Source organism: Xanthomonas sp. DAR 34887 (assembly GCF_041245805.1).
Taxonomy (GTDB): domain Bacteria; phylum Pseudomonadota; class Gammaproteobacteria; order Xanthomonadales; family Xanthomonadaceae; genus Xanthomonas_A; species Xanthomonas_A tesorieronis.
On the sequence record NZ_CP162490.1, the window covers coordinates 765686 to 822153 of the forward strand.

Consider the following 56468-nt stretch of genomic DNA (forward strand, 5'->3'; position numbering starts at 1 on the left):
CGATCGTGCAAGGCATCCAGCGTTCGGCCGAGTCGATCAACACCGCAGCCGGCGAGATCGCCAGCGGCAACAGCGACCTGTCGGTACGCACCGAGCAGCAGGCGGCGAGCCTGGAGGAAACCGCCGCGTCGATGGAAGAGCTGACCTCCACGGTCAAGCAGAACGCCGACAGCGCACGCCAGGCCAACCAGCTGGTGCTGGGCGCCGGCGAAGTGGCCGAGAGCGGCGGCCGCGTGGTCGAGGACGTGGTCACTACGATGGCCTCGATCAGCGCCGCCTCCGCGCGCATCGCCGACATCATCGGCGTCATCGACGGCATCGCCTTCCAGACCAATATCCTGGCGTTGAACGCCGCGGTGGAAGCGGCGCGCGCCGGCGAGCAGGGCCGCGGCTTCGCCGTGGTCGCCTCGGAAGTGCGCTCGCTGGCGCAGCGCTCGGCGGCGGCGGCCAAGGAGATCAAGACCCTGATCTCCGACTCGGTGCAGGAAGTGGAGCAGGGCTCGACCCTGGTCGCGCGCGCCGGCACCACCATGGCCGAGGTGGTGACCTCGGTGAAGCGGGTCACCGACATCATGGCCGAGATCTCCGCGGCCAGCGCCGAGCAGAGTTCGGGCATCGAGCAGGTCAGCAAGACGGTGATGCAGCTGGACGAGACCACGCAGCAGAACGCGGCGTTGGTGGAGGAAGCCACCGCGGCGGCGAAGAGCCTGGAAGACCAGGCCTCGGACCTGACCCGTGCGGTGGCGGTGTTCCGCCTTGCCGGCGCCGCCAGGCCGGTGGCCGCATCGCCCAGGCCGGTCGCGGCCCAGGCCGCGGTCCGTCCGATCGCCGCCGCACGCGCGCCGATCAAGAAAGCGCCGGCACCGGCTGCACGCCCGCTGGCGCGGAGCAAGCCCGGCGGCGCGCTGGTGGAAAGTTCGGAGTGGGAAGAGTTCTGAGCCAGCGCCGCGGCGCCCGCAACGGGCGCGATCGCCGATGACGACGCCGATGCCTCCGTGCATCGGCGTCTTCGTTTCTGCGTTGGCCGCTATCGGCGGGCGCGGCATCGCGGTGCGCTCGCGGCGATGTCATGCCACGCCGCGAGCGAGGCGAGGCGAGGCGCTACAGCGCAACCCGATCAAGGCCAGGCCACCAGGTGTGGGAGCGACTTCAGGGCATCTCTAATAACTCCATCCCTGACGCTGCACGCTGCGCGTGGCGATGGCGTGTTCCTTTTTCCTGTCGCGGCTGAAGCCGCTCCTACACAAGCGCGCCGTGCTCCTGTAGGAGCGGCTTCAGCCGCGACAGGAGAACGAAGTGGCCGTGATGCCAAGGCGTCCATGAAAAACACGGCCGCAACCCTACCGAGTCTACGACCAATGCGTCTTTACCCATCGCATCTCGTCCGTCTCGATGCCGGAACCTGCGGGCGCGTCGGCGTCTCGCAAGTGCATCGACATGCTCTTGGGGGGTATTAGAGGTCCCCTTCAGTCGCGACGCGGCGTTGTCGAGGGAGTCTGTCGCGGCTGAAGCCGCTCCTACATGGGGGTTTGCGCCATGCCGGTCCGAGCGCATTGCAGGAAGGGCGGCAGCGGTGCTCATGCGGCCTACGCGTTGCGTTGTGCCATCCAGCTTCAATCGCGGCAGCCGCATCGTACTGATCGAGCACGTCGGCCCGGATCCGCGATCGCCGCTGCGCGGCAGCGTGGGGCCGGAGTGCATCCGCGAGGCGCGGGCCGTGCGCGAGATCGGCGGCACGCTGGAGGCCGGCCATGTGATCGCCTCGGCCGGCTGCGATCGCGGCCCGACCGACCAGAAGCTGTTCGTCGCCGGTTTCGCCTGGTGACGTTCGCGCGCGCGGCGCGAACGCGCCGATGGGCGTGTCACTCGCGGTCTTCGTCCTCTTCCTCGTCCTCCGCATCGCCAAGCCCGGGTGCATCGGCATCCACCGGCTCCAGCAAGGTGTAGTCGTTGCGATCGCGGCGCTGGTAGGCCGACGACACCGGATAGGCCAATAGCGGCGGTTGCGGCGCGCGTGCCAGGAATGCGGCAGGGAACAACCGTGGTCCGCGCAGCCAGCTGCGCCAGCGGTCGCCGCTCAGGAAAATCGGTCCGTCCGCGGTCAGCGGCGCCGGAATCGCGGCGTTGGCATGGGTCAGCACGCTGAAGCTGAGCAGCGCCGGTTCGTCGCGATCCCAGCGTTCCCACAGCCCGGCCGCCAGCAGCACCTCGCCCTGCGCATGGTGGATGTAATAGGGCTGTGCCGGTTTGCGGCTGCGATCCCACTTGTAGTACCCGGACAGCGGGATCACACAATGCTGGCTCTTCCACGGCGCGGCGAAGATGCGGCTGCGCGCGGCGCGCTCCAGCCGTGCGGTGACGGTGGTGTAGGGCGTGTCCGGGGTCTTCGACCAGCGCGGCACGATGCCCCACTGCATGCGCTCCACCTGCGCGACGCCATCGCGACAGACGATGGTGCTGGCGACATCGCCCTTGCCCAGGTTGTAGTGGTCCGGCTGCGCAGCCAGCGCGGCGCGCAGCGTCTCGTCCAACTGCGCGGGCAGGGTGTCCTCGATGCCGAAGGCCTGTACGAACCGTCTCATGGGTCTCTCGCGTTGCGTGTCGGCAGCTTAGTGCGCACGACGGGAAAGCGCGGGTGAAGGAATGATCGGACATGCCGCGCGACGCGTGTGGCGCGCCCCCCGGTTGCACGTTCGCCGATTCTTCATCCGTTCTTCCCGCGCGCGCTCGCATATTTCTCGCCGCATCTCCACGATCGCACAGCGCGCGTGGCACAGGAAAAGGAGACGATCGCTCATGTTCTGGAAACGCAATGGCCTGTCGCTGGTGTTGTTGGGACTGACGCTGCTGTTCATGGCCGGCCAGGCGCTCAGCGGCCACCTGGCCTACAACGACGAACTGCGCCAGCAGGGCCTGGCGCCGCTGATGTTCTGGGAGTATCTGCACAGCGGGCATTTCATCGGTGCGTTGTTCGAGAACTGGGAAAGCGAATTCCTGCAGATGGGCATGTATGTGGTGCTGACGGTGAAGCTGCGGCAATGGGGCTCGGCCGAATCGCGGCCGTTGTCGCCCGAGCAGGAAGACGACAGCGTCGCGCCCGGCCCGCCGCCATGGCCGGTGCGCGCCGGGGGCATCTGGCTGCAGCTGTACGAACGCTCGCTGGCTCTGGCGTTCGGCCTGCTGTTTTTGACCAGTTTCGTGCTGCATGCGCTGGGCAGTTGGCGGCACGAGCTGGCCGAACGGGCGATGCAACGGCTACCGGCCATTTCGTTTTTCGAGCACGTGACCGGCGCGCAGTTCTGGTTCGAATCGATGCAGAACTGGCAGAGCGAGTTCCTGGCCGTGTTCGCCCTGGTGGTGCTGACCATCTGGCTGCGGCAGAAGGATTCGCCGCAGTCCAAGCCGGTGCATGCGCCGCACTCGCAGACCGGCGACTGACTGGACCGCTGCCCAGGAGCGGGTCATGCCGACAATCGCGCCCTTCGCCTATCTCGCCTATCTGCTGTGGCTCGGCGCCGGCCTGGGCGATTTCCTGCTGCACCGGCGCAGCCATCTGCCTGTCACGTCCGGCTTGCGCGAATCGCTGCTGCATCATCTGCAGTTGCTGTGCATCGGCCTGGCCACGCTGGGGTGGCTGAGCCTGCAGCCGAGCCTGGCGCAGCTTTGCGTGCTGGCGCTGCTGGTGGTCGTGCACGCCTTGGTCGGCTACTGGGATACCCGCGCGGCCTATGGCGTGCGCGCAATCGGGCCGCTGGAGCAGCACGTGCACAGCGTGCTGGACATGGCGCCATGGATAGGATTGGGCTGGGTCGCCAGCCACGATGCGAGTACTGCCACGCAGGCCGGGTGGGTGTTGGCGTGGCGCGTGCCGTCACTGCCGTTGCCGCTCTGGGTGGCGGTGCTGGTGCCCGCCGCGGCGATGACCGTACTGCCGGCGCTTGCGGAAACGCTGGCCTGCCTGCGGGTGCGGGCGCAGCGCAAGAATCCGCGTCGCGCCTGAAAAAGATTGCAGCGGCGAAGGTATTCGCCGCTGCGGATCTTGCCGTTACAGGGCAATGTTGCCCTTGGTGGAACCGGCGCCCGGACCGGCGCCGAGATCGGCGCCAGTGGTCGGATCGCTGTCCTGCTGCGACATGGTGCGTGCCGCCAACGCCTGCAGCGCGCCTTCTTCGGCCGGGCTTAGGCCGACGCTCGGCACGCCGCTGCCGCCATCCACCGCCACCTGGCGGTTGCGGTCGGATACCTTCTGCCACTGGCTGCCGCTGTTCCACGGGCCGTTGATGTCGCCATCGCCCTGCGACATGTCGTAGAACGTGTCGGTGAACATCGGATCGCCCGGCAGCTTGCCCGGCGGGAAGTTCGGCTCGATCGCGTACAAGGCCTTCTCGAACGACTTCTGGTGCGCCACCTCGCGGGTCATCAGGAACTTCAAGGCATCGACGATGCCCGGATCGTCGGTGACGTTGATCAGGCGCTCGTAGACGATCTTGGCGCGCGCCTCGGCCGCGATGTTGGAGCGCAGGTCAGCGGTGGGTTCGCCGATGGAATCCACATAGGCCGCGCTCCACGGCACACCGCTGGAATTCACCAGGGCCGGGCCGCCGCCGTACAGAATCTGCTGGGTCTGGCTGGTGTTGTTGTTCCTGGTCAGGTTGCGCATCTCCTCGGCCTCGACCATGCCTTCGGACAACACCGCCTTGGGACCCTGGTTGAGCATGGCGATGATTGAGCCGATGATTTCCAGGTGGCTCAGCTCTTCGGTGGCGATGTCGTAGAGCAGGTCCTTGCGTCCCGGATCGACCTCGCCGATGGCCTGGGTGAAATAGCGCATGGCCGCAGCCAGCTCGCCCTGCGGGCCGCCGAATTGCTCCAGCATCAGCGAGGCCAGCGCCGGATCCGGTTGCGCGACGCGCACCGTGTACATCAGCCGTTTGTTGTGCATGAACATCGAATGTCTCCTGGAGTACCGCCCACGGCAAAGCCACGACGGCGAACGATCGGGCGTCGTGGCCAGTGGGGGTGTCTGGGGTATAAAAGCCGCGGCGCCGGCATCGGCGCCGCGGTCGTGCGGTCAGGCCGCCTTGCGCTTCTGCGCGGCCTCTTGGTTGCCGCCCTGTTCGGCGAGCATGGTCAGCTTCTCGTCGGTGGACTTTTCCTCTTCCAGCGTTTCCAGCAGCAGCTCGAGCGCCTCGGTCTTGCCGAGTTGCTTGGCCATAGCGGCGAGCGTGCCGTAGGACGCGATCTCGTAGTGTTCGACCTTTTGCGCGCCGCCGATCAGCGCGGCATCGCGCACCGGGCCGGCCTCGATCGATTCGATCACTTCCTTGCCTTCCTCGACCAGCCCTTCCATCGCCGCGCACTTGATGCGCTTCAGGCGCAGATCGAGTTTTTCCACGATCTGGTCGATGCGTTCGATCTGGCCCTGGGTTTCTTCCAGATGCGCTTCGAACGCCGCACGCAGGGCCGGATTGGTGGAGGCGCGGGCCAGTTTCGGCAGCGCCTTGGTCAGTTGCTTCTCCGCGCTGTAGATATCGGAAAGTTCGTGCAGGAACAGTTCGTCGATGGTCTTGATCGCCATGGCGATGGTCTCCGTAGTTGGGTCATGGGATGTTGCAGGTGAAGCGTGCGGACTAGCGCTTGGCGGTCTGGCCCTCGGTCCGCTCGCGTTTCAGGAAGGCCAGGATCGTGGCCTCCTGGTGTTCGATCAGCCACTCGGCCATGGCGATTTCCTGGTCGAGAATGGCCGCGCAGATCTCGGCGATCTGGGTCTGGCCGGCCTCCTTGGCGGCAATGACCAGCGCGCGATAGCTGGCGATCTCCATGTGCTCGAAGGCGTAGCTGACACCGAGGCTCTTGGCCACTTCGTCGCTCATCATCGAATTGCCGGCGGCATGCACCGTGGCCATCGCGCTGGCGACGGCGCCCTTGATGGTCGGCAGCGAACCGTCGAGCAGCTCGATGCAGCGCTTCACCTGGTCGGATTGGTCGCGGGTCTCGGCGATGTGCTGCTCGATCCGCGCCTTCAGTTCTGGATAGTGCTCCAGGCGCCCGGCGGTGGCGGTCAGCATCGTGTTCGCCTCCTGCTCCATCGCATAGGCGTCCTGCAGCCATTTCAGCAAACGCTCGGGATTGCTACGCGTCATGAACTTCCTCCATAAAATGTGGATCTCGATAGCGCACTTGTAGGGTGCGCCGCGTACTGCTGTTTTTCCCCTTGGAAGCCAAGGTAGACAGCTGCCTGTTAGGAGGGATGCAATGAAGGGTGAAAGCCGTGCGACGAATGTTCGCGTTTACGCTGCTTTGAAGACGCTGAATGCGGCAACGTGTTGCGCGTTGCTCGGACAAGTGGCGACCGCGCGTTCACGGCAACCGCGCGAGGCTCGTGCACGCCATCCCGACAGGAGACCCACGTGCCGAAATTCGATCACGCCGACTGGCCGCAACGTCTATGGCTGGTGCGGCATGGACAGAGCGCGGGCAACGTCGCCCGCGATATCGCCGAAGCGTCCGGGCAGGACCTGATCGACATCGCCACTCGCGATGCGGACACGCCGCTGTCCGCGCTGGGTCTGCAGCAATCGCAGCAACTCGGACAATGGTTCGCTGCGTTGCCGGCCACGGCGCGGCCTGACGTTTTGCTGACCTCGCCGTTCCTGCGCGCGCAGCAGACCTGCGCGGAAATCGGCACGGCGCTGCAGATCCCGCCGACGGCGCAGCTGCTGGACGAGCGCCTGCGCGAGAAGGAGTTCGGCATCCTGGACCGCTATACCCGGCATGGCATCGTCAGCCGTTTTCCGGAACTGGCCGAACAGCGCGCGTCGGTCGGCAAGTTCTATTTCCGCCCGCCGGGCGGCGAAAGCTGGTGCGACGTGATCCTGCGCCTGCGCAGCGTGGTCGAGGAATTGCGCCGCGATCACGCCGGCGAGCGCGTGGTGATCGTCGCGCATCAGGTCATCGTCAACTGCATGCGCTATCTGCTCGAGCATTTCGACGAGGCGGCGATCCTGGAGATCGACCGGCGCGGCGACGTCCCCAACTGCAGCGTCACCGAATACGGCTTCGGCGACGTCGAGGGCGCGCCGCGCTTCGGCCTGATCCAGGCCAACGCGGTGCCGTTCGAGGTGCCGGTGACCACTGCGGCCGACCAGCCGGGAGGGCCGCGGTGACCCAGGCGCGCGCGATCCCGGTGACCGCGACGCTGCTGCGTCGCTGGCCGTTGCCCAGCGCGGCGGGCGTCGCCGGCAAGGAGCAACGCGGGCGCGTGCTGGTGATCGGCGGCAGCTGCGAAATTCCTGGCGCGGCGTTGCTGGCGGCGGAAGCGGCATTGCGCGCCGGCGCCGGCAAGCTGCAGGTGGCCACCGCGCGCCCCGTGGCCACGGCGATGGCGATCGCCCTGCCCGAGGCGCGCGTAGTGGCGCTGCCGGTCGGCGCCGATGGCGAATTGCGCATCGGCGGGCAGCCGCTGCAGCGCGATGCCGCGCGCGCCGACGCAGTGCTGATCGGACCCGGCATGCGCGCGCGGCCTGCGCTGCGCAAACAGATCGCGCGCGTGCTGGCGTCCACGCGTTGCGGCGTGGTGCTCGATGCCGGTGCCTTGGTCGATACCCGCGGCATGACCGATCCGGGGCGCGTCGTGCTGACCCCGCACCATGGCGAGATGGCGGCGTTGAGCGGCATGCCGATCGAACGCATCGCCGCAGACCCTGCGGCCATCGCGCTGCGTCACGCGCGCCACAGCGGCGCGGTGGTGGTGCTGAAGTCGGCGACCACGGTGATCGCCGCGCCCGACGGCGCGCACTGGGTGCATCGCGGCGGCAGCGCCAGCCTGGGCACCTCCGGTTCCGGCGATGTGCTGGCCGGCATCATCTGCGGCCTGCAGGCGCGCGGCGCCAGCAGCACGCAGGCCGCGGTGTGGGGCGTGCATCTGCACGCGCGCGCCGGCGCACTGCTGGCGCGCCAGATCGGTCCGCTGGGACCGCTGGCGCGCGAGATCGCGGCGCAGATTCCCGGCCTGCTCGCGGCCAACTGAGCCAACCGCAGCGCGACCCACGACAAACGGCGCCGAGAGAAACCTCAGCGCCGCCGCAACCTCACCGCGTTCGGATTCGGGGTTGCGAATCCCCAATCCCGAATTCCAAATCCCGGCCTACAACGTCACCGCACCGCCGGCGATGGTCAGCAACGTCCCGGAGGTATAGCTGGACGTATCGGATGCCAGCAGCACATAGGCCGAGGCCAGTTCCACCGGCTGCCCGGGGCGGCCGAACGGCGTCTGCGTGCCGAACTCCTTCAGCGATTCTTCGTCCATGCCGGCAGGAATGAACGGCGTCCAGATCGGACCGGGCAACACCGCGTTGACCCGGATCTTCTTGTCCGCGAGCAGCCCGGCCAGGCCGATGGTCATGTTCGCCACCGCACCCTTGGTGGTGGAGTAGGGCAGGATGTTGGGCGTCGGCTTCTTCGAATTGACCGACGCGGTGTTGATGATCGAACCGCCCTCCGGCATGTGCGGCACCGCCAGGCGCACCAGGTTGAAGGTCGCATGCACGTTGGTGGCGAAGGTCTTTTCCCACTCGTCCAGGGTGATCTCGTCGAAGCTGTGGAAATAGCGCTGGTAAGCGGCGTTGTTGACCAGCACGTCGAGCCCGCCGAAGGCGCCGGTCACGGTCTCGATCAAGGCTTGCGCCTGCGCGCGGTCGCTGATGTCGCAGGGCTGCAGCAACACGCGTACGCCGGCCGCCTCGAGCAACTTGCCGATGCGTTCGGCGTCGTGCTGTTCGCTGGGCAGGTAGGCGATGGCCACGTCGGCGCCTTCGCGGGCGTAGGCGATCGCCACCGCCGCACCGATGCCGCTGTCGCCGCCGGTGATCAGCGTGCGTTTGCCCTGCAGCAGCCCGTGGCCGACATAGCTGTCCTCGCCATGGTCCGGCTTCGGGTCCATCTTGTCGGTCAGTCCGGGAAACGACTGCTGCTGCGGCTTGAATGGAGGGAAGGGATAGTTCGGAACGGCCATGGGGCGTGCCTCGTAGTGGGGTGACCCTGCGAGGGTGCGCAAACGCTGGTAAACGTACGGCCAAGATCCTGTTGGCGGCGTGTGAGCCGCAGGCGCGATCCAGTTCATGCACGCGCACTCGCACGACGGCGAACAGGTGCGCCGTTACGTATCGCGGAAATCGGTGCCTGGAGCCGCCAGCGCGGCGGCCGCGTGTCGGCGTGCCGGCAACCGGCGCGCCGCTCAGCCGGCGGCGATGGTGCGCGAACCGAGGATGATCATGCGCAGCATCGCGCTGATCTGGCGGATCAGTTCCGGATCCTTTTCCGGCGGCAGGTCCATCGCGGTGGCGCCCATCGCGAACACCAGCCGGGTGATCGCCTTGGACACCAGCGCCGGTTCGTGCAGCGGCGCGCCGTCGCGCGCGGCCAGGCGGATCAGGTCCACGCGCAGCTCTTCCTCGAAGTAATTCAGCTCGCGGTCCACCGCGTGCTTGAACGCGTCCGAACCCACCGTGCCTTCGCGCAGCAGCACGTGCAGCAGCTTGTCGTCGGCGCGCAGCTGCTCCATGAAGGTTTCCACCGAACTGAGGATGACGCTGCGGTGGCTGCCGGCCGCGCGCTGTCGCGCCTGGCCGATGATGGTGCGCAGCGAACTGCCGGCCAGGTCGATCAGCGCCACCGCCAGTTCGTCCATGTCGCGGAACTGGCGATAGAAGCTGTTCGGGGCGATGCCGGCTTCGCGGGTCACTTCGCGCAGGCTCAGCGTAGACACGCTGCGGTGCGGCCCGATCAGCTTCAACGCCGCCGCCAGCAGGTCTTCGCGCGAGATCGCGCTCTTGCGCGCGGGCAGCGCGTCCTCGGACAGGGGCAGGGGAACGATGGAAGTCATGGGCGCACGGGGCGGGACAAGGCCGCGATCATACGCCCTTGGTGAATATACAACTGTATAGACATCTGTATCTGCGCCTGTATAGTGGTCGCCATGAACGCTGCCCGCCGTCCTGCCTCCGCCCGCTCCGCCACCCGCGCCCTGCGCGCCTGGGTACAGCCGGAGGTGTTCGATTTCTGGTCCACCCGGATCCATCCGCTGTGGACCTGGCAGCGCCCGCGCGCGCGCCTGCTGCAGCGCGAGCGCGCCAGCAGCGACGCGGTCACCCTGATCCTCAAGGCCAACCGCCATTGGCGCGGCCTGCGCGCCGGCCAGCACGTGCAGCTGGGCGTGGAGATCGACGGACGCCGCCTGACCCGCAGCTACAGCCCCACGCCGTTGCCGGACGGGCGCCTGGCGATCACGGTCAAGACGATCGACGGCGGCCGCGTCAGCCAGTACCTGGCCACCACCGCGCGGGTCGGCGAGGTGTTCGAACTGGGCCAGGCGTTCGGCGACATGGTGCTGCCCGTCGCGCCGCAGGGCCGCTGGCTGCTGCTGGCCGCCGGCAGCGGCATCACCCCGATGCGCGCGCTGCTGCGGCAGCTGGCCGACGCCGGCATGCCCGCCGACGTGGACCTGATCTATTGGGCGCGGCGCAGCGACCAGCTGTGCTTCGTCGAGGAACTGCAGGCGCTGGCCGCCGCGCACCCGCGGTTCCGCCTGCAGCTGGCGGTCACCGGCGAAGGCGCCGCGCCGGCGCCGCGCGTGGACACGCTGCCGCTGGCGCACCTGGCCGGGCTGGACCAGGCGCAGGTGCTGGCCTGCGGCCCCGGCGGTTTCGTGCAGGCCGCGCGTGCCCGCCTGGAGGGCACTGTCGCGCGCTTCCAGGCCGAGGCGTTCAGCACGCCGCTGCTGGCCGACGCCGAACACGGCACCGTCGCGGTGACGCTGGCGCGCAGCGGCCGGGTGCTGCAGCTGCCGCGCGGGCAATCGCTGCTCACCGCGCTGGAAGCCGAAGGCCTGCGCCCGAAGCACGGTTGCCGCATGGGCATCTGCAACAGCTGCGCCTGCGGCAAGCAATCCGGCGCGACCCGCGACCTGCTCACCGGCGCGCACGCCACCGAACCGGGTGCGATGCTGAAGCTGTGCATCAACAGCGCCAGCAGCGACCTGATCCTGGACCTTTGAAGGACTTTCCCATGGCTGCTCCCCGCAACCGCGCACTGACCCCGGCCGAACTGCAGGCTTTCGGCGACGAACTCGACGCGCTGCGCGTGCGCACCGTCGCCACCCTGGGCGCGGCCGACGCGCGCTACATCCGCCGCATCGTCGCCGCGGTGCGCTACACCGGGCTGGCCGGGCGCGCGCTGCTGTTCCTGGGCGCGTTCGTGCACAGCGTGCTGTGGCCGGCGTGGATCGCCGGCGTGGCGCTGCTGACCCTGTCCAAGATCCTGGAGAACATGGAGCTGGGCCACAACGTGATGCATGGCCAGTACGACTGGATGGGCGATGCGCAGCTCAACGGTAACACCTACGAGTGGGACATCGTCGCCACCGGCGACAACTGGCGCAAGACCCACAACTTCAAGCACCACACCTACACCAACGTGCGCGGCATGGACGACGACATCGGCTACGGCCTGCTGCGCATCTTCCCCGAGCAGCGCTGGCGCCCGTTCTACCTGATGCAGCCGTTCATCGCGGTGGTGTTCGCACTGCTGTTCGAATGGGGCGTGGCGATCCAGGACCTGCGCCTGGGCCGCTGGTTCGCCGGCAAGATGAAGCGCGGCGAGCTGCGCCGCACGTTCCTGCCGGTCGGCCGCAAGATGGGCCGGCAGATCCTGAAGGATTACGTGATCTTCCCGGCGCTGGCCGGTCCGTTCTTCCTGACCGTGCTGCTGGGCAACCTCGCCGCCAACGTGCTGCGCAGCATCTGGACCTTCGTCATCATCTTCTGCGGCCACTTCACCGCCGATGCGGAGACGTTCCCGAAGGAATCGATCAAGGGCGAGTCGCGCGGGCACTGGTATCTGCGCCAGCTGCGCGGTTCTTCCAACCTGGCCGGCGGCAAGCTGTTGAACGTGCTGTCGGGCAACCTGAGCCACCAGATCGAGCACCACTTCTTCCCGGACGTGCCGGCCAACCGCTACGCGGCGCTGGCGGTGGAAGTGAAGCAGATCTGCGCGCGCTACGGCCAGCACTACAACACCGGCTCGCTGCCGCGCCAGTTCGGCCAGGTGATGTGGCGGATCGTGCGCCACGCCTTCCCGAGCCGGCCGCGTCCGGTGCGCCAGCTGCAACCGCAGGCGGCGCAGCAGATGGGCTGAGCGCCGGCCGAGATCCAGCGACGCGAACACAACGACAGGCGGGTTTCCCGCCTGTTTTTTTATGCGCTGCACCATGGTCGCGCCTTCCACGCATTGCTCACGCGCCGCCGCCGATCATCCGCGGTGCCCGCGCATCACGCCTGGTGCGCAGGTCCATCGACTGCGCGAGGTATGCGATGAAAGCTGCAAACCTGTTCAATGCCGTCGCCAAGAAAGCGTCGTACGCGGCCGGCACGCCGTGGACGTTCTGCATCGCGCTCGGCATCGTGGTGCTGTGGGGCGCCAGCGGCCCGGTATTCGGTTTCAACGACACCTGGCAATTGGTGATCAACACCGGCACCACCATCATCACCTTCCTGATGGTGTTCCTGATCCAGCACACCCAGAACGCCGACACCGCGGCGATGCAGATCAAGCTCGACGAGCTGATCCGGGTGACCGCCAAGGCCAACGACGAGCTGCTCAATCTGGAGGAAATGGACGAGAAGCGACTGGAGCAGATCCGCAAGCAATACGAAGCGCTGGCGAGCAAGGCCAGCGAAGCGCTGCGCGCGCGCAATGCGCGGCGCGGCGGCCCGGATGCCCAGGACGACGCGCCCAGGATTGGCGGTGGTGACGACGAGGATCAGTGACGCAGCCGCCGCCGGTGGCCTTCCTGCATGAACGGCGACGCGGCGACGCGGCGGCCGCGACAGTTGCGGCCACTGACCGGCGAGGCACACGTGCATTCCGTGTGGCCTGCAATCGCTGGCGCGCGGAAGGTCCGGTTTGCTAGAAGCGAGGCAACCGGCGCCTCAGGTCGCCGCCGGACCAGCACGCAACCCGGCGACGTTCTCGCCGCGCGGTGCATCGGTGACCGACACCACGTCGCCGTGGGGAGGCGTGAATGCGCCATCGTCCGGTTCGGCGCGGAACGCGCGATCCTGCGAAAACACTGCGGTACGCGGCTGCTGCGCTCCGCGGCGACGATAGGCGGTGACGACCGCGACCGCGGTCCCGGCGACCGCCAATTTCCAGAGTAATCCGCTCATGTTCGGCTCCCGTGCGTTAGGAGCCCAGATCGTCGGCAACGGCCGGTTAGCGTTGCGTGGATGCCGGGCGAGGGCAGCGTGCACCCGCCTCGTGTGTCTGAAGGCGATGCACCAGCCGGACCGGCATCCAAGCGGGCGTCGCTCGGATCGGGACTCGGCCCCTGATGCGTCGGCGCCGCGCTGCGCCGCTCGCATCGCCTTCATCGCCCCTTGTAGCGACGCTAACGCACGCCGGCCCAGGCTGGGTCGCAAGCCGTGTCGCGGCACGGCATCCGATCATCGAGGAGATTTCTCATGCGCGATCACGATTCCCGCCGCCCTTCCGTTCCCCTGGGCGACCACGACATCCGTCAGGCAGGCTATCGCGGCGATACCGCCGATGTTTCCGAGGACACGGGCGTGCCCCGCGGGCGCGAACGCGATATCCCGTCGCGGACCGCATCGCGGCAGGATGCGGGTCTGCCGGACGCGGCCGACGCCGATCCAGGCGCCGATCGCAGCGGCCGGACCCAGCCCAACTTCGGCCAGGCCGGCACCTATGCCGCCACCGGCGAGCACGCCGGCGGCGCGCACGGCAGGGCCGCGACCGGTGGCTACCATGAGGACGCTAGCGGCGAGGATGGCGGGCGCAACGGTGGCAATGCGGATCGCGGCAAGAGCTGAGTGGCGCGGCGTCCGGTCCGAAGCCAGTCCACAGTGTCGAACTGGCATCGCGGCAGCACGCTCGTGTAACGGATCGCGTGCCAGCATCGGCGCTTCTTTTTACGGAGCCGCCCATGTCCAAGCCGACCATCGCCCGTCTGCTCGCCGAGACCCTGCACAGCGCCGGCGTCGAGCGCATCTGGGGCGTCACCGGCGACAGCCTCAATGGGCTGACCGACGCGCTGCGGCAGATGGACAGCATCGAGTGGATGCATGTGCGCCACGAAGAGGTGGCCGCGTTCGCCGCGGGTGCCGAGGCCGCGCTGACCGGCAAGCTTGCGGTCTGCGCCGGCAGCTGCGGGCCAGGCAACCTGCACCTGATCAACGGCCTTTTCGATTGCCACCGCAGCCATCAGCCGGTGCTGGCGATCGCCGCGCATATCCCTTCTTCAGAGATCGGCCTGGGCTACTTCCAGGAAACCCATCCGCAGGAACTGTTCCGCGAGTGCAGCCACTACGTCGAACTGGTTACCAATCCGGCGCAGATGCCGGAGGTGCTGCACCGGGCGATGCGTACCGCGATCCTGAAACAGGGCGTGGCGGTGGTGGTGATTCCCGGCGACGTGGCGCTGCAGGAGCTGCCCAAGGGGACGTCGAGCGCCTGGCCGGCGCTGGCGCCGCCGCGGATCCTGCCGGCCGACGCCGACGTGGAACGCCTGGCCGAGCTGCTGCGGGCGAGTGAGGCCACCACCCTGCTGTGCGGCAGTGGCTGCGCCGGCGCGCACGACGAACTGGTGGCGCTGGCCGACCTGCTCGGCGCGCCGATCGTGCACGCGCTGCGCGGCAAGGAACACGTGGAATGGGACAACCCGTTCGACGTCGGCATGACCGGCCTGATCGGTTTCAGTTCCGGCTATCAGGCCATGCTCAACTGCGACACGCTGCTGATGCTCGGCACCGATTTCCCGTACCGCCAGTTCTATCCGAAGGACGCGGCGATCGTGCAGGTCGATCGCGACCCGGCTGCGCTGGGCCGGCGCACGCCGCTGCAGCTGGGCATCGCCGCCGACGTGCGCGAGACCATCGCCGCTTTGCTGCCGAAACTGCAGCGGCGCGAGCAGCGCGGCTTCCTTGAAAAATCGCTGGCGCACTACCGCAAGGCGCGCGAAGGCCTCGACGACCTGGCGGTGGCCGCAGCGCCCGGCGAGCCGCTGCACCCGCAGTTCGTGACCCGGATGATCGATGCGCTGGCCGACGAGGACGCGATCTTCAGTTGCGACGTCGGCACGCCCACGGTGTGGGCGGCGCGCTACCTGACCATGAACGGCAAGCGCCGCCTGCTCGGCTCGTTCAACCATGGCTCGATGGCCAACGCGATGCCACAGGCGCTGGGCGCGCAGGCGCAGTTCCCGCGGCGGCAGGTGATCTCGCTGTCCGGCGACGGCGGCTTCACCATGCTGATGGGCGACTTCATTTCCCTGGCGCAGCTCGGCCTGCCGGTGAAGGTGGTGGTCTACAACAACGCCTCGCTCGGTTTCGTGGCGATGGAGATGAAGTCGGCGGGATACCTGGACACCGGCACCGACCTGAGCAATCCGGACTTCGCGGCGATGAGCAACGCGATGGGCATCCTCGGATTGCGCGTGGAGGAGTCGGCGCAACTGGAGCCGGCGCTGCGGCAGGCTTTCGCGCACCCGGGGCCGGCGCTGGTCGATGTGCGCGTGGCCACCCAGGAACTGGTGATCCCACCGGCGATCAAGCTGGAGCAGGCCAAGGGCATGGGCCTGTACCTGTTGCGCGCGGTGATGAGCGGGCGCGGCGACGAGGTGGTCGAACTGGTCAAGACCAACCTGCGCTGAGCGATGAACGGCAATAGCGCGCCACGCCGTTGCGGCGCGGCGCGCTGCTACATTTTTATCTTTCGCGTGCCCGGTGGACCATGCCCCGTTCGCTGTTGCGGCAACTGCTGCTGATCTGGATCGTCATCCTTGCCGCGTGCGTGGGCATGGCGGCGGTGCTGTTCGGCCTGTACCGGCACAGCGAGGGCGTGCGCGTCGGCGAAGCGCAGGCGCGCCTGCAGGGCGAATGCACGCGCATCGTGCAGCGCTACAACGGTGCCAGCGCCGCCGCGCGCGGCAGCGACGGCGCCGGCCTGGCCGCGGTGGTGCTGCAGCTGGTACTGGCCGACGCCGCGGGCGTGGAGGGCGGAGTCTGGGAACGGCAGCGCGGCTTCGTCGCCTACGCCTATCCCACCTACGACGGCAGCGACCACAAGACCGACGTGCCGACCGCCGAACGCAACGTCATCGTCGCCACCGCGCAACGCGGCGTCGCCAACCAGCAGGCGGTGCATTACCGCCGCGATGGCCAGCGCGAAACGCTGCTGATCGCGGCCTGCCCGCTGGATCGCAGCACCGCGGCGTGGACGATGACCCGAGTCGCGGCCACCGGCGAGGCCTCGGCCAGTCGCCCGCTGGCGGTGGGGGTGGCGTTGATCCTGGCGCTGGTGGTGGTGTCGGCGGTGGTGCTGGGCTGGGTGGTGCGGCGTTGGAGCCAGCGCTTGCACGGCATCCAGCAGGCCCTGGCGACGCCGGCGGAGGTGCCGGCGATTCCGGCGACCGGCGCGCCGGAACTGGACCGCCTCGGCGCGGCGGTCACCGACTATGCGCAGCGCAGCGCGCAGGCCCTGGCCGAGGCGCGCCGCCTCGGCCAGGAACTGTCGCGGCACGAACGGCTGGCCGCGCTCGGGCGCATGACCGCGACCGTGGCCCACGAGATCCGCAACCCGATCGCGACCTTGCGCCTGGCCCTGGAAAACCAGATCGCCGCCGGCCAGGGCGGTTTCGACGAAGCGCAGGCGCAACTGATGCTGGCGCAGATCCAGCGCCTGGACGGCGTGGTCGAAAGCCTGCTGGGCATGGTCCAGCCGATCCGCCTGCAACGCGAGACGGTGGCATTGCAGCCGTGGTTGCAGGCGCTGCTGGATCCGGCCGACGGGGAGTCGCTGGCGCCACCGATTGCACTGCAGCTGGCGCAGGCGCCGCGCGCATGGACGCTGGATCCGCAGCAGGCGGCGCGGGCCTTGCACAACCTGCTGCGCAACGCGCAGCAGCACGCCACGCCCGGCACCGCGGTGACGCTGACGGTCGAGGCCGGCGCCGATCTGCTGCGGCTGACCGTGGCCAACCAAGGGCCGCCGGTGCCCGCGCCGGTGGCCGCGCACCTGTTCGAACCGTTCGCCAGCGGCCGCAGCGACGGCAATGGCCTGGGCCTGGCGCTGGTGCGCGAGATCGCCCGCGCGCACGGCGGCGAGGTGCGCTATCTGCACCACGATGGCATCACCTCCTTCATCCTGGAATTGCCATGGCGCGCATCCTGATCGTCGACGACGACACCGCCTTCCTGAGCACGCTGCAGGCCACGCTGCGCTCGTTCGGCCACGAGGTGATCGCCGCCGCCGATGGGCAGGCCGGACTGGAACGCTTGCGCGCCGGCGGCATCGACCTGGCCTTCGTCGATTTCCGCATGCCCGGCATGGACGGTATCGCCTTGATGCGCGCGCGCCAGGACGATGCGCAGGCCGCCGCGGTGCCGCTGGTGATGCTCACCGCCTACGCCTCCAGCAGCAACACCATCGAGGCGATGAAACTCGGTGCGTTCGATCACCTGGTCAAGCCGGTGGGCCGCGCCGACATCGTCGCGGTGGTGGAGCGCGCGCTGCAGGCGCATGCCGGCGGCGCTGGCAGTGCGGCACCGCCGCCGGCGCCGGCCGAAGAAGCCGGCGCGTTGCTCGGCCACAGCGCGGCGATGCGCACCGTGCACAAGCGCATCGGCCTGGCCGCGGCCTCGGACCTGCCGGTGCTGGTCAGCGGCGAGACCGGCACCGGCAAGGAATTGGTGGCGCGCGCGCTGCATCGCGCCAGCGCGCGTGCCGGTGCGGCGTTCGTGGCGGTCAACTGCGCGGCGATCCCGACCGAGCTGATGGAAAGCGAACTGTTCGGCTACCGCAAGGGCGCGTTTTCCGGCGCCGTCGCCGATCGTCCAGGACTGATCCGCGAAGCCGACGGCGGCACCCTGTTCCTGGACGAGATCGGCGACATGCCGTTGCCCATGCAGGCCAAGCTGCTGCGGTTCCTGCAGGAGGGCGAGGTGTCGCCGCTAGGCGGGCGCGGCGCGCAGAAGGTGGACGTGCGCGTGGTCGCCGCCACCCATCGCGAACTGGCGCAGCTGGTCGCCGACGGCCGCTTCCGCAGCGACCTGCGCTACCGCCTCAACGTGGTGCCGATCGAACTGCCGCCACTGCGCGAGCGCGGCGACGACATCGTGCTGCTGGCCCAGCATTTCCTCGAGGAGGGCGCCACTACGGCGCGCACGCTGTCGGCGGCGGCGCAGGCGCGGCTGCGCGCCTATCCTTGGCCGGGCAACGTGCGCGAGCTGCGCAATGCGATGCAGCGGTGCCAGGTGCTGGTGCGCACGCCGACGATCGAGGCGCACGACCTGGACGAGCTGTTGGCCGGCGATGCCGCGACGGCACCCGCCGAGGCGCCGGCGCTGACCCTGCCCGAGGCGATCGCGCAACTGGAGCAACAGATGATCCAGGCGGCACTGACCCAGGCGCAGGGCAATCGCGCCGAGGCCGCCCGCCGGCTCGGCATCCATCGCCAGCTGCTGTATCGCAAGCTCGACGATTACGGGCTGGGCTAGGGCGTGCCCCGCCGTTGGATCGCGCCGCGCTTGCGCAGACACCGGACAACGAAAACGCGGCGAAGGCGCGCCTGCCCCACGCGCCGCCGCTGGACCAGGCTCATCCAAGCGCCAGACGCAGCGCCACCGCCACCAACGGATAAAAAGACCGCACCAGCAACGCCGCCGTTGTAGGAGCGGCTTCAGCCGCGACACACACTACCCGTAGCCCTACAAGCCAACGGCCGAGCACACCAGCGCGTCCCATTTACGCAGCGATAGGCAGGCGAACGAAGAGCCAGGTGTCCCGCTGCCGACACCGCAACTGTCCGCAAAGCGGACGACAGTGGATGAAGCGCAGACACCCGTCGTGGCTCCCTCCAAGCATTACTTGTTTTAAATCAAGTAGTTGAAAGTTGGCACGGATACTGCGGTGACCTCTGCACAGGCGGACCCCTTGCCGCCCTGGAGAACTTCCGATGATCCGTCGCAGCGCACTCGCTTTCTCGCTGGCCATCGCCACCGCCACTGCTGCCGCGCAGGTGCCGGCGCCTCCCGCGGCCCCGCCTGCCGCGGCGGCCGGCATCGCGCCGCCGCCCGCACCGCCGGCGCCCCCTGCGCCTCCCGCGCCTCCCGCGGCGATCGCCGCCGCGCCGGTCACTGTCGAAGGCACGATCGACCGCTTCATGCTCAATCCCAACGGCGAGGTCGACGGGCTGTGGCTGCGCGACGGCACCCAGGTCGGCTTCCCGCCGCACCTGTCGGCCGAACTGCAGGCCGCGGTGCGCCGCGGCGATGCGGTGACCGTGCAGGGCTATCGCCTGGGCACGCTGCCGCTGCTGCAGGCCAGCACGATCAGCGCGCGCCGCAGCGGCAAGCAGGTGGTGGACCGCCCGCCGAACCCGCTGGCCGGTCCGCCCGCACCGCCGGCCCCGCCTGCGTTGAATCAGATGCAGGCCGAAGGCCGCATCGAACGCCTGGTCTATGGTCCGCGCGGCGACACCGCCGGCGTGTTGCTCAGCGACGGCACTGTGGTGCGGATGCCGCCGCATGTGGCCGTGCAGTACGGCACGCTGTTGCGCGTCGGCGCGCCGCTGAGCGTCAGCGGTTTCGGCGTGGCGACCGCGGCCGGCCGCTCGCTCGAGGCGACCCAGCTCGGCCGCGACCGTGCCTCGCAGCGCACCCTGTTCGCGCCGCCCGCACCGCCGGCCGCACCGGCCGCGCCGCCGCCGCCGGGCGGTCCCGCTACGCCTGCCGCACCGCCGGTGCCGCCGCCGGCGCCGCGCTGATCCGCCTGCCCGTGTGACCCCGGCGCCCGCTGCCTGCCGCGGCGGGCGCCGCGACCGGCGCTGCCGGTTCCCCCCACCTTCATTGGAGTAACGCCATGCATTGGGTCGATCCCGATTACCTGCCGGAAACCCGCGGCACGCTCGCCCGCTTCCTGCTCAATCCCAAGGCCGAGGTCGATGGCCTGCTGCTCGACGACGGCACCGAGGTGCACACCGCGCCGCATCTGTCGGCGCAATTGCTGAAAACGCTCAAGCCGGGCATCGCGCTCGGCGTGCGCGGACTCAAGCCCTACGGCGTGGACATGCTGGTCGCGCTGGCGATCGATCCCGACGGCGGCAAACGCATCGCCGATCGCGGGCCGCATGGACCGCACGCCGAGCACAAGCCGGGCAAGAAGCCGGAGAAATCCGCGAAACCCGAGAAGCACGAAAAGCCCGAAAAACCGGCCAGAATCCAGCACAGCGGGGTCGTCGCGCGGCTGTTGCACGGACCGCACGGGCAGGTGCACGGCGCGCTGCTCGAAGACGACAGCACCGTGCGCTTCCCGCCGCACGCCGCCGCGCCCCTGGCCAAATGGCTGACGGTGGGCAAGCCGCTGGCGGTGGAGGGCCACGCGCTGGTCTCGCCGTACGGCACGGTGATCCATGCGCAGGCGCTGGGCGCGAAAGCGTCGGCGTTGCAGCCGATCGCGCCCAAGCCGCATCCGCCCAAGCCGCACGACGCCGACAAGCCCAAGCCGAAGCCCAAACCCAAGCACTGAACCGGGCGAGAGGCGGTCGCGGTGACGCGGCCGCCCCTGCGCCGCGTATCGTTTCGCGTCCGTCGCGGTGTCTGCGATGGCGCTCTCAGGATCCCGCCATGTCGTTCTTTCGCTGTGCGCCTCGCTATGGCTTTCCGTTTCCGTCCGCCCGCCTGGCGGTGCGGCGATGAGCGCGCGGCCGGCCGCCGCGCCTGGCGCCCGTCCGCGCGGCACGCGCGCGCTGGAAGCGCTGAACTTCACCCTGGCCGATGTGCAGGACGGGCTCGGTCCGTTCCTGAGCGTGTTCCTGCAATCCAAGGGCTGGTCGCTGGGGGCGATCGGCTCGGTGATGAGCATCGGCGGCATCGCCGGCATGCTCGCCACCACGCCGGGCGGCGCGCTGGTCGATGCGACCAAACGCAAGCGCAGCATCGTGGTGGTCGGCTGCACGCTGATCCTGCTGGCCTCGGCACTGCTGTGGTGGTCGCCGAACTTCGCCGGCGTGGTGACCGCGCAGGTGATGACCGCGCTCGCTGCCGCGGCGCTGGGTCCGGCATTGTCGGGCATCACCCTGGGGCTGGTGCGGCAGGCAGGGTTCGATCACCAGATCGCACGCAACCAGGTCGGCAGCCACGCCGGCAACGTGGTCGCGGCGGCGCTGGCCGGCCTGCTAGGCTGGAAATTCGGCTTCGGCGCGGTGTTCGTGCTGACCGGGTGCTTCGGCGTGCTGGCGATCGCCTCGGTGCTGCTGATTCCGCGCGATGCGATCGACCATCGCGCCGCGCGCGGCTTGGCCGAGAGCGGCGCGCACGGTGCCGACCACGCCAGTGGCTGGTCCGTCCTGCTGACCTGCAAGCCGTTGCTGGTGTTGGCCCTGGCGCTGGCGCTGTTCCACCTGGGCAACGCGGCGATGCTGCCGCTGTACGGCATGGCCGTGGTCGCCGCGCACCAGGGCGATCCCAGTGCGCTGACCGCGACCACGATCATCGTCGCGCAGGCGACGATGGTGGTGGCCTCGCTGCTGGCGATGCGCCTGATCCGCGTGCGCGGGCATTGGTGGGTGATGCTGCTGACCTTCCTCGCGCTGCCGCTGCGCGGCCTGATCGCGGCCAGCCTGATCCACGCCTGGGGCGTGTTTCCGGTACAGATCCTCGACGGCGTCGGTGCCGGCCTGCAGAGCGTGGTAGTGCCGGCGTTGGTGGCGCGGTTGCTGCAGGGCACCGGCCGGGTCAACGTCGGCCAGGGCGCGGTGATGACGGTGCAGGGCATCGGCGCGGCGCTGAGTCCGGCGCTGGGTGGCTGGATCGCGCAGGACTTCGGTTACCGCACCGCGTTCCTGCTGCTCGGCGGCATCTCGCTGCTGTCGCTGGCGCTGTGGGTGGGGTTCCGCAAGCAGTTGCTGCAGGTGGCCGGCGGGCCGGCGACCGCGGCCGCCGTGGCGCCAGTGCCGGCGTGACGCGCGGCCGCGATCGCGCTGCGCCGATCAGTCCAATGCCACACCCGCGACCACGTCGCAGGCGATGCCGGCAGCGGCCAGTTGCGTGGCCAGCTGCGCATGCGGCAACTGGCGGAACGCATCGCCCGGCTTCAGGCTGACCACGCGCTGCCCCGCCTGCACCTGTTCGATCAGCAAGGCCAGATGCGCATCGGCGTCGGCCGGCAGCGGCTGGCGCGTCGCATCGCGGCGCGCCAGGCTCAGCACCGCGGCGTCCACGGCCGGATCGCACAGCAGCAGATCGGCCTGGTTCAACGCACGCAGCGCCTTCAGCGTTAGCGCGCCGGGATCGCCGTTGCCGGTGCCGACCAGCCACACGCTGCCGCGGCGCGGCACCTCCTGCTCGCTGCGCTGCAGGGCGTCGTGGAACGCCTGTTCGGCCGCCTGCGTCTGCCCGCTCTGCAGCAGCACCTGCACCGGCCCTTCCAGCACCTGTTCGAACCAGCGCCGGCGCTGCGCCAGTTGCGGCAGGCGCGCGCGGATCGCCTCGCGGTGGCGCGCGAACAGCTGCGCCAGCTGCGCATAGGAATGGTCCAGCTCGCTCTCCCAGCGTTCGCGCAGGCGCCGCGCCAGCATCGGCGCCGCGCCGCTGGAGGAGATCGCCACCAGCAGCGGATCGCGGTCGATGATTGCCGGCACCTGGAACGTGGACAGCTCGGCATCGTCGACCACGTTGACCAGCTTGCGGCGCTGCCCGGCCTGCGCGGCGAGCTCGCGGTTGAAGGCGTTGTCGTCGGTGGCCGCGACCACCAGCCAGGCCTCGTCCAGCCATTGCGGATCGAACGCGCCATCGACCCGCTGCAGCCGGCCCTGCGCCAGCCACTGCGCCACTGTGGCGTTGAGCGCATGCGCGTACACCAGCACCTGCGCGCTGGCATGCAGCAGCGCCTCGATCTTGCGCATCGCCACCTCGCCGCCGCCGACCACCAGCACGCGGCGCCCGCCCAGATCGGCGAACAAGGGATACAGCGGCATGCGGACTCCTGCGGGGTGGGGACGGCTCGCGGCGGACGCGTGTTGCATGGCACCATGCGGCTCAGCCAACTTCCGTTAGCCAGGCCTGAATGCTGCGCGTCCTGCTGGTCAACGATACCGAAAAGCCGATCGGGCAGCTGCGCCAGGCGCTGCTCGACGCCGGCTACGAGGTGTTGGACGAGGTCGCGGCGGCTCCGGCGCTGCTCAAGGCGGTGTCCACCCAGCAGCCGGACGTGGTCATCATCGACGTCGATTCGCCTTCGCGCGACACGCTCGAGCAACTGGCGCTGATCCACCGCCAGGCGCCGCGCCCGGTGGTGATGTTCTCCGCCGACGGCGACGACCAACTGATCCGCGCCGCGGTGAGCGCCGGGGTCACCACCTACGTGGTCGACGGCCTGGCGCCGGCGCGGCTGGCGCCGATCGTGCAGGTGGCGCTGGCGCGCTTCGAACAGGAGGCGGGCATGCGCCGGCAACTGGACGAAGTGCAGGGCAAGCTGCGCGACCGCGAGCAGATCGACCGCGCCAAGCGCCTGCTGATGGACAAGCGCGGCATGAGCGAGAACGAGGCCTACGCCGCGCTGCGGCAGCAGGCGATGAAGCAAGGACTGAAGCTGGCCGAGGTCGCCCAGCGCATCCTCGCCATGGCCGACCTGCTGGGATGAGGAAGCGATGAGCGCACCACTGCACCCCGAACCGCGCACGCTGCGCCTGGGCTACCTGCCGCTGATCGACTGCGCGCCGCTGATCGCCGCGGTACGGCTGGGGCTGGACCGCCGCCACGGCCTGCGCCTGGACCTGCAGCGGCAGGCGTCGTGGGCGGCGGTACGCGACAAGTTGCTGTCCGGCGAACTGGACGCGGCGCACGCACTGGCCGGCCTGGTCTACGGCGTGGAATGCGGCATCGGCGGACCGCAGGCGGACATGGCGATCCTGCTCACCCTCAACCAGAACGGCCAGGCCATCACCCTGGCGCCGGCGCTGGCCGACGCACTGGCGCAAGGCACGCCGCTGCGCAGCGCACTGGCCGCGCTCGGGCGCCCGCCGGTGTTCGCGCAGACCTTCCCCACCGGCACCCACGCGATGTGGCTGTACTACTGGCTGGCGGCGCAGGGCGTGGACCCGATCGGCGATCTCCAGGTGGTGACCCTGCCGCCGCCGCAGATGCCCGACGCGCTGGCGCGCGGCGAACTGGACGGCTACTGCGCCGGCGAACCGTGGGCGGCGCAGGCCGAGGCGATGGGCGTGGGCCGGCGCGCGATCCGCAGCGGCGCACTGTGGCCTGGTCATCCGGAGAAAGTGTTGGCCTGCCGCCGCGCTTTCGCCGCACTGCAGCCGGAGCTGGCGACCGCGCTGACCGCCACGCTGCTCGAAGCCTGCCGCTGGCTCGACGATGCCGCGCATCGTCGCGAAGCGGTGGCGTGGCTGGCCGATCCCGACGTGATCGGCTTGCCGGACGAGCGCATCGCAGCGTGCCTGCTGCCGGGCGGCGCCGCCGATGACGGCGCCGATCCGCAGGGTCTGCGCTTCCATGCGGGCGGGATGGCGAACATGCCGTGGCTGTCGGACGGACGCTGGTTCCTGCAGCAGTTCCGGCGCTGGGGATGGTTGCCGGCGAGCGAAGCGGGGGCCGCGCAGGATGCGGCGCACGATGCGCAGATCGTGGCGCGGGTGCATCGGTTGGAGACGTACCGTGCGGCGGCTTCGCAGCTGGGGATCGCAGTGCCGGGGCGCGACGAGCGCGAGGATGGGTTGCCGGATTGGCAGGCTGGACGTGCGCCTGCTTAGTCACTGCGCTGGTCGGAGCGACGTAGCGTCGGCAGTCTCGGCGTAGGCACGTTCGACTTTTCAGAGGCGCTGGAGCAACCGCAGCGCTTCAAGGCGCTGCTCAAGACCGCCCGGGGACCACTGCAGCGGTCCATCGCCTGGTGACGAGCCCGGCGCCTTGGGGAACGCCGAACCTTGCCGCCGGCTGCTTCTGGTCCGCTAGGCGATTGCATCGGCTGGACGACCGCGTACGCAATGCCGAACCGACGGGCTGGTTTCTGGAGCGAGCGGGTCGGAATCCGCAGTCCGGCGCGGCATACTCCGTCGACGTCGCTTCGCCGCGCGACCGAACGCATGCTCGCCCATGGATGACGAATGGCCAATGCACTCATTGCCCTGATACTGATCGAGGGCGCTCTGCTGGTGGTATGGAACCGGACCTACTGGTCGTGGGGACTCCCGTTGTTCAGTCGGCGCATCGCGGTGCCGACCTCGGCGCTGCTGCATTTCCCTTTCGAGCGGCTGCAAGGCGAAGTCGCGGCGGAGAAGTGGCCCGCACTGGTGTTCCGTCCGCTGTCCAGGCGTGCATGGGCATTCCGCGAAAGCTTCGGTCTCCACTTCGGCTGGCGATACCCGCCGGTCATGCGCGGGCTGATCGTGATCGACTGCCAGCGCAGCGAACTCCGTGTGGTCGGCTTGTGCAGTTGGTCGGTGCTGTTCGCCATGGCGACCTCGTTCCTGGTCGTGGCGGTGAAGCCCGCTGCGGTGCTGACCGTCGCAGTGCTGCTCGGTGGGAGTTATCTCGTGCAGCGGCACAGATTCATGGCCGTCGAGTCGGCGGTGCGCAGGTTGATGATGCAGTCCCAGCCGCAACGTCTGTTCGCTCGCAGTGCTGGCGGGTCTGCGCAACGCTATTAGGCGCATTTGGAAGCGACTTCCGGCGGGGAGCGAACTTGCAAGCGTCGGGAGCGGCAGGGCGCAGTGTGTGTATGTCGGTCCATCCTGCAGTGCTACCGCGACGTGCGTTCCTTCTTCAGCCTCGCCTGCGACGTTTCGTCCCCCAGCGCTGCGGCGCGTTCCAGCAGCGCCAGCGCAATGGTGCGGTCGGCGTCGCCGCCGCGTTCCAAACGCATGAGCGCGGCGTTGTAGGCGGCGATGGCGCTGCCCTTGGCAGCGGCGCGTTCGAAGCCGGCCAGGGCCTTGTCCGGACACAGGAACATCACATTCCAGCCAGCCGCCGCCTGCGTCATCAGTTTGAGATCGGTGTCGGCGATATCGCCCTCCACGAACGTGGGCCAGCCCGCCACCAAGGGAACGAACAGGTCTGCGCCAGCGGGCAGGAAATAGGAGCCGGCACCTTCGCGCACGGTGTAGGCCTGCTGCGTGGTGCGGCGGGTGCCATTCTTGGAAAGCCACAGAAAGCCGTCTTCGCCCTGCACCGGTAGACCGTCCAACGCCTTGGATACGCGATCGGCCAGCGAAAGCACACCGGATCCGGGCGACACGCCGGTCCATGAAGCCACCAGTTCGACGCGCTGCACGTTTCCGTCGCGTTGCGCACGCACGACTGTGGCGACGTCCTCCGGGGTGAGAATGCGCCACTCGCCGTCGTACATGCGCCACGGACTGGCCTGCAGGCCAATGGTGAAAATCGCATCGGTATCCGGCACGGCTTCCATATAGTCGTAAAGCGCTTTGCCGGAATAGACGCAGTCGGTGGAGTTCTCCCTCGGCGAACAGGTGGTCACGCTGACTGCGCCCGACAGCGGCAGGTGGCTATCGCACGCCAACGCGGCGGGGCTGAGCAGGCACAGGGCGAACACGGCGCGTTTCATCTGAGTGCGAAGGATTGCGATGGGAAAAGGCAGCCTGCGGCTTCCTTCGCTTTCCGGCAAGCGGGATGTCCCGTGCGTCGTCTGCCTCACAGAGTTGCTTGCGCCGGAGCGAAGCACTCGGTGCGCCATGGTTGTCGCGGCGCACAATAACGGTGCACGGCGCACCACTTGTGTTCGTAGCGCTGGAGGTGGCGGCCTCGCAACAAAGGCCGCACCTCGCCGATGGATTCCTCAGTCCATTGAATTTTATGGCGATTTTCCGCCGCATCGCTGCCCCGAGCATTTGGCACGCCAATTGCGATAGTGCAATCGCGGACGCAACGGGGTGTCCGCACCAACTCGATTCGGCAGGCGGGCCAACGGCGGTCGGTCTGCCCAGACAACGGCGTCTTCCGGTGCGAACCGGACGGCGCCGTTTTCGTTTTTCCCTCCCCTCGACTACCGCGCGCTGCGGGTGGTGTGCAGCGCTGCGGCCCAACGTTTCTCGGAGATGGCGCGGATGAACCGATCGTTCTGGCAAGCCGGACACACACCTACGCTGTTGTCGGCGTTCCTGTATTTCGATCTGAGCTTCATGGTCTGGTACCTGCTCGGTCCGCTGCAGGTGCAGATCGCCGCGGCGCTGCAGCTGGACACCCAGCAACGCGCGCTGATGGTGGCGGTGCCGATCCTGTGCGGGGCGGTGCTGCGCCTGTTCCTGGGCATGCTCGCCGACGTGATCGGTGCCAAGCGCGCCGGCGTGCTGGCGCAGGTGTTGGTAATCGTGGCGCTGGCGGTGGCGTGGCAGCTGGGCGTGCGCAGTTTCGCGCAGGTGCTGCTGTTGGGGCTGATGCTGGGCGTGGCCGGGGCCTCGTTCGCGGTGGCGCTGCCGCTGGCCTCGCGCTGGTATCCGCCGCAGCATCAGGGCACGGCGATGGGCATCGCCGGCGCGGGCAATTCCGGCACGGTGTTCGCGGCGCTGTTCGCTCCGGTGCTGGCCACGGCGTTCGGCTACCAGGCGGTGTTCGGGCTGGCCTGCATCCCGCTGCTGCTGACCTTGCTGGTGTTCGCGGCGTGCGCCAAGGACGCGCCGGTGGACGTGCCGCGCAAGCGCCTGGGCGATTACGCGCGGGTGCTGGTCGGCAATCGCGATTCGTGGTGGTTCATGCTGTTCTACGCGATCACCTTCGGCGGTTTCGCCGGGTTCGCCAGCGCCTTGCCCGGCTACTTCCACGATCAGTTCGACTTCTCGCCGAAGCTCGCCGGCTGGGCCACCGCGGCGTGCGTGCTGGCCGGTTCGGTGATGCGCCCGCTGGGCGGCGCGTTGGCCGATCGCGTCGGCGGCACCCGCACGCTGCTGTCGATCTATCTGCTGGTGGCGTTGCTGGTGGCGGCCGCGGCGATCGGCGTCGGCGGCCCGGCGGCGACGGTGGCGCTGTTCGTGCTGACCCTGCTGTGCCTGGGCACCGGCAACGGCGCGGTGTTCCAGCTGGTGCCGCAGCGCTTCGGCCGCGACATCGGGCTGATGACCGGGCTGATCGGCATGGCCGGCGGTATCGGCGGCTTCCTGCTCGCCGCGGGGCTGGGCATCGTCAAGCAGCACACCGGCAGCTATGCGTTGGGGCTGTGGCTGTTCGCCGGCTGCGCGCTGCTGGCCTGGGGCCTGCTGTCCAACGTCAAGCAGCACTGGCGCAGCCAATGGGCCGCGGCCGGCGCGGCGCGCGTCTGATCCTCTCCACCGAAGCGAGACTCGCATGAACAAGCCAAGACTGGTGGTGGTGGGCAACGGCATGGCCGGCATCCGCACCGTGGAAGAACTGCTCAAGCTGATGCCGGGGATGTACGACATCACCGTGTTCGGCGCCGAGCCGCATCCGAACTACAACCGCATCCTGCTGTCGCCGGTGCTCGCCGGCGAACAACGGTTCGACGAGATCGTGCTCAATCCGCTGGCCTGGTATGCGGAAAACGGTATCCGGCTGCATGTGGGCAAGGAAGTCACCCGCATCGACCGGATCAGGCGCAAGGTGATCGCCGCCGACGGCACCGAGGCGGCGTACGACCGCCTGCTGCTGGCCACCGGCTCGCTGCCGATCGTGTTGCCGGTGCCGGGCAAGGACCTGAAGGGCGTGATCGGCTACCGCGACATGCACGACACGCAGACCATGATCGACACCGCCACGCGCAAGCGCCATGCGGTGGTGATCGGCGGCGGCCTGCTCGGCCTGGAGGCGGCCAACGGGCTCAAGCAGCGCGGCATGCAGGTGACCGTGGTGCACCTGGCCGACTGGTTGCTGGAGCGCCAGCTCGACCCGGTCGCCGGGCAACTGCTGCAACGCTCGCTCAGCGAACGCGGTCTGGACTTCCGCCTCGGCACCTCGACCACCGAACTGGTCGGCAACGCCGATGGCGAGGTGGTGGCGGTGAGGTTCTCCGACGGCAGCGAAGTGCCGGCCGACCTGGTGGTGATGGCCGCCGGCATCCGCCCCAACATCGCGCTGGCGCAGGCCGCCGGCATCCACTGCACGCGCGGCATCGTGGTCAACGACACGCTGCAGACCTTCGACCCGCGCGTGTACGCGGTCGGCGAATGCGCCAGCCACCGCGGCATCGCCTACGGCCTGGTCGCGCCGCTGTTCGAGCAGGCCAAGATCTGCGCCAATCACTTGGCCGGGTTCGGCATCGGCATCTACCGCGGCTCGGTGGCCTCGACCAAGCTCAAGGTCACCGGCATCGACCTGTTCTCGGCCGGCGATTTCATGGGCGGGGAGGGCAGCGAGGAGATCGTGCTGTCCGATCCGGCCGGCGGCGTCTACAAGAAGCTGGTACTGAAGGACGACAGGCTGGTCGGCGCCTGCCTGTACGGCGATACCAACGACGGCGCCTGGTATTTCCAACTGCTGAAGGACGCCAGCCCGATCGGCGAGCGCCGCGAACGGCTGATGTTCGGCGAAAGCGCGCTCGGCGACGCCGGCACCGCCGGCCAGGACCGCGCCAGCGCGATGCGCGACAGCGACGAGGTGTGCGGCTGCAACGGCGTGTGCAAGGGCACCATCGTCAAGGCGATCAACGCGCAGGGCCTGTTCACCGTGGACGAGGTCAAGAAGCAGACCAAGGCGGCCAGTTCCTGCGGCTCGTGCACCGGCCTGGTCGAGCAGATCCTGATGAATTGCCTGGGTTCCAACTTCCAGCAGACGCCCAAGACCAAGGCGGTGTGCGGCTGCACCGACCTCAGCCACGGCGAGGTGCGCCAGGCGATCCGCGAGGGCAGGCTGCTCACCCATGGCGCGGTGTATGCGCAGCTGCAGTGGCGCAGTCCCAACGGCTGCGCGACCTGCCGCCCGGCGATCAACTACTACCTGCTGTCGACCTGGCCGCGCGAGGCGGTGGACGATCCGCAGTCGCGCTTCATCAACGAACGCGCCCACGCCAACATCCAGAAGGACGGCACCTTCTCGGTGATCCCGCAGATGAAGGGCGGGGTGACCAACGCCTCGGAACTGCGCCGCATCGCCGATGTGGCCGACAAGTACGCGGTGCCGATGGTCAAGGTCACCGGCGGCCAGCGCATCGACCTGCTCGGGGTGAAGAAGGAAGACCTGATCGGCGTGTGGAAGGACCTGGGCATGAACTCCGGCCACGCCTACGGCAAGTCGATCCGCACGGTGAAGACCTGCGTGGGCAGCGAGTTCTGCCGCTTCGGCACGCAGAACAGCACGCAGATGGGCATCGATCTGGAAACCATGCTGGCCAACATGTGGAGCCCGCACAAGGTGAAGCTGGCGGTGTCCGGCTGCCCGCGCAACTGCGCCGAGTCCGGCATCAAGGACGTGGGCATCATCGCGGTGGAATCGGGCTGGGAGCTGCACATCGGCGGCAACGGCGGCATGAAGACCGAGGTCGCCAAGTTCCTGGTCAAGGTCAGGACCGCCGAGGAGGTGAAGGAGTACACCGGCGCGTTCCTGCAGCTGTACCGCGAGGAGGCCTATTACCTGGACCGCACCGTGCACTACATCGAGCGCGTGGGCATGGACTACATTCGCCAGCGCGTGATCGAGGACGCAGCCAATCGCCGCGCGCTGTACGAGCGCCTGCTGTATGCGCTGGAAGGCCTGCCCGATCCATGGGCCGAGCGCATCGCCGGAGCCAGGCAACGCGAGTTCCAGCCGTTGCGCGTGGCTGCGCCGCTGGCGCTGGTGGAGGACTGAGCGATGCACGCAACCGCTTCCGACCTCCCCGCGTCCGACCGCAGCACCGCCGACGCCGGCGCCCGGCACTGGATCCGCATCTGCCGGCTCGACGACATCCCGGCGCTCGGCGCGCGCGTGCTGGAGATCGCCGGTGTGGATCCGATCGCGCTGTTCCGTACCGCGGGCGACCGCGTGTTCGCGCTGGCCGATCGTTGCCCGCACAAGGGCGGGCCGCTGTCGCAAGGTATCGTCGCCGGCGACAGCGTCACCTGCCCGCTGCACAGCTGGAACATCGCCCTGGACAGCGGCCAGGCCTGCGCGCCGGACGTGGGCTGCGCCCGCCGCTATCCGGTGCGCGTGGACGACGGCGATGTGTGGCTGTCGTTGCAGGTCGCCGGCTGATGGACGGCGCGCACGTGCCCGCAGCGTACGCGGTCGCGGACACCGCGGCGCGGCGCACGCTGACCCGGTCGACCTGCTGCTACTGCGGCGTCGGCTGCGGCGTGCTGATCGAGACCGAGCATGCTGCCGACGGCACCGCGCGCATCGTCGGCATCGAAGGCGATCCCGAGCACCCGGCCAACTACGGCCGGCTGTGCAGCAAGGGCCGCACCTTGCCGGACACCGTGCGCAGCCTGCAGGGCCGCGCGCTGCAGCCGGAACTGCGCACGCATCGCGATGCGCCGCGGCGCGCGGTGGACTGGGCGGTGGCGCTGGACAGCGTGGCCGAGCGCCTGGCCGGCATCGTCGAACGGCATGGGCCGGATGCGGTGGCGTTCTACCTGTCCGGGCAACTGCTGACCGAGGACTACTACGTCTTCAACAAGCTGGCCAAGGGCCTGCTCGGCACCAACAACATCGACACCAATTCGCGGCTGTGCATGTCCAGCGCAGTCAGCGGCTACAAGCTGGCGCTGGGCGCGGACGGCCCGCCGACCTGCTACGAAGATCTGGAACTGGCAAGAACCGTGCTGCTCGCCGGCAGCAACATGGCCTACGCGCATCCGGTGCTGTTCCGTCGGCTGGAGGACGCGCGCGCGCGCGATCCGGACGTGCGCTGGATCGTGGTCGATCCGCGCCGCACCGACACCGCGGCGATGGCCGACCTGCATCTGCCGATCCAGCCCGGAACCGATGTGGCGCTGTTCAACGGCATGCTGCATCACCTGATCTGGGAAGACCGCATCGATCGCGCGTTCATCGCCGCGCACACGCAGGGCTTCGCCGAACTGCGGCAGACATTGCGCGAATACACACCGGCGATGGCCGCCGACATCTGCGGCATCCCGGTCGCCGACCTGGTGCAGGCGGCGGAATGGTTCGGCCGCGATGCGCCGGCACTGTCGCTGTACTGCATGGGCCTGAACCAGTCCGCGCACGGCACCGACAAGAACCTGGCGCTGATCCACCTGCACCTGGCCACCGCGCAGATCGGCAAGCCGGGTGCCGGCCCGTTCTCGCTGACCGGACAACCGAACGCGATGGGCGGGCGCGAGGTCGGCGGCATGGCGACGATGCTGGCCGCACACCGCGAGATCGCCAGCGCCAGCGATCGTGCCGAGCTCGAACGGCTGTGGCAGCTGCCGGCCGAACGCCTGTCGGCGCGTCCCGGCCTGCCGGCGGTGGCGCTGTTCGATGCGTTGCGCCGCGGCCAGGTCAAGGCGGTGTGGATCGCCTGTACCAATCCCGTGCATTCGATGCCGGACATCGCACAGGTGCGCGACGCGCTGCGCCAGGCCGAGCTGGTGATCGTGCAGGACGCGTTCGTGCACACCGACACCGTGCCCTACGCCGACGTGCTGCTGCCGGCGGCGAGTTGGGGCGAGAAGGAGGGGACGGTGACCAACTCCGAACGCCGCGTCTCGCGCGTGCGCAAGGCGCTGCCGGTGGCGGGCGCGGCCAGGCCGGACTGGTGGATCGCCAACGAAGTGGCGCGGCGGCTGGAAGCGCGGCTGGACGCGCCGGCGACCGGCTCGCGCTTCGGCTTCGCCGATACCGCGGCGGTGTTCGACGAGCACCGTGCATTGACGCTCGGCCGCGACCTGGATATCGGCGGGCTCGACTATGCGCGGCTGGACGCGCAGGGCTCGCAGCAATGGCCGCTGCCGGCCGGCGCCGCGCACGGCCAGGCGCGGCGCTATGCCGACGGCGTGTTTGCCACCGCCGACGGCCGCGCGCGTTTCCATCCCACGCCGTACAAGCCGGTCGCCGAACCGACCTCCGCGCGCTTTCCGCTGCGCCTGCTGAGCGGGCGCCTGCGCGACCAGTGGCACGGCATGTCGCGCAGCGGGCGGGTGCCGGCGTTGTTCGCGCACAGCCCGCAGCCGGGCCTGCGCATGCATCCGCAGGATGCGGCGCGGCGCGGACTGTGCGATGGCGACCTGGTGCGCGTCGTCAGCAAGCGCGGCAGCCTGGTGCTGCCGCTGCAAGCGTGCGAGGAGATGCGCTCGGGCGACGTGTTCGCGGCGATGCACTGGAACGCGCAGTTCCTCGACAGCGGCGGCGTCAACGAACTCAGCCTGGGCACGGTGGATGCGCGCTCGCAGCAGCCCGAGCTCAAGCACGCCGCGGTGCGCGTGGAGAAGGCCGGATTCGGCTGGCATCTGCTGCTGGCGCGGCGCGGCGACGCGCTCGCGTTGCAGGCGGCGGCGCAACCCTGGTTGCGCGACTTCGGCTATGCCGCGTTGAGCCTGCAGGCCGAGGCCGGCGAACAGGAACAGGCGTGGCTGGTGCTGCGCGCCGCCGCCGAGCAGGCGCCGGCGCCGGCGCAGCTGGAAGCGCTGGCGCAGGCGTTGGCGTTGGCCGGCGGCGACGCCGATACCCTCGAATACCGCGACGCGCGCCGCGGCCTGCTCAAGCGCGTGGCCTGGCGCGGTGCCGCGCCGACCAGCTATCTCGATGGCCTGCTGCTGGCCGGTGAGCAGCGCGATGCAACGGGCGAAGCCTTGCTCGAGCGCGCATTGAGCGGCGAGGCCTGGTACGGCGCGCGGTTGGCGGCTTTCGCGCTGGCTGGCGGCGTGGCGCGCGATCCGGTGGTGTGCCAGTGCACGCAGGTGCGCGAATCGGCGATCCGCGCCGAAGCCGCGCGCGGTGCGGCGCCCGCCGAGATCCGCGCCCGGCTGGGCTGCGGCAGCGTCTGCGGCTCGTGCATGCCGCAGGTGTTGCGGCTGTGCGCCACGGCCGCAAGCGCATGACGGCGCCTCGGTCTTCCGCGCGGCGCCTACGCCGCTGTCGCGGTAAACGCGGCATTCCTGTTCGCATCGGCCACATTGGCGAAGATGCGCGGCAGTGCGTGCAGCGCGAGCGGGTCGTCGCTACTGCGCAAATCTACCAGGGCGATGCGTCTATGAGTACGGCGTCCTGCGACGTGTCCCTTCTTGCCGCTGCGGCGCCAGCGACGAACGCTGCGCGCGTGTCCTGCGCGTACTGCGGTGGCGGCGAAGTAACGCACCAGCGCGCGCGGCGATTGCATGCCGCAGGTGCATGGATGCGCGGCGTCCCTGGTGTTTCCCTTTTCGCCGCGGGGTCCGCAATGAACGCCCCATCTGTGTCATGCGTTCGCGGCGCGACGGCGACGTGGCGCGGCGGCGCGGGCGGCGAGTGCGTGCCGCGGGTGTACCAATGAGCGCGGGATCTTCTGTTGTGTTTCCTCTTTCCTTGCGGAGTCTGCAATGAGCGATACGGATGTGCCTGGCATGCGCCGCGGTGGCGGCGAAGTGGTGCTGCTGTCGGCCGGACCCGGCGACCTGGAACTGCTGACGCTGAAGGCGGTCAAGGCGCTGGCCGCGGCGCAGGTGCTGTTGCTCGACGATCTGGTCAATCCCGATATCGTGCAGTTCGCGCCGCAGGCGCGGGTGATCCGCGTCGGCAAGCGCGGCGGCTGCCGTTCCACGCCGCAGGATTTCATCTGCCGGCTGATGCGGCGTTATGCGCTGCAGGGCGCCAGGGTGGTGCGCGCCAAGGGCGGCGAAGCGCTGCTGTTCGGCCGTGCCGGCGAGGAGATCGCATTCCTGCGCGCATCGGGCGTGGAGGTGAGCATCGTCAACGGCGTCAGCGCCGGCTTCGCCGCGGCGGCCGGGCTGGGGATGTCGCTGACCCATCGCGACCATTGCCACGGCATCACCTTCGTCACCGCGCATACCCAGGACCATGGCGAGCCGGACTGGGCGGCGCTGTGCGCCACGCGCACCACGCTGGCGATCTACATGGGCATGGGCCGCATCGCGGCGCTGACGGCGGCCTTGCTGAGACACCTGCCCGGCGCTACGCCGGCGGCGGTGGTGCAATCGGCGAGCCTGCCGCAGCAAGCGCAGTTGCTGACGACCTTGGAGCGCCTGACGGCCGATGTGCAGGGCCTTGGCACCGGCGCACCCGGGGTGATCCTGATCGGCGGCGCGGTGGGCGAAGCGCAGGTGCAGCTGGCGCAACTGCACGCGATGCAAGCGACGGCCTGATCGTTGTGGGAGCGACTTCAGGGGACCTCTAATACCCCCAAAAAGCATGTCGATGCACTTGCGAGACGCCGACACGCCGGCACGCCCAACCTGCAGGTTCCGGCATCGAGACGTTCGAGATGCCATGGAGTGGCAAAGGCGCATTGGCGGTAGACGGTGGTGTTGCGGCCGCGGTTTTCATGGACGCCTTGGCATCACGGCCACTTCGTCTTCCTGTCGCGGCTGAAGCCGCTCCTACAGGAGCACGGCGCGCATGTGTAGGAGCGGCTTCAGCCGCGACAGAAAAAAGAAACACGCCATCGCCACACGCAGCGTGCAGCTTCCGGAATGGAGTTATTAGAGGTGCCCTTCAGTCGCGACGGGATTTACCGCTGAAGCCCGTCGCGACTGAAGTCGCTCCCACAAACGGCGGCATCGACAGCGAACATTCGCCAGCGCTCCCTGTAGGAGCGGCTTCAGCCGCGACGAAAGAAGTTGGAATCTCCCAGCGTTGCATAACGCCCTGAAGCCGGCGACCTCGAGCGTCGCGACATCTCGCACTCGGATTGGTCGCTGGCTGCAGATACAGTCGCGGCTGAAGCCGCTCCTACATAAGCGTGGGTTTGTCTGTGCGGAGAGCGGCCCGGCATTGGATCCGGGCCGCTCTCCGCCGACCGCTACGCTTACGCCGCCGTTGCCGGCGGCGGCGCCGCGTTCTGGTGCTGGGCGGCGGCGGCCTTGCCGTCGCGCTCCGCCGCCAGCAGGGTCAGCGAGCGGCAGATGCCATGCCATTGCGAGCCGCCGGGCAGGCCGCGTTCGTGGTCGCGTTCGGCGGTGTCGATCAGCACGCGCCAGTGCTCGCCTTCGACCATCGGCAAGGTGAAGGTCACGTCCTCGGTGGCGCCGTTGACGATCATCAGCAAGGTCACGTTCGATGCCGCCTGGCGCAGGCCGCTGGACGGCGCTTTGCCGTCCAGGCGCATCATCAGTGCGCGTGCGTGCGGATCGTGCCAGGACGCCTCGGTCATCTCCTCGCCATCCGGCGCTAGCCAGGTCACGTCCTTGATGCCCAGTTCTTCATCGTAGACGCCGTCGAAGAAGCGTGCGCGGTGCAGCAGCGGGTAATGCGCGCGCAGATGGGTCAGGCGCGTCACGAACGCGGTCAGGCGCTGCGCGCGCTCGCCGCTTTCCCAGTTCAGCCAGGTCAGCTCGTTGTCCTGGCAGTAGGTGTTGTTGTTGCCGCCCTTGCTGCGTCCGAACTCGTCGCCGGCCAGCAGCATCGGCGTGCCCTGCGACAGCAGCAGGGTGGCCAGCATGTTGCGCATCTGCCGCAGGCGCAGGGCGTTGATCTCCGGGTCGTCGCTCTCGCCCTCGACCCCGTAGTTGGCCGAGATGTTGTTGTCCGAACCGTCGCGGTTGTCTTCGCCGTTGGCCTCGTTGTGCTTGTGCGCGTAGCTGACCAGGTCGTGCAGGGTGAAGCCGTCGTGGGCGGTGACGAAGTTGACCGAGGCGGTGGGGCGGCGGCCGCGGTGGTTGAACAGGTCGGCCGAGCCCGTCAGGCGCGTGGCCAGTTCCGCCAGCTGGCCTTCGTCCCCGCGCCAGAACGCGCGCACGTTGTCGCGGAACTTGTCGTTCCATTCCGACCAGCCCGGCGGGAAGCCGCCGACCTGGTAGCCGCCCGGGCCCACGTCCCACGGCTCGGCGATCAGCTTGACCTGGCTCAGCAGCGGGTCCTGGCGACAGGCGTCGAGGAAGCCGCCCTTGGGATCGAAACCGTGGTGCTCGCGGCCTAGGATGGTGGCCAGGTCGAAGCGGAACCCGTCCACGTGCATTTCCGACACCCAGTAGCGCAGCGAGTCGTTGACCATGCGCAGCGCGCCGGCATTGGTCAGGTCGAAGGTGTTGCCGGTGCCGGTGTCGTTGATATAGAAGCGGCGGTTTTCGGCGAGGCGGTAGTAGCTGGCGTTGTCGATGCCCTTGAACGACAGCGTCGGCCCCAGCTCGTTGCCTTCGGCGGTGTGGTTGTAGACCACGTCCAGGATCACCTCCAGCCCGGCGTGGTGCAGGCGCGCCACCATCTGCTTGAACTCGGCCACGGTGCGCGTGGCCATGTAGCGCGGTTGCGGCGCGAAGAAGCCGATGGTGTTGTAGCCCCAGTAGTTGCGCAGGCCCTGCTTGAGCAGGTATTCGTCGTCGACGAAGGCGTGCACCGGCAGCAATTCCACCGCGGTCATGCCGAGCCGCTTGATGTGCTCCACCACCTCGTCCACCTTCAGCCCGGAGAAGGTGCCGCGCCAGGCCTCGGGCACCGACGGATGGCGCATGGTGGTGCCGCGCACGTGGGTCTCGTAGATCACCGTGCGGTCCCAGGGCGTCTGCAGGCGCTGGTCCTTGCCCCAGGTGAAGGCCGGATCGATCACCGCGCACTTGGGCACGTAGGCGGCGCTGTCGCGACGGTCGAAACTCAGGTCCGCGTCCTTGTGGCCGATGGTGTAGCCGAACAGCGCCGGCGCCCATTTCAACTCGCCGACCAATTGCTTGGCGTAGGGGTCGAGCAGCAGCTTGTTGGGATTGAAGCGGTGCCCGGCATCGGGCGCGTACGGGCCGTACACGCGGTAACCGTAGAGCTGGCCGGGGCGCGCGTCGGGCAGGTAGCCGTGCCAGATCTCGTCGGTGTATTCGGGCAGCACGATGCGCTCGACCTCGCGGCCGCGCTCGTCGAACAGGCACAGCTCGACCTTGGTGGCGTTGCTCGAGTACAGCGCGAAGTTGACGCCCAGGCCATCCCAGGTGGCGCCGAGCGGAAACGAACGGCCTTCGCGGATGCGGGAGCGGCGGGCGAGCTTGCGAAGCGGCATGCGAAATCCTTACGACGTGGCGGGGCCGTTATTGGCCGGGGAAAGCGAGTGGTCTTGCGGATCGGCGCGGGCTTCGGCGTCGACCAGGCGTTCGGCCATGGCCCAGTGGCGGGCGGCGCGGCCGTCGGGCCGGCCTTCGGCTTCCCAGATTTCGTGTGCGAGTTGTTCGATGCGGCGCTGGCGTGTTTCTGCGTCCATGGCGGTCTTGTCAGGGGAAGGTGGCCAGCACGGCCACCGGCATGTCAGGGAACGGCGACCAACACGGCCACCGGGAACTCGGCGAGCAGGTCCGCCACCGGCATCGAGGCCGATGCCGCGAGGTCGCGCCCGCTCAGCACGTCCCTGTACTGTGCCGCGGGCAGCGTCAGAAAGGTGTTATGCCAATCGAACTGCGCACGCAGCGGCGCCGCCGCATCGAGCGCCCGCGCCGCGGCGGCCAGGCGCGGCACCACCACCAGCAGGGTCTTGCCGGCGTGTTCGCGCGCGAAGCCGAGCACGTGTTGCGCGTGCGGACCTTGCGCCTGCAGCGGGCGATAGTCGCCATGCGCGAACAGCGCCGGATGCGCGCCGCGCAGCTGCAACAGCTGCGCGGTCAACCAGGCCTTGATGTGGCCGCTGTGCCAGTCGCGCAGCAGCGCCGACGGTGCGGTGTCGTCGTGCAGCCAGGCCTGGCGCAGCGCGTAGTCCACCGGGCGGCGGTTGTCCGGATCGACCAGCGACAGGTCCCAGCCTTCGCTGCCCTGGTACAGGTCGGGCACGCCGGGCACGCTCAGCCGCAGCGTGGTCTGCACCAGGCTGTTGAGCGCGCCGGCGGGGGCCAGCGCGGCCGCGGCCTGCGCCAGCGCCTCGCGCAGCGGCGCGCCGGCCGGCGCCAGCAGGGCGGCGTCCAGCAGTGCGCGCGCGCCGCGTTCGTAGGCCTCGTCCGGCCAGGTCCAGTAGGTGCGCAGCTTGGCCTCGCGTGCGGCCTTCAGCTGCCACGCGCCGATGCGCTCGGCGTAGTCGGCCAGGCCGGCGTCGTCGTCGCTGGCCAGTTCCAGCGGCCAGGCGGCGACCAGCATCTGCCACAGCATCTGCACGTCGCCGGGGAGCGGCATGGCGCTGCCGGCCGGCAGCAGGTCGGCGGACAAGGCCTGGAAGCGCGCGACCTGTTCGGCCCACCACGGCGCCTGCGCGCTGAGCGCGGCCAGGCGCATGCGCACATCCTCGCCGCGCTTGTGATCGTGGGTGGCGGTGGCCAGCAGCGCACGCGGGTGGCGCTGCGCGCGCGCGGCGTTGGCGGCGTGGAAATCTTCCGGCGCCCACGCGAACACGTCCGGGTCGCTGCCGACCTCGTTGCGCGACAGCAGCACGCCGTGGCGGTAGAACGCGGTGTCCTCGACCGACTTGGCGTTGAGCGGTGCCGACAGCTGTTCGATGCGCCGGCGCACGATGCGGCGCAGCGCGATCTGCGCCTTGCCGGTGCCGCGGCCGTCGCGGCTCCAGCGCTCGATCGCGTCGATCGCCGCGCACACCCGCGGCTCGGCACCGGCGCGCGCGCGCTGCGCGGCCTGCGCCAGGCGCGCCGCATCCGCTTCGTCCAGGCCATCGGGACCGGCGTAGGTGCGATACACCTCGAAGTGCCGCAACAGCGCCATCAGGCCGTGCGCCAGCATCTGCGGGCTGAACTCGCGGGTGAGCGGATCCAGGTGCGCGGCGGCGGCCAGCGCCTGTACGGTGCGGACGAACTCGGTCTGCAGCGAGCCCTGCAGGATCTCGTCGCGCGCGGCGCGCTGTTCCTGGCCGAAGTCGCCGCTGCGGCCGGTCTCGCGGCGCCACAGCGCGGTCAGCGGGGCGGCGCCGGCCGGATCGTGCAGCACGCCGGCGACCTGGTCCATGAAGTCGTAGCCGGTGCTGCCATCGCATGGCCAGTCGCTGCGCAGGGTTTCCTGCGGCGCCAGGATTTTCTCGATGTACAGCGCGATGCCGCCGGCCGCGATGCCGCGGCGGCGCCCGGCGCGGTCCAGCTGCGCGCGCAGCCGCTGCACATAGCCGGTGGGATCGGCCAGACCATCGACGTGGTCCACGCGCACGCCGTCCAGGTGGCCTTCGGCGACCAGCCGCAGCGGCAGTTCGTGCACCGCGGCGAACACCTCGTTCTGCTCCACGCGCAGCGCCGCCAACGAGGTGATGTCGAAGAAGCGGCGGTAGTTGAGCATGTCGTTGCCGACCCGCCACCAGGCGAGCCGGTAGCACTGGCGCTCGATCAGCCGATGCAGGGCGTCGTCGCCCAGCCGGGCGGCGTCGTTGAGCCGCGCCGCCCAGGCCTGGCGCGCGGCCGGCGAATCCTGGGCCACGGCGCCTTCCAGACGGATCGGGAAGCGTTGGTCGTGGTGCTCCAGCTGCACTTCGCCGTCTTCGGCCACGCGCAGCTGCAGCGCGCCTTCGCTCAGCGCCTGCGCATAGTTGCGGTCCAGCACCGGCAGCCACAGCTTGCCGTCGCGCCCGGGCGCGCGCCAGTCGATGTCGAACCAGCCGGCATGGCGGCTGCGCCGGCCATGCTTGAGCACGTCCCACCACCATGGATTGGCCGCGTGGGCGGCCATGTGGTTGGGCACGATGTCCAGGATCAGGCCCATGCCGTGCGCGCGCGCGCGCTCGGACAGGTGCAGCAGCGCCGGCTCGCCGCCGAGTTCGGGATTGACCTGGCGCGGATCGGTGACGTCGTAGCCGTGGGTGGAGCCGGGCACGGCGCTGCCGATCGGCGACAGGTACAGGTGGCTGATGCCCAGGCCGGCGTAGTAGGGCACCTGCGCGGCGGCGTCGAGCAGGGTGAATCCGGCGTGCAATTGCAGGCGCGCGGTGGCGCGCAGCGGGGTGAAGCTCATGCGTCGGTTCCTTGCGCGGGGGAGGCGGTGCGACGCGCGTGCGCGAACGCCTCCAGGCGGGTGTCGAGCGGCGTGGCGGCGGCCACCGCGTCCGCCGCCGGCAAGCGCCGGCGCCAGTTCGGGTGGCCATCGACGGTGCCGGGCAGATTGGGTTGCTGGTCCAGGCCCAGCGCGTCCTCGGCCGGCAGCAGCGCCAGCGGCGAGGGCGTGGCGGCGACGAAGCGCAGCGCGTCCAGTTCCGGGTCGTGCGCCTGCGGCAGCGCTGCGGCGACCGCGGCGTCCATGTGCGCCACGTCGGCGCTGCGGGTCTGGTGGTCGGCGCGCTGCTGCGCGGCATCGGACAGCTGCAGGCGGCGGCGCCAGTCGATGTCCTCGCCGCGGCGCCAGCCGCGCAGCGTCGGCAGGTCGTGGGTGGTGGTGGTGGCGATCGCGTCGCCGCGCCACTGCGCCGGCGGCAGGAACGCGCCCTTGGCGTCGCGGGTGAACAGCAGCACGTCGATGCCCATCACTCCGCGCTGCGACAGTTCGGCGCGGATGCCGTCCGGCACCACGCCCAGATCTTCGCCGATCACGATCGCGCGGTGCCGCCACGATTCCAGCGCCAGCAGGCGCAGCAGGTCGTGCAGCGGGTACCGCAGGTACACGCCGTCGGCCGAACTGGCGCCGCGCGGAATCGTCCACAGCCGCAGCAGGCCGAGGATGTGGTCGATGCGCACGCCGCCGCGGTCGCGCATCACCGCACGCAGCAGATCGATGAAGGGCGCGAAGCCGCTGGCGCGCAGCCCGGTCGGCGAATAGCCGCCGATGCCCCAGGCCTGACCGTCGCCGTTGAATGCATCCGGTGGCGCGCCCAGTTCCAGCCCGGCCAGCACCGCCTGCGGCCAGGCCGCGGCCTCGGCGCCGCCGGAATCGAAGCCCACCGCCAGGTCGGCGATCAGGCCGATGCCCATGCCGGCATCGCGCGCCTGCCGCTGCACGGCGGCCCAACTGCGCGTGGCCAGCCACTGCGCGAAGCTGTGCAGGGCCGGATCGGCATCGCCGAAGTCGCGCGCGGCGAACGCGGCGTAGTCGCGCAGCGCGCTGCCGCGCTCGTGCTGGAATGCGGCGAAATCCGCGTGCAGCGCGGGGTCGGCCTGGGCGAAATCGGCATGCAGCTGACGCAGCCACTGCCACTTGGTCGCCGCCGAGGCCGGCCAGTCGATCAGCGCGCGCGTCCGCGCGTCGGCGAAGGCCTGTTCCAGCCCGGCCGCCTGCATGGCGCGCTGCGCCGCGGCGGTGCCGAGCACGCGCGCCGGGGCGGCCTGCAACGGATCCAGGAAACGGCGGTCGCCCGGCGAATACGGGCTGTAGTGCGTGCCGATCGGCCGCGCCGCATGCACCGGGCTCAGGGCGATCGCATCGCCGCCGGCACGCGCGATGCGCTCGGCCCAGCTGGCCACGCCATCGGCATCGCCGATGCCGGCGTCGTGCGGGCCTTGCGCCGAATACACCTGCAGCGACAGGCCCCAGCGCCGTGGCGCGTCCTCGCCGACCGCGTCGGCCACGCCGTAGCAACGCGGCGGCGCCACCGCCAGCGTGGTGCTGCGGTCGCCGTGCTGCAGGGTCCAGTAGCCGTGGCGATCGACCGCGGCGACGCGGCCCTGCGCGTCGAAGCGGCCATCGTGGCGGCTGCCGTCCTCGTGCTCGAGCCGGTACGCCGCGTCCGGCGTGCCGCCCGCGTCGATCGGCGTGCCGACGTCGGCGGTCAGCAGCGGCGCGGCGCTGCCGCCGCTGGCCTGCAGCCGGCGCAGGCTGTCGCGGCAGGCGGCGTCGTCGTGCGCGTCCAGGCCAAGCGCGCCAAGCACGCTGCGCAGCGTGTCGGTGCCGACCGTACGCGGCGTATCGGAGGCGTCGATCCAGTCGACCAGCAGGCCGGCGGCGGACGCCAAGGTGTGCAGGGAGCTATCGGTCATGGGCGAGTCGGGGCCGCGGCAAGGGGAAAGAAGGGATGCACAGCCGTTGTCGCGCGCGCGGCGCACCCGTCAGGCAGGCGCACGGTCGCGGGCAACGAACGGAATGGGCAGCTTGCCGGAAGCGCTGTCGCGATGGCGTCGCGACAGCCCGCGCTCACGTGGCGGAACCGGGTCGGTAGCGGGCGACGAAGGCATTCGGCGGCAGCAGCGCCGGATCGTCGCCGGGGTTCTCGGCATGCACCGTCTCGCCGGGCAGATCCAGCGCCACCGGCGCATCGCCGAAATTCGCGGCCACGTGCCACTCGCCGATGCCCAGGCTCCAGCCCGCGGCCACCGCCTTTGGTCCCAGCGTGCGCGCGCCTAACGCGCGTGCCTGCATCAGCGCCGGCGCCAGGTGCTGGCGGCGCAGCGCCATCAGCGCCACGAACCAGTCGCGCCAGCGCGCGCCGTCGCCATGGGTGGCATCGCTGATGTCGGCGATGGACGCCTGGAACGTGCTCGGCGCGTTCGGGTCGGGAATGGTCGCGCGCTGTTCGGGATCGGCGAACGCGGCGAAATGCGCGAACTCGCGGCGCCGGCCTTCGCGCACCGCCTCGTCCAGCGGCGGCGCGAAGTCGGTGAAGAACAGGAACGGGGTGCGGCTGCCCCACGGCTCGCCCATGAAGAACAGCGGGATCATCGGGGTCAGCGCGGTCAACGCCAGCGCCGCGCGCAGCGCCGGCTCGGACACCTGCGTGATCAGCCGGTCGCCGCGCGCGCGGTTGCCGATCTGGTCGTGGTTCTGCGCGAAGATCACGAACTTGTGCGGCGGCAGATGGCCGCTGGGTTCGCCGCGCGCATGCCCGCGGTGGTCGGCCTGGCCCTGGTAGGCGAAGCCTTCGCCCAGCACCCGCGCCAGGTGCTGCGCCGGCGCATCGGCGAAGCCGGCGTAGTAGCCCTCGTGTTCGCCGGTGAGCAGCACATGCAGGCTGTTGTGGAAGTCATCGTCCCACTGCGCGCTGTAGCCGCGCTCCAGCACACCGGCCTGGTTGGCCTCGTTTTCCAGCACCAGGTGCACATGGCGACCATCCGGCACGCTGGCCGCGATCGCCTCGCGCAGGGTGTCCAGGAACGCGTTCGGCACGATCGCGTGCACCGCGTCCAGGCGCAGGCCGTCGAAGCGGTATTCGTGCAGCCACATCAGCGCGTTGTCGATGAAGTAACGCTGCACCGGCGCCAGCCGGAAGTCGATCGCCGCGCCCCACGGGGTCGGCGCGTCCTCGCGGAAGAACGTCGAAGCGTACTGGCCGAGGTAATTGCCGTCCGGGCCGAAGTGGTTGTAGACCACGTCCAGGAACACGCTCAGGCCCAGGCCGTGGGCCTCGTCGATCAGCGCCTTCAGTTCGTCGGGATGGCCGTAGGCCGCGGCCGGCGCGTACGGCAGTACGCCGTCGTAGCCCCAGTTGTGGCGGCCGGGGAACGCCGCCAGCGGCATCAGTTCGATCGCGGTGACGCCCAGCGCCGCCAGCGTGCGCAACTGCGCGCGCAGCCCGGCGTAGCCGCCGCAGGCGCCCACGTGCAGTTCGTAGAACACCGTTTCCGCCCACGGCCGGCCGCGCCAGGCGTCGTGCTGCCAGCGATAGCCATCGCTGGCCAGCACCGCGCTGGCGCCGTGCACGCCGTCGGGCTGCCAGCGCGAGGCCGGATCGGGCACCGGTTCGCCGCCGTCGATCGCGTAGCGGTAGCGGGTGCCGGCGGCGCAGGCGAGGGTGGCGGCGAAATAGCCGTCCGCGGCCGCGGCCAGCGGCTGCCGGCTGCCGTCGTCGAACACCAGCTCGACGCTGGCGGCATCCGGCGCCCACAACACGAAGGCGACCGTGCCATCGGCCATGGGCCAGGCGCCCTGACGCAGCGCGGCGGACGAAGCGGTTGCCGCGTCGCCGGTTGGCGTCGCGTTCGTTGCGATATTCACGTCAATGCTCCGCTTGCAACCAGAGGGTGGACAGTGGCGGCAGGGTCAGCGCCAGCGATTGCGCGTGCCCGTGCATCGGCTGCGCGATGCTGCGCAAGGCGCCGCCGTTGCCCTGGTTGGAGCCGCCGTAATGGCCGCTGTCGGTGTTGAGGATTTCGCGCCACAGCCCGCCGCGCGGGACGCCCAGACGGTAGTCGTGGTGCACGTTCGGGGTGAAGTTGCTCACCGCCAGCAGCGGCGGCGCGCCGCCGGCGCGGTCGTGGCGCACGAAGGCGAACACGCTGTTGCGGTGGTCGTCGGCCACGCTCCATTCGAAGCCTTCCGCCACGCGGTCGCTGCGGTACAGCGCCGGCAGCGCGCGCAGCTGGCGGTTGAGATCGCCGACCAGCCGCGCCACGCCGCGGTGCTCCGGGCGCTGCGCCTGCGCCCAGTCCAGCGCGCGGTCGTGGTCCCATTCCTGCCACTGCCCGAACTCGCCGCCCATGAACAGCAGCTTGCGTCCCGGGTGCGCCCACATGAAGGCCAGATAGGCGCGCAGGTTGGCGAAGCGCTGCCAGGTGTCGCCGGGCATCTTCGCCAGCAGCGACCCCTTGCCGTGCACCACTTCGTCGTGCGACAGCGGCAGCACGAACTGCTCGGAGAACGCGTACACCAGGCCGAAGCTCATCTCGCTGTGGTGGTGCTGGCGGTGGATCGGGTCGCGCCGCATGTAGCTCAGCGTGTCGTGCATCCAGCCCATGTTCCACTTGTGGCTGAAGCCCAGCCCGCCCTGCTCCGGCGGGGCGGTCACGCCCGGCCAGGCGGTGGATTCCTCGGCGATCACCCGCACCCCGGGGAAACGTTGCGCGATCTCCGCGTTGAGCCGGCGCAGGAAGGCGATCGCTTCCAGGTTCTCGCGCCCGCCCTGGGCGTTGGGGACCCATTCGCCCTCGTTGCGGCCGTAATCGCGGTACAGCATCGCCGCCACCGCATCCACGCGCAGGCCGTCGACGTGGAAGCGCTCGATCCACTCCAGCGCACTGCCGATCAGGTAGGCGACCACTTCGGCGCGGCCGTAGTTGTAGATCAGCGTGTTCCACTCGCGGTGCACGCCTTCGCGCGGATCGGCGTGTTCGTACAGCGCGGTGCCGTCGAAGCGCTGCAGGCCGTGCGCGTCGTCGGGAAAGTGCGCGCCGACCCAATCCAGGATCACGCCGATCCCGGCCTGGTGGCAGGCGTCGACGAAGCGCGCGAAACCGTCCGCGTCGCCATGCCGCGCGGTCGGCGTGTACAGGCCCAGCGGCTGGTAGCCCCAGGAGCCGCCGAACGGATATTCGGTGATCGGCAGCAGTTCGATATGGGTGAAGCCCAGCTCCCGCACGTACGGGATCAGCTGCGCGGCCAGCGCATCCCACTGCAGCGGCTGGCCGTGCGCGTCGTGGCGCCAGGAGCCGGCGTGCAGCTCGTAGATGCTCATCGGCTGCGCGGCGCCGGCGCGCGTTTCGCGCTGCGCCAGCCAGGCCGAGTCGTGCCAGGCGAAGTCGGTGGCGCTCGGCACCACCGACGCGGTGTCCGGCGCGCGCGTGCTGTGGCGAGCGACCGGGTCGGCCTTGCGCGGCAGCGGCGTGCCGTCGGCGTCGAGGATCTCGTATTGGTAGTGCTCGCCGCCGCGCAGTCCCGGCACGAACAGTTCCCAGACACCGGCCTGGCGATGCAGGCGCAGCGGATGGCGGCGGCCGTCCCAGCCGTTGAAGTCGCCGACCAGCGCGACCCGCCGCGCATGCGGCGCCCACACCGCGAAGCGCACCCCGTCGACCGTGCCGACACGGCTGTGGTGCGCGCCCAACGCGGTGCGCAGCGCGGCGCCGTCGCCTTCGGCCATGCCCTGCAGCCAGGCCTCGTCCAGCACCGGGCCGAAGGCGTAGGGGTCGTCGAGTTCCTGCACCGCGTCCGGCCACACGATGCGCAGCCGATAGGCGGTGCCAGTCTTCAGTTCGCCTTCGAACACGCCCTCGGCGTCCGGGTGCGCGCGCATCCGCGCCACCAGTTTGCCGTTGCCGTCGAGCAGGCCCAGCGCGTCGGCGCCCGGCACCAGCGCGCGTACCCGGACCACGCCATTGCCGTCGCTGTGCGGACCCAGCCAGGCGAACGCGTCCACCGCGTCGCCGCGCGCCAGTGCCTGCAGGGCGAGGCGTTCGCGCTCGTCGTTCGCCGCTTCCAGCGGCGCGTCCCACACCGGGCTTGGGTCCGGCGCCTGTTCCCGTTCGCTCATGCCACCGCCGGCGACAGCGGGGCAGTGCGGTCGTACAGGGCCATGTACTTGCGCCCGGCCAGGTCCCAGCCGCTGGGCCGCAGCATCGCCGCACGGCGCATCGCCTGCAGCAGGCCGGGCCGGCGGAAGGTGCGGAACACCCGCTGCAGGCAGCGGCGCAGGCCGTCGGCGGACGGCTCGTCGAACAGGAAGCCGGTCACGCCGTCGTCCACGGTGTCGATCAGGCCGCCGGTGGCGTGCGCGATCGGCAGGCTGCCGAACCGCTGCGCGTACATCTGGCTCAGCCCGCAGGGTTCGAAGCGCGACGGCATCAGCAGGAAGTCCGAGCCGGCGAACATGCGCCGCGCCAGGCGCTCCTCGAATCCGATGTGCGCGCCGACATGGCCGGGGAAGCGCCGCGCCAGCGCCGCCACCGCCTGCTCGATCTGCGGCTCGCCGCCGCCGATCACCACGATCTGGCCGCCGGCGGCGACGATCTGCGGCGCCACCTCGCAGATCATGTCCAGGCCTTTCTGGTGCACCAGCCGCGACACCACCGCGAACAGGGGGCCGTCGCTGTCGATCAGGCCGAACGCGCGGCGCACCTGGGCCGCGTTCTCGCGCTTGCCCTGCACCTGGTCGATGCCGAAATGGGCATGCAGGTGATCGTCGGTCCGCGGGTCCCAGCTGGCGTCGATGCCGTTGACGATGCCGCTGAGGCGGCCGCTGGCGGCATGCCGGGCCAGCAGCGTGTCCAGGCCACAGCCCTGCGCCGGTCCGGTGATCTGCGCGGCGTAGCTGACGCTGACCGTATTGACGTGGTCGGCGTGGACGATGCCGGCGCGCAGGAACGACATCTGCCCGTAGAACTCCAGGTCCTGCAGGCCCTCGTTCGGGATGCCCAGCGCACCCGCCATCGCGTACGGGAACAGGCCCTGGTAGGCGAGGTTGTGGATGGTCAGCAGGCACGGCGTGCGCCCGCCGGACCAGCGCACGTAGGCGGCGGCCAGCGCGCACGGCCAGTCGTTGAGATGCAGCAGGTCCGGATTCCAGTCCAGCCCGGCGCGGCCGCCGGCGATCTGCGCGGCGGCGTGCGACAGCGTGGCGAAGCGCAGCGCGTTGTCTTCCCAGTCGCGGCCTTCGCTGGACACGTAGGGCGAGCCCTGCCGTTCGAACAGCTGCGGGCACAGCAACACGTACACGCACAGGCCGTCCGGGCGTTCCGCGCGGCCCAGCGCGCAGGCCGGCAATCCGGCATGCGCGGCGATGTGGCCGACGATCTCCAGCGGACCGGTCTTGCGCAGCACCGCGGGGTAGCCGGGGATCAGCACGCGGATGTCGCAGCTGCCGCGCAGCGCGCGCGGCAGCGCCGCGGCGACGTCGCCCAGGCCGCCGGCCTTGATGAAATCGGCCATTTCCGAGGTCACGAACAGGCTGGCGCGGCGCGGTGCCGGCTGCAGCTTGACGGTGACTTCGGCGTTGCGGATGAAGCGTCCGCGCGCATCGCGGTGGCGGCGGCGGGGCGCGTGCAGGACCGGGTGGGTGTCGCGTTGTCTATCGGGCAGATCGGCGGGCGGTGGAGGCGACATGGCGATTCCGTCGGGGAGGGGGAAGACGGGCACACGGAAAAACGACTGCCGTCGCGTGTCCGCAGCGGGCACGCGACGTGAAACTATAAAAACAAAAGGGGTGAAACTGAACGGCGCATCGGCGCCTTTTCACTAATGTACGAACGGACCGATAAAAGGGGCGTGAAACGATTGCCTTGTCTACATTGCGCCCGTGTCGTTACCGCATAGTGATTTGGCCGAAACCCAGGCAGCGCGACGCAGTAGCCACCCATGAATCGTTTAGCTTCGTTTCCGACGTGGTCGTCTCCCGCGCCCGATCCCGTGAGCGCGAAGGTTGTGCTGTCTTCATCGGACCTGTGCTGCAATGCCGCCATGGATCAATCCGCACAACGCATGCGACGCGAGCTGGACGGTTTCGTGCTGGACGCTGTCCTAGCTGCGGCGGACGACGGCATGCTGTTGCCGCAGATCCGCATCTCCGACAGCGCTGGCGCGTTGTTGGGACGGCACGCGTTCGACGGCGTGTATTTCGGCGATGTCCGCGCCGGCGAGCATTTCGTCGCCACGCGCCTGGCGGCGATCCGTTCGGTGCAGTACGGAAAATTGGTGTTCGGTTGAGCCGCGGCCTGCCGCAGCGCGCGTTGCGTGTGGAAGCGATGCGCCTGGCTGCGTTGCCCGGTGCTTACGCCGCGGCCTGCAGGCGTTCCAGCGCGGCCAGCAGGCCGGCATGACTATAGGGTTTGGGCAGAAAGCCGGTACGCAGCGGCAGCGTTGCGCTATCTGGATTTTCCATGCCGGACGTGAGCAAGGCCGGGATCGTGACGGCACGCCGGCGCAGCTCTCGGACCATGGTCACGCCATCGCAGCCGGGCATCTGCACGTCGCTGAAGATCAGGTCCACGTCGGGGTGCTGCCCGAGCAGGGCCAGCGCCTCCCGGGCGGTGCCGGCGGCAAACACGCGGAAGCCGTCGGCGTCGAGCATCATTCGGGCCAGTTCGCGGATCGTCTGGTCGTCCTCCACCAAAAGAATGGTGGTGAAAGCGCACGTGTCACGCATAATACGGATACCGCCTCGTTTCCAGTGGTGGCAGCTTCACGATTCAGCGGTGAAGCGCTGGTGACGCTGGGTTGATGCCGATATCCTCGAATCACTCATCGCGAGACGCAGCTTGTCCACCCACGCCCGCTATCGGCAGATCGTCGAACTCTCGCACGACTGCATCAAGGAGATCGGCCGCGACGGTGTCGTGCGATCGATCAACACGCACGGCCTGAGCCTGCTCGGCGCGGCCGAACCCAGGCATGTCGTCGGTCGCGTGTGGCAGGAACTGTGGCCGGAGGAGATGCGGCCGCTGGCGGAAGCGGCGTTCGACGCCGCCTTGCGCAACGAGCAATACGAATTCTGGGCGCAGCGCGAAACCTTCGATGGCCGGCCGCGCTGGTGGCATGTGCTGGCCAGCCCGCTGACCAACGCCGATGCGCAAGTGGAAAGCGTGCTGGTGATCAGCCGCGACGTCACCCAGCATCGCCAGGTCGAGGCGGCCCTGCGCACGCTCGGCGATCTGCCGCCCCCCGGCGACGCCGCTCCGCCGTCGACCGATGCGGCCGCGCTGGGCCGGCGGTGGCAGGCCGAACACGTGGAGCTGCGCGGGCAGTTGGACATCGCCCTGGCCGCGCAGCGCGTCGCCGAGCGGGCCATGACCCAGGCCCAGAAAGGCGAGGCGATCGGGCAGATGCTGGCCGGCATCGTCCACGACTTCAACAACATGCTGCAGACCGCGATGACCTCGGTGAGCATGGTTGCCGAGCATCCGCAGCGCCTGCAGCCGGACCAGCGCAAGCTGCTCGGCATCGCCGGCGAAGCGCTGCAACACGGCGCGCGCATGACCCGGCGCCTGCTCGGCTTCGCCCGCGCGCACCCGGTCAAGCCGCAGTGGCTGGACCTGTGCGAGGTGGTCGCGCACATGCAGCCGCTGCTGGCGCAGGCGTTGGGCGGCGAGATGAAGTTGCAGTTGACCAGCTTGGCCGGGGGCGCCACCACCTATGCCGACCGCAGCTCGGTCGAGCAGGCGGTGCTGAACCTGGCCCTGAACGCACGCGACGCCTGCCAATCCGGCGACGTGGTATCGATCCGCTGCGGCAGCCTGCAGGTGCCGCCGGGGCAGGCTGCGGCGATGCGCCAGCCGGGCCGCTATGTGACTCTGTCGGTCAGCGACCAGGGCGAGGGCATGTCCGAGGACACCAAGTCGCGGCTGTTCGAGGCCTATTTCACCACCAAGCCCGAGGGCAAGGGCACCGGCCTGGGCCTGGCCCAGGTCTATGGCCTGGTGCGCCAGGCCGGCGGGTTCGTCGATGTGGATTCCGAACTGGGGCGCGGCACCACCATCACCCTGGCGTTTCCGTACGTCGCCCAGCCGCCGCCAGGCGAGGGTGAGGACGAGGGCGACGCGGCGGTGCCGGCGGCGGCCTGAGCCAGCGGCTCAGCGCGCCGGCAGGCGCTCGCTCAGGCTGACCGCGAACGCCTCGTGCAGCAGCCGCAATGCGCGCTGCTGCCGCGCCGCGCCGAAGGTGGCGCAACACGATGGCGGTACCTGCACCTGGAAATCGCGCATCCGCGCATCGATCGCCGTTGCCAGCAGGCAGGCGTCGGTCGCCACGCCGGTGACCACCAGACGGGTGACGCGCAACTGCGCCAGCAAGGTCTGCAGCGCCGAGTCCAGGAACGCCGAGTGCTTGGGCTTGAGCACGTAATAGTCCTGCGGCTGCGGCGCCAGCAGTTCGGCGATCCGCGCGCCGCGTTGCGCCGGATCGGCGCACAGCCGCCACAAGCCTTCGAAATCGGTCTGCCAGTCGGCGAAGTTGTCGTTGGCGAACAGCACCGGCCAGTCGCGGCGATGGAATCGCGCGCGCAGCGCCGCGATGCGCCCGGCCACCGGCAGCGCCGCCCTGGCCAGCCGCGCGCCGTCTGGGAAATCGAAGCGGCTGATCATGTCCACGATCAGCAGGGCCGGCCGGTTCATGGCGCCTGCTCGCGCTGCAGGCGCCGCCGCTTCAGCGTCTGCAGCAGTTGCCCGGCCACGGCAGTCAGCAGGACCAGCGTATTGGTGGTCACGAACACGTAGTTGCGCAGCGCCAGGCTGTAGACGACGAACAGCACCGAGGCGCCGATCTGGCCGGCGAACAGCCAGGCCGACACCGCCTGCAGGTCGGGCGCGCGCCACTGCGTGTGGATCTGCCGCAGCAGCGTCGCCACCAGCAGCAGGGTCGCCGCCCAGCCGATCAGGTCCATCGGGTTCATGTGGGCCTCCTGTGCGGGCATGGCGCGGCGCCTGGCCGCGGCGGTCGCGACTGCACCGGCATGGCGCCGCGACCGCTGCGCGGCCAGGCGGCCGGCACCGCTGTCTGGAATGGTGGACGCATCTGCATTGCCTCCTGCGGACCGCCACCCATGTTCTGCGCGCGCGGTGAAACGCCGGTGAGCGGGATTTGTGCGTGCGGTGAAACGCGTATCGCTGCCGGATGGCTGAACGAAACCGCCGGCGGCAGCGGCCCCTCGCGCTTGGCCATCTTCGCGAAAGCTTACTATTTAAGGTTTACAGTGGCGGCCGTATTTTGCCCGCCGACAGGAGAGAACGTGGGTACGAGTGGCAATCACAGCAAGATGGCGCCAGTAGTGGCGCCAGCATCCGCCGCGTCGCGCGCTCGCGCGGACGCGGCGCCGCGTCGCGGCGCTGTCCGACGAGGCCTGCGGAACGCATGAGCATGGTCGCCCCCACACCGACCCTGCCCGATTCCGTTGCGCTCGATGCCGGCCACGCGGTGCTGCCGCCCGAGGCGCCCCTGCCGATGCCGGTGCAATCGCTGCGCCAGGGCAAATTGCGCAACAGGCGCCTGCCCAGCACCCCGCCGGGCATGTTCTGGCGGCGCCTGTACGTGTTCGGCACGACCGCACTGATGACCGCCTACGCCAGCGTGCTGATCGGCAAGGTACTGCTGATCGGCGGCGTCAGCGTGCTCGAAGCCTGCCTGATGGTCCTGTTCGTTCCGCTGTTCGCGTGGATCGCGTTCTCGTTCGTCAGCGCGCTGGCCGGATTCGTGACCCTGGTGTTCGGCGGCGGGCGCAAGCTCGGCATCGATCCGGACGCGCCGCTGCCGCTGGTGCGTAGCCGCACCGCCTTGCTGATGCCCACCTACAACGAGGATCCGCACCGGTTGATGGCCGGACTGCAGGCGATCTACGAATCGGTCGAGGCCACCGGGCAGATCGCGCACTTCGATTTCTTCATCCTCAGCGATACCACGCGCGCCGCGGTCGGTGCCGAGGAAGAGCAGGTCTACGCCGAGCTGGTCGAACGCACCGGCGGCCAGGGCCGCATCTACTACCGGCGCCGCGCCGACAACGCCGAGCGCAAGGCCGGCAACATCGCCGACTGGGTGCGCCGTTTCGGCGGCGCCTATCCGCAGATGCTGATCCTGGACGCGGACAGCCTGATGACCGGCGAGACCATCGTGCGCCTGGTCGCGGGCATGGAAAACAATCCCGACGTGGGCCTGATCCAGACCCTGCCGGAAGTGGTCAACGGCAACAGCCTGTTCGCGCGCATGCAGCAGTTCGGCGGCCGCGTGTACGGTCCGGTGATCGCCTACGGCGTGGCCTGGTGGCACGGTTCGGAAAGCAACTACTGGGGCCACAACGCGGTGATGCGCACCCAGGCCTTCGCCGAACAGGCCGGCCTGCCGGCCTTGCCCGGGCGCAAGCCGTTCGGCGGGCACGTGCTCAGCCACGATTTCGTCGAGGCCGCGCTGATGCGCCGGGGCGGCTGGGCCACGCACATGGTGCCGTACCTGCAGGGCAGCTACGAGGAAGGCCCGCCGACGCTGACCGACCTGCTGGTGCGCGACCGCCGCTGGTGCCAGGGCAACCTGCAGCATTCCAAGGTGGTCTTCGCGCGCGGCCTGCACTGGATCAGCCGCATGCACATGATGATCGGCATCGGCCATTACTTCACCGCGCCGATGTGGGGCCTGCTGATGCTGATCGGCATCGCGATCCCGCTGCAGAGCGGCGGCTTCGACCTGGTCGCCACGGTGGTGTCGCCGTTCTCGCCGGCGCGTTACTGGCACCAGCAGGACTCGACCCGGGTGTTCTGGGTGTTCGCAGTGACCATGTTCGTGTTGCTGGCGCCGAAGGTGCTGGGCTATTTCGCCATGCTGCTGAAACCCGAGGAGCGGCGCGGCTGCGGCGGTGGCCTGCGCGCGCTGCTGAGCATGCTGCTGGAGACCGTGCTGGCGGCGCTGATGGCGCCGGTGGTGATGTACGTGCAATCGCGCGGCGTGGCCGAGGTGCTGGCCGGCAAGGACTCGGGCTGGGACGCGCAGCAGCGCGACGACGGCCGCCTGTCGTGGCTGGCGTTGGCACGCAGCTACGGCGGACTCAGCGCGTTCGGGCTGATGATGGGCGGAATGGCCTACGTGGTGTCGCCGTCGCTGGCGGCGTGGATGGCGCCGGTGGTGATCGGCATGGCGCTGGCGATTCCGGTGGTCGCGGTGAGTTCCTCGCGCGCGGCCGGGCTGTGGCTGCGCCAGCTGCGCATCCTGGCCATTCCCGAAGAGCAGAAGCCGCCGGCAGTCCTGCTGCGCGCGGGCGAATTGCGCCGCGCTGCCGCCGCCCGCCGCGCCGCCGGCTGAGCCGGCGGCGGACGCGGCAGGCATAATGCGCCCCATCTCGATGGGGACCGCACGCATGCTGGAAACAGTGGAACACGAAACTGCCGCTTCGCCGGCGTGGACCGTCCTGTGGTTGCACGGACTCGGCGCCGACGGCCACGACTTCGCGCCGCTGGTGCCGGAACTGCTGCAACCGGGCTGGCCGGCGTTGCGCTTCGTGTTTCCGCATGCGCCGGTGCGCCCGGTGACGATCAACAACGGCGTGCGCATGCGCGCCTGGTACGACATCGTCAGCCCGGACTTCTCCAATCGCGCCGACAGCGCCGGCGTCGCCGCCTCGGTCGCCCAGGTCGAGGAACTGATCGCGCGCGAAGAGACCCGCGGGGTGCCCGCCGAGCGCCTGCTGCTGGCCGGTTTCTCGCAGGGCGGGGCGATCACGCTGGCGACGGGGCTGCGCCGCCAGCGGCCGCTGGCCGGCTTGATCGCGCTGTCCACCTATCTGCCGGAAGTGGCCGACGTGGCCCGCTGGCATGCGCCGGCGGCGCTGTCGCAGCCGCTGTTCATGGCCCACGGCCAGGGCGACCCGGTGATTCCGCAGCCCTATGCCGAGCAGACCGCGCAGGTGCTGCAGGCGCTGGGCATGCCGGTGCAGTGGCAGCGCTATCCGATGGCGCACCAGGTTTGCGCCGAGGAAATCGCCGATCTGCGCGCCTGGATGAGCGCGCGCTTCGCCGCCGGCTGAGGCGAGGCCGCGGTGCCGGGCCGTGCGCCAGTCCGGCCACACAGGCGCTGCGGCGCGGATGACGGCCCGCCGGCAGCGGGGCTACTATGCGGCGAGACCGCGCTCCAGCCCACTGAGGTGACGTACGTGAAGGTGGTGATCGCCGACGACGAACCCCTGGCACGCGAGCGCTTGCGCGCACTGCTGGACGAGCATGCCGGCGTCGAGGTGGTGGCCGAGGCAGGCAATGGCCTGGAAACGCTGCGCGCCTGCGCCGAGTTGCGCCCGGATCTGGTGTTGCTGGATATCGCCATGCCCGGCGTCGACGGGTTGGAGACCGCGCGCCACCTGGCCAGCTTCGAGCCGCGCCCGGCGGTGGTGTTCTGCACCGCCTACGATGCGCACGCGCTGTCCGCGTTCGAGGCCGCGGCGATCGACTACCTGATGAAACCGGTGCGCGCCGAGCGGCTGGCGGCGGCACTGGAGCGCGCGCGCACCTTCATGGCCGGCCGCGGCGGCGCTGCGGCGATGCCGTCGGCGCAGCGCCGCAGCCATCTGTGCGCGCGGCTGCGCGGCAGCCTTCGGCTGATCCCGGTCGACGACATCCACTATCTGCAGGCCGAGGAAAAGTACGTGGTGGTGCATCACGCGCGCGGCGAGGACCTGATCGAGGAGTCGCTGAAGTCCCTGGAAGAGGAGTTCGCCGAGCGCTTCGTGCGCATCCATCGCAATTGCCTGGTCGCGCGCCACGAACTGGTCGAGCTGCGGCGCCTGGGCGAGGGCCAGGTGCATGCGGTGCTGCGCCATGGCAAGCAGCCGCTGGAAGTGAGCCGGCGCTGCGTGGCGCAGCTGCGGCAGGAGATCCGGCAACGTTGAGGGGCCGGGATTCGGGCTGGGGGATGACCCGCCGTTCGGCGGTGGAAAGCCGGATCGGGAAGCGCCGAGATGGACGGCGGCGCTTTCCGCGATAATGGGCGGATGAAGATCCTGCGCATCGCTACCCGCAAGAGTCCGCTCGCCCTGTGGCAGAGCGAACATGTCGCCGAACGCCTGCGCCAGGCGCACCCGCAGCTGGACGTGGTGCTGGTGCCGATGAGCACCCGCGGCGACGAGGTGCTGGACCGCTCGCTGGCGGCGATCGGCGGCAAGGGCCTGTTCCTGAAGGAGCTGGAGCTGGCGATGCTGCGCGGCGAGGCCGACTGCGCGGTGCATTCGCTGAAGGACGTGCCGATGGAACTGGACCCGCCGTTCGCGTTGCCGGCGATCCTGGCCCGCGCCGATCCGGCCGACGCGCTGATCTCCAACCTCTACGCGTCGCTGGACGCGCTGCCGCTGGGCGCGCGCGTGGGCACCTCGTCGCTGCGCCGGCAGGCGCAACTGCGCGCGCGGCGCCCGGACCTGCA

50 protein-coding genes (2 of these 50 running past the window's edge) are annotated in these 56468 nt (G+C 69.8%); 30 read left to right on the forward strand and 20 right to left on the reverse strand.

The annotated features are described in order from the left end of the window. Positions 1–938: the 3' portion of a methyl-accepting chemotaxis protein gene (locus AB3X08_RS03340; protein ID WP_369938397.1), read on the forward strand. Its footprint begins 1321 nt before the window's first position; 938 of the gene's 2259 nt are visible here — the last part of the coding sequence; its start codon lies beyond the left edge, outside the window; it ends in the stop codon at positions 936–938. A gap of 662 nt (positions 939–1600) precedes the next feature. Next, positions 1601–1825 carry a hypothetical protein gene (locus tag AB3X08_RS03345; protein ID WP_369936220.1) on the forward strand — a complete coding sequence of 75 codons (225 nt, stop codon included), beginning with the start codon at positions 1601–1603 and terminating at the stop codon, positions 1823–1825. A gap of 37 nt (positions 1826–1862) precedes the next feature. On the opposite strand, the gene AB3X08_RS03350 is transcribed toward AB3X08_RS03345, so the two are convergent. After that, positions 1863–2582, reverse strand: a complete 720-nt coding sequence (locus AB3X08_RS03350; RefSeq protein ID WP_369936221.1) for an SOS response-associated peptidase — start codon at positions 2580–2582, stop codon at positions 1863–1865. Between the two features lie 214 nt (positions 2583–2796). On the opposite strand from AB3X08_RS03350, the gene AB3X08_RS03355 reads away from it, so the two are divergent. Together AB3X08_RS03355 and AB3X08_RS03360 are read left to right on the forward strand one after the other, a co-directional pair. Then, positions 2797–3438, forward strand: coding sequence for a DUF6766 family protein (locus AB3X08_RS03355; protein ID WP_369936222.1), 642 nt, complete (start codon positions 2797–2799; stop codon positions 3436–3438). A gap of 25 nt (positions 3439–3463) precedes the next feature. Then, positions 3464–4000 (forward strand): hypothetical protein, encoded by a 537-nt coding sequence (locus tag AB3X08_RS03360; protein WP_369936223.1) that lies wholly within the window; start codon positions 3464–3466, stop codon positions 3998–4000. A 45-nt stretch (positions 4001–4045) separates the two neighbouring features. On the opposite strand, the gene AB3X08_RS03365 is transcribed toward AB3X08_RS03360, so the two are convergent. The 3 genes from AB3X08_RS03365 to AB3X08_RS03375 form a co-directional block, all read right to left on the reverse strand. Beyond that, positions 4046–4948 (reverse strand): manganese catalase family protein, encoded by a 903-nt coding sequence (locus AB3X08_RS03365; RefSeq protein WP_369936225.1) that lies wholly within the window; start codon positions 4946–4948, stop codon positions 4046–4048. A gap of 123 nt (positions 4949–5071) precedes the next feature. Then, positions 5072–5578: a ferritin-like domain-containing protein gene (locus tag AB3X08_RS03370; protein ID WP_369936227.1), complete on the reverse strand. Its 507-nt coding sequence runs from the start codon at positions 5576–5578 to the stop codon at positions 5072–5074. A 52-nt stretch (positions 5579–5630) separates the two neighbouring features. Then, entirely contained in the window at positions 5631–6143 is a 513-nt protein-coding gene (locus AB3X08_RS03375; protein ID WP_369936229.1) for a ferritin-like domain-containing protein, read from the reverse strand. A gap of 267 nt (positions 6144–6410) precedes the next feature. Here AB3X08_RS03375 and AB3X08_RS03380 point away from each other — a divergent pair, with 267 nt between their 5' ends. After that, positions 6411–7166, forward strand: a complete 756-nt coding sequence (locus AB3X08_RS03380; protein ID WP_369936231.1) for a histidine phosphatase family protein — start codon at positions 6411–6413, stop codon at positions 7164–7166. Continuing rightward, positions 7163–8029 carry an NAD(P)H-hydrate dehydratase gene (locus tag AB3X08_RS03385; RefSeq protein WP_369936232.1) on the forward strand — a complete coding sequence of 289 codons (867 nt, stop codon included), beginning with the start codon at positions 7163–7165 and terminating at the stop codon, positions 8027–8029. Before AB3X08_RS03380 ends, AB3X08_RS03385 begins: the two co-directional genes overlap by 4 nt. A 117-nt stretch (positions 8030–8146) precedes the next feature. Here AB3X08_RS03385 and AB3X08_RS03390 read toward each other — a convergent pair whose 3' ends face one another. Next, entirely contained in the window at positions 8147–9013 is an 867-nt protein-coding gene (locus AB3X08_RS03390; protein ID WP_184412230.1) for an SDR family oxidoreductase, read from the reverse strand. A 222-nt stretch (positions 9014–9235) separates the two neighbouring features. Then, on the reverse strand, positions 9236–9883 hold the full coding sequence (fabR, locus tag AB3X08_RS03395; RefSeq protein WP_369936234.1) for an HTH-type transcriptional repressor FabR: 648 nt from the start codon (positions 9881–9883) through the stop codon (positions 9236–9238). A 93-nt stretch (positions 9884–9976) separates the two neighbouring features. Between fabR and AB3X08_RS03400 the strand changes: the two genes are divergently transcribed. The 3 genes from AB3X08_RS03400 to AB3X08_RS03410 all read left to right on the forward strand — a co-directional run bounded on the left by AB3X08_RS03400 (position 9977) and on the right by AB3X08_RS03410 (position 12824). Beyond that, the gene (locus AB3X08_RS03400) at positions 9977–11053 is read left to right on the forward strand and encodes a ferredoxin reductase (RefSeq protein ID WP_369936235.1); all 1077 of its coding nucleotides are present in this window, start codon (positions 9977–9979) and stop codon (positions 11051–11053) included. Positions 11054–11064: 11 nt separating this feature from the next. Further along, positions 11065–12192 (forward strand): fatty acid desaturase family protein, encoded by a 1128-nt coding sequence (locus tag AB3X08_RS03405; protein ID WP_369936237.1) that lies wholly within the window; start codon positions 11065–11067, stop codon positions 12190–12192. Between the two features lie 176 nt (positions 12193–12368). Continuing rightward, positions 12369–12824 (forward strand): low affinity iron permease family protein, encoded by a 456-nt coding sequence (locus AB3X08_RS03410; RefSeq protein WP_369936238.1) that lies wholly within the window; start codon positions 12369–12371, stop codon positions 12822–12824. A gap of 162 nt (positions 12825–12986) precedes the next feature. On the opposite strand, the gene AB3X08_RS03415 is transcribed toward AB3X08_RS03410, so the two are convergent. Next, positions 12987–13223: a hypothetical protein gene (locus AB3X08_RS03415; RefSeq protein ID WP_369936239.1), complete on the reverse strand. Its 237-nt coding sequence runs from the start codon at positions 13221–13223 to the stop codon at positions 12987–12989. 294 nt (positions 13224–13517) lie between these two features. Here AB3X08_RS03415 and AB3X08_RS03420 point away from each other — a divergent pair, with 294 nt between their 5' ends. The 7 genes from AB3X08_RS03420 (at position 13518) to AB3X08_RS03450 (ending at position 22033) form a co-directional block, all read left to right on the forward strand. Beyond that, positions 13518–13886 carry a hypothetical protein gene (locus AB3X08_RS03420; protein WP_369936241.1) on the forward strand — a complete coding sequence of 123 codons (369 nt, stop codon included), beginning with the start codon at positions 13518–13520 and terminating at the stop codon, positions 13884–13886. A gap of 128 nt (positions 13887–14014) precedes the next feature. Next, on the forward strand, positions 14015–15724 hold the full coding sequence (poxB, locus tag AB3X08_RS03425; RefSeq protein WP_369938398.1) for a ubiquinone-dependent pyruvate dehydrogenase: 1710 nt from the start codon (positions 14015–14017) through the stop codon (positions 15722–15724). A gap of 80 nt (positions 15725–15804) precedes the next feature. Beyond that, on the forward strand, positions 15805–17244 hold the full coding sequence (locus AB3X08_RS03430; protein ID WP_369936243.1) for a PAS domain-containing sensor histidine kinase: 1440 nt from the start codon (positions 15805–15807) through the stop codon (positions 17242–17244). Next, on the forward strand, positions 17229–18569 hold the full coding sequence (locus AB3X08_RS03435) for a sigma-54-dependent transcriptional regulator (RefSeq protein WP_369936245.1): 1341 nt from the start codon (positions 17229–17231) through the stop codon (positions 18567–18569). The genes AB3X08_RS03430 and AB3X08_RS03435 overlap by 16 nt, the downstream gene beginning before the upstream one ends. A gap of 458 nt (positions 18570–19027) precedes the next feature. Beyond that, positions 19028–19837, forward strand: coding sequence for a hypothetical protein (locus AB3X08_RS03440; protein ID WP_369936246.1), 810 nt, complete (start codon positions 19028–19030; stop codon positions 19835–19837). A 95-nt stretch (positions 19838–19932) separates the two neighbouring features. Next, positions 19933–20598 carry a hypothetical protein gene (locus AB3X08_RS03445; protein ID WP_369936248.1) on the forward strand — a complete coding sequence of 222 codons (666 nt, stop codon included), beginning with the start codon at positions 19933–19935 and terminating at the stop codon, positions 20596–20598. A gap of 166 nt (positions 20599–20764) precedes the next feature. Next, positions 20765–22033, forward strand: a complete 1269-nt coding sequence (locus AB3X08_RS03450; RefSeq protein WP_369936250.1) for an MFS transporter — start codon at positions 20765–20767, stop codon at positions 22031–22033. Positions 22034–22060: 27 nt separating this feature from the next. On the opposite strand, the gene AB3X08_RS03455 is transcribed toward AB3X08_RS03450, so the two are convergent. Continuing rightward, entirely contained in the window at positions 22061–23047 is a 987-nt protein-coding gene (locus tag AB3X08_RS03455) for an NAD(P)-dependent oxidoreductase (protein ID WP_369936251.1), read from the reverse strand. Positions 23048–23139: 92 nt separating this feature from the next. Here AB3X08_RS03455 and AB3X08_RS03460 point away from each other — a divergent pair, with 92 nt between their 5' ends. The 3 genes from AB3X08_RS03460 (at position 23140) to AB3X08_RS03470 (ending at position 25732) form a co-directional block, all read left to right on the forward strand. After that, entirely contained in the window at positions 23140–23712 is a 573-nt protein-coding gene (locus tag AB3X08_RS03460) for an ANTAR domain-containing response regulator (RefSeq protein ID WP_100225477.1), read from the forward strand. 7 nt (positions 23713–23719) lie between these two features. Further along, the gene (locus AB3X08_RS03465; protein ID WP_369936253.1) at positions 23720–24835 is read left to right on the forward strand and encodes a CmpA/NrtA family ABC transporter substrate-binding protein; all 1116 of its coding nucleotides are present in this window, start codon (positions 23720–23722) and stop codon (positions 24833–24835) included. A 354-nt stretch (positions 24836–25189) separates the two neighbouring features. Beyond that, positions 25190–25732, forward strand: coding sequence for a hypothetical protein (locus AB3X08_RS03470; RefSeq protein ID WP_369936255.1), 543 nt, complete (start codon positions 25190–25192; stop codon positions 25730–25732). A gap of 92 nt (positions 25733–25824) precedes the next feature. On the opposite strand, the gene AB3X08_RS03475 is transcribed toward AB3X08_RS03470, so the two are convergent. Next, the gene (locus tag AB3X08_RS03475; RefSeq protein ID WP_369936256.1) at positions 25825–26649 is read right to left on the reverse strand and encodes a hypothetical protein; all 825 of its coding nucleotides are present in this window, start codon (positions 26647–26649) and stop codon (positions 25825–25827) included. A gap of 538 nt (positions 26650–27187) precedes the next feature. Here AB3X08_RS03475 and AB3X08_RS03480 point away from each other — a divergent pair. The 4 genes from AB3X08_RS03480 (at position 27188) to AB3X08_RS03495 (ending at position 34012) form a co-directional block, all read left to right on the forward strand. Continuing rightward, the gene (locus AB3X08_RS03480) at positions 27188–28357 is read left to right on the forward strand and encodes a nitrate/nitrite transporter (protein ID WP_369938399.1); all 1170 of its coding nucleotides are present in this window, start codon (positions 27188–27190) and stop codon (positions 28355–28357) included. A 61-nt stretch (positions 28358–28418) separates the two neighbouring features. Beyond that, positions 28419–30836, forward strand: coding sequence for a nitrite reductase large subunit NirB (gene nirB / locus AB3X08_RS03485; RefSeq protein WP_369938400.1), 2418 nt, complete (start codon positions 28419–28421; stop codon positions 30834–30836). 3 nt (positions 30837–30839) lie between these two features. Beyond that, positions 30840–31220: a nitrite reductase small subunit NirD gene (nirD, locus tag AB3X08_RS03490; protein WP_369936257.1), complete on the forward strand. Its 381-nt coding sequence runs from the start codon at positions 30840–30842 to the stop codon at positions 31218–31220. Next, a complete protein-coding gene (locus AB3X08_RS03495) occupies positions 31220–34012 on the forward strand; it encodes a molybdopterin-dependent oxidoreductase (RefSeq protein WP_369936258.1) in 2793 nt (930 codons plus the stop codon). Before nirD ends, AB3X08_RS03495 begins: the two co-directional genes overlap by 1 nt. A gap of 26 nt (positions 34013–34038) precedes the next feature. Here AB3X08_RS03495 and AB3X08_RS03500 read toward each other — a convergent pair whose 3' ends face one another. Beyond that, positions 34039–34290 carry a hypothetical protein gene (locus AB3X08_RS03500; protein ID WP_369936260.1) on the reverse strand — a complete coding sequence of 84 codons (252 nt, stop codon included), beginning with the start codon at positions 34288–34290 and terminating at the stop codon, positions 34039–34041. A 244-nt stretch (positions 34291–34534) separates the two neighbouring features. On the opposite strand from AB3X08_RS03500, the gene cobA reads away from it, so the two are divergent. Continuing rightward, positions 34535–35272 carry a uroporphyrinogen-III C-methyltransferase gene (gene cobA / locus AB3X08_RS03505; RefSeq protein ID WP_369938402.1) on the forward strand — a complete coding sequence of 246 codons (738 nt, stop codon included), beginning with the start codon at positions 34535–34537 and terminating at the stop codon, positions 35270–35272. Between the two features lie 662 nt (positions 35273–35934). Here cobA and glgX read toward each other — a convergent pair. From glgX to glgA, 7 genes are all read right to left on the reverse strand, one after another. Then, the gene (gene glgX, locus AB3X08_RS03510; protein ID WP_369936261.1) at positions 35935–38109 is read right to left on the reverse strand and encodes a glycogen debranching protein GlgX; all 2175 of its coding nucleotides are present in this window, start codon (positions 38107–38109) and stop codon (positions 35935–35937) included. A 9-nt stretch (positions 38110–38118) separates the two neighbouring features. Then, the gene (locus AB3X08_RS03515; protein ID WP_369936262.1) at positions 38119–38307 is read right to left on the reverse strand and encodes a DUF2934 domain-containing protein; all 189 of its coding nucleotides are present in this window, start codon (positions 38305–38307) and stop codon (positions 38119–38121) included. A gap of 44 nt (positions 38308–38351) precedes the next feature. Then, entirely contained in the window at positions 38352–40973 is a 2622-nt protein-coding gene (treY, locus tag AB3X08_RS03520) for a malto-oligosyltrehalose synthase (protein ID WP_369936264.1), read from the reverse strand. Next, a complete protein-coding gene (gene malQ / locus AB3X08_RS03525; RefSeq protein ID WP_369936266.1) occupies positions 40970–42925 on the reverse strand; it encodes a 4-alpha-glucanotransferase in 1956 nt (651 codons plus the stop codon). The genes treY and malQ overlap by 4 nt, the downstream gene beginning before the upstream one ends. Positions 42926–43079: 154 nt before the next feature. Further along, entirely contained in the window at positions 43080–44795 is a 1716-nt protein-coding gene (treZ, locus tag AB3X08_RS03530; protein ID WP_369938403.1) for a malto-oligosyltrehalose trehalohydrolase, read from the reverse strand. An 82-nt stretch (positions 44796–44877) separates the two neighbouring features. Beyond that, on the reverse strand, positions 44878–47127 hold the full coding sequence (locus AB3X08_RS03535; protein ID WP_369936267.1) for a 1,4-alpha-glucan branching enzyme: 2250 nt from the start codon (positions 47125–47127) through the stop codon (positions 44878–44880). Then, a complete protein-coding gene (gene glgA, locus AB3X08_RS03540; protein WP_369936269.1) occupies positions 47124–48695 on the reverse strand; it encodes a glycogen synthase GlgA in 1572 nt (523 codons plus the stop codon). The genes AB3X08_RS03535 and glgA overlap by 4 nt, the downstream gene beginning before the upstream one ends. A 252-nt stretch (positions 48696–48947) precedes the next feature. Between glgA and AB3X08_RS03545 the strand changes: the two genes are divergently transcribed. Next, complete coding sequence (locus tag AB3X08_RS03545; RefSeq protein WP_369936270.1) at positions 48948–49295, forward strand: hypothetical protein; 348 nt, start codon at positions 48948–48950, stop codon at positions 49293–49295. A gap of 64 nt (positions 49296–49359) precedes the next feature. Here AB3X08_RS03545 and AB3X08_RS03550 read toward each other — a convergent pair whose 3' ends face one another. Continuing rightward, positions 49360–49734, reverse strand: a complete 375-nt coding sequence (locus AB3X08_RS03550; RefSeq protein ID WP_369936272.1) for a response regulator — start codon at positions 49732–49734, stop codon at positions 49360–49362. 112 nt (positions 49735–49846) lie between these two features. On the opposite strand from AB3X08_RS03550, the gene AB3X08_RS03555 reads away from it, so the two are divergent. Then, positions 49847–51148, forward strand: a complete 1302-nt coding sequence (locus AB3X08_RS03555; RefSeq protein WP_369936273.1) for a two-component system sensor histidine kinase NtrB — start codon at positions 49847–49849, stop codon at positions 51146–51148. 9 nt (positions 51149–51157) lie between these two features. Here the strand turns inward: AB3X08_RS03555 and AB3X08_RS03560 are convergent, their stop codons facing one another. Next, positions 51158–51697, reverse strand: a complete 540-nt coding sequence (locus AB3X08_RS03560; protein WP_369936275.1) for a cysteine hydrolase family protein — start codon at positions 51695–51697, stop codon at positions 51158–51160. Next, the gene (locus AB3X08_RS03565; protein ID WP_369936276.1) at positions 51694–51975 is read right to left on the reverse strand and encodes a hypothetical protein; all 282 of its coding nucleotides are present in this window, start codon (positions 51973–51975) and stop codon (positions 51694–51696) included. The genes AB3X08_RS03560 and AB3X08_RS03565 overlap by 4 nt, the downstream gene beginning before the upstream one ends. Positions 51976–52433: 458 nt before the next feature. On the opposite strand from AB3X08_RS03565, the gene mdoH reads away from it, so the two are divergent. The 4 genes from mdoH to hemC form a co-directional block, all read left to right on the forward strand. Then, a complete protein-coding gene (gene mdoH, locus AB3X08_RS03570) occupies positions 52434–54365 on the forward strand; it encodes a glucans biosynthesis glucosyltransferase MdoH (protein WP_369936277.1) in 1932 nt (643 codons plus the stop codon). 55 nt (positions 54366–54420) lie between these two features. After that, the gene (locus AB3X08_RS03575; protein WP_369936278.1) at positions 54421–55086 is read left to right on the forward strand and encodes an alpha/beta hydrolase; all 666 of its coding nucleotides are present in this window, start codon (positions 54421–54423) and stop codon (positions 55084–55086) included. Between the two features lie 126 nt (positions 55087–55212). Continuing rightward, positions 55213–55941, forward strand: a complete 729-nt coding sequence (locus tag AB3X08_RS03580; protein WP_369938404.1) for a LytR/AlgR family response regulator transcription factor — start codon at positions 55213–55215, stop codon at positions 55939–55941. Between the two features lie 102 nt (positions 55942–56043). Next, a protein-coding gene (gene hemC, locus AB3X08_RS03585; RefSeq protein ID WP_369936279.1) for a hydroxymethylbilane synthase crosses the window boundary here: on the forward strand, positions 56044–56468 show its beginning. It continues 496 nt past the right edge of the window; only the first 425 of its 921 coding nucleotides appear in the window; the start codon lies at positions 56044–56046; its stop codon lies beyond the right edge, outside the window.

Coding starts and splice junctions, on each gene's coding strand:
- AB3X08_RS03350 (WP_369936221.1), bottom strand. CDS start 2,582: ATGAGACGGTTCGTACAGGCCTTCGGCATCGAGGACACCCTGCCCGCG.
- AB3X08_RS03355 (WP_369936222.1), top strand. CDS start 2,797: ATGTTCTGGAAACGCAATGGCCTGTCGCTGGTGTTGTTGGGACTGACG.
- AB3X08_RS03360 (WP_369936223.1), top strand. CDS start 3,464: ATGCCGACAATCGCGCCCTTCGCCTATCTCGCCTATCTGCTGTGGCTC.
- AB3X08_RS03365 (WP_369936225.1), bottom strand. CDS start 4,948: ATGTTCATGCACAACAAACGGCTGATGTACACGGTGCGCGTCGCGCAA.
- AB3X08_RS03370 (WP_369936227.1), bottom strand. CDS start 5,578: ATGGCGATCAAGACCATCGACGAACTGTTCCTGCACGAACTTTCCGAT.
- AB3X08_RS03375 (WP_369936229.1), bottom strand. CDS start 6,143: ATGACGCGTAGCAATCCCGAGCGTTTGCTGAAATGGCTGCAGGACGCC.
- AB3X08_RS03390 (WP_184412230.1), bottom strand. CDS start 9,013: ATGGCCGTTCCGAACTATCCCTTCCCTCCATTCAAGCCGCAGCAGCAG.
- fabR (WP_369936234.1), bottom strand. CDS start 9,883: ATGACTTCCATCGTTCCCCTGCCCCTGTCCGAGGACGCGCTGCCCGCG.
- AB3X08_RS03400 (WP_369936235.1), top strand. CDS start 9,977: ATGAACGCTGCCCGCCGTCCTGCCTCCGCCCGCTCCGCCACCCGCGCC.
- AB3X08_RS03405 (WP_369936237.1), top strand. CDS start 11,065: ATGGCTGCTCCCCGCAACCGCGCACTGACCCCGGCCGAACTGCAGGCT.
- AB3X08_RS03410 (WP_369936238.1), top strand. CDS start 12,369: ATGAAAGCTGCAAACCTGTTCAATGCCGTCGCCAAGAAAGCGTCGTAC.
- AB3X08_RS03415 (WP_369936239.1), bottom strand. CDS start 13,223: ATGAGCGGATTACTCTGGAAATTGGCGGTCGCCGGGACCGCGGTCGCG.
- AB3X08_RS03420 (WP_369936241.1), top strand. CDS start 13,518: ATGCGCGATCACGATTCCCGCCGCCCTTCCGTTCCCCTGGGCGACCAC.
- AB3X08_RS03430 (WP_369936243.1), top strand. CDS start 15,805: ATGCCCCGTTCGCTGTTGCGGCAACTGCTGCTGATCTGGATCGTCATC.
- AB3X08_RS03435 (WP_369936245.1), top strand. CDS start 17,229: ATGGCGCGCATCCTGATCGTCGACGACGACACCGCCTTCCTGAGCACG.
- AB3X08_RS03440 (WP_369936246.1), top strand. CDS start 19,028: ATGATCCGTCGCAGCGCACTCGCTTTCTCGCTGGCCATCGCCACCGCC.
- AB3X08_RS03445 (WP_369936248.1), top strand. CDS start 19,933: ATGCATTGGGTCGATCCCGATTACCTGCCGGAAACCCGCGGCACGCTC.
- AB3X08_RS03450 (WP_369936250.1), top strand. CDS start 20,765: ATGAGCGCGCGGCCGGCCGCCGCGCCTGGCGCCCGTCCGCGCGGCACG.
- AB3X08_RS03455 (WP_369936251.1), bottom strand. CDS start 23,047: ATGCCGCTGTATCCCTTGTTCGCCGATCTGGGCGGGCGCCGCGTGCTG.
- AB3X08_RS03465 (WP_369936253.1), top strand. CDS start 23,720: ATGAGCGCACCACTGCACCCCGAACCGCGCACGCTGCGCCTGGGCTAC.
- AB3X08_RS03470 (WP_369936255.1), top strand. CDS start 25,190: ATGGCCAATGCACTCATTGCCCTGATACTGATCGAGGGCGCTCTGCTG.
- AB3X08_RS03475 (WP_369936256.1), bottom strand. CDS start 26,649: ATGAAACGCGCCGTGTTCGCCCTGTGCCTGCTCAGCCCCGCCGCGTTG.
- nirB (WP_369938400.1), top strand. CDS start 28,419: ATGGCCGGCATCCGCACCGTGGAAGAACTGCTCAAGCTGATGCCGGGG.
- nirD (WP_369936257.1), top strand. CDS start 30,840: ATGCACGCAACCGCTTCCGACCTCCCCGCGTCCGACCGCAGCACCGCC.
- AB3X08_RS03495 (WP_369936258.1), top strand. CDS start 31,220: ATGGACGGCGCGCACGTGCCCGCAGCGTACGCGGTCGCGGACACCGCG.
- AB3X08_RS03500 (WP_369936260.1), bottom strand. CDS start 34,290: ATGCAATCGCCGCGCGCGCTGGTGCGTTACTTCGCCGCCACCGCAGTA.
- glgX (WP_369936261.1), bottom strand. CDS start 38,109: ATGCCGCTTCGCAAGCTCGCCCGCCGCTCCCGCATCCGCGAAGGCCGT.
- AB3X08_RS03515 (WP_369936262.1), bottom strand. CDS start 38,307: ATGGACGCAGAAACACGCCAGCGCCGCATCGAACAACTCGCACACGAA.
- treY (WP_369936264.1), bottom strand. CDS start 40,973: ATGAGCTTCACCCCGCTGCGCGCCACCGCGCGCCTGCAATTGCACGCC.
- malQ (WP_369936266.1), bottom strand. CDS start 42,925: ATGACCGATAGCTCCCTGCACACCTTGGCGTCCGCCGCCGGCCTGCTG.
- treZ (WP_369938403.1), bottom strand. CDS start 44,795: ATGGCCGATGGCACGGTCGCCTTCGTGTTGTGGGCGCCGGATGCCGCC.
- AB3X08_RS03535 (WP_369936267.1), bottom strand. CDS start 47,127: ATGAGCGAACGGGAACAGGCGCCGGACCCAAGCCCGGTGTGGGACGCG.
- glgA (WP_369936269.1), bottom strand. CDS start 48,695: ATGTCGCCTCCACCGCCCGCCGATCTGCCCGATAGACAACGCGACACC.
- AB3X08_RS03545 (WP_369936270.1), top strand. CDS start 48,948: ATGAATCGTTTAGCTTCGTTTCCGACGTGGTCGTCTCCCGCGCCCGAT.
- AB3X08_RS03550 (WP_369936272.1), bottom strand. CDS start 49,734: ATGCGTGACACGTGCGCTTTCACCACCATTCTTTTGGTGGAGGACGAC.
- AB3X08_RS03560 (WP_369936275.1), bottom strand. CDS start 51,697: ATGAACCGGCCGGCCCTGCTGATCGTGGACATGATCAGCCGCTTCGAT.
- AB3X08_RS03565 (WP_369936276.1), bottom strand. CDS start 51,975: ATGAACCCGATGGACCTGATCGGCTGGGCGGCGACCCTGCTGCTGGTG.
- mdoH (WP_369936277.1), top strand. CDS start 52,434: ATGAGCATGGTCGCCCCCACACCGACCCTGCCCGATTCCGTTGCGCTC.
- AB3X08_RS03575 (WP_369936278.1), top strand. CDS start 54,421: ATGCTGGAAACAGTGGAACACGAAACTGCCGCTTCGCCGGCGTGGACC.